The following is a 57,671-nucleotide window of genomic DNA, read 5'->3' on the forward strand; positions in this document are numbered from 1 at the left end:
GCCGCCGCGCGCGGCCCGGCCCGCACCGTGCCCCGGCCCGCCGCCGGCCCGGCCGCCCTCCGCATGACGGCGGCCGGCGACGGCGGGCTGCGCCGCGCCTCGGTCCGCGTCGGCCTGACGGGTCGCGGACGCCGCTCCGCCACCGTCGCGGGCGACCCCTTCTCGAGCGTCGCGCTCACCTGGAGCTCCGGCTCGCCCGCCCTCTCCGTGCGGGTGCGCAGCCTCGACGGGGTCTGGCAGCCCTGGCAGGGCGTCGGCCACCTCCACGACGGCCCCAGCGTGGGCACGGCGGAGTGGCGGGCGGCGCGGCGCACCTCGGCGACCGGGCTCACCTGGGTCGGCGACGCGGACGCGATCGAGGTCGCGGCCGACGGCCCGGTGGCGGACCTGCGCGTCGAGATGCTCGACGCCACCCCGGCCGAGCTCGCCCCGCCCCGCGTCGCGGCGCGCTCCGCGCCGATGTCGCGCGTCTACAACCGGGCCGAGTGGGGAGCCGACGAGTCGCTGCGGACCGGGGCACCGACGTACCTCACCGGGTTCCAGCAGGTCCACGTGCACCACACGGCGGGTGCGAACAGCTACGCGCTGGCCGACGTGCCGCGGATCCTGCGCTCGATGCTGGCGTACCACACGCAGACGCTGGGCTGGTCCGACATCGGCTACAACCTGCTCGTCGACCGCTTCGGCCGGCCCTACGAGGGGCGGGCCGGCGGCGTCAAGCGCCTCGTCCGCGGCGCGCACACCCTCGGGTTCAACCACAACTCCTGCGGCATCGCGCTGATGGGCAACTACGAGACGGCCAAGCCCCCGGCGGCCGCGGTGCAGCAGCTCGAGGCGCTGGCCGCGTACAAGTTCGACGTGCGGGGGCAGAAGGCGCTCCGGAAGCTGCACGCGGCGTCGGAGGGCAGCGACAAGTACCCGAAGGGCACCGTCGCCTACCTCTGGGCGATGGACGCCCACCGCGACACCAACGACACCGCCTGCCCGGGCAAGCACCTGTACGCCGCGATGAACGACATCCGCACCCGCACGCAGGCGCGGATCGACTCCTACTGACGGGGTGGGAGGGCCGGTCCGGGCAGAACCTAGGATCGGCCCATGACCCACGTGCTGTCCGCCGTCGCCTGGCCCTACGCCAACGGCCCCCGCCACATCGGCCACGTGGCCGGTTTCGGCGTGCCCTCCGACGTCTTCTCGCGCTACATGCGGATGGCCGGCCACGACGTGCTCATGGTCTCGGGCTCCGACGAGCACGGCACGCCCATCCTCATCGCCGCCGACGAGGCCGGCGTGACGGCGCAGGAGCTCGCCGACCGCAACCACCGCCTCATCGTCGAGGACCTCGTCGGGCTGGGCATCTCCTACGACCTCTACACGCGCACGACGACGCGCAACCACTACGCGGTGGTGCAGGAGATGTTCCGCGGGGTGCACGAGAACGGCTACTTCGTCGAGCAGACGACGTACGGCGCGATCTCGCCCTCGACGGGCCGCACGCTGCCGGACCGCTACATCGAGGGCACGTGCCCGATCTGCAAGACGCCGGGTGCCCGTGGCGACCAGTGCGACGCGTGCGGCAACCAGCTCGACCCGGCCGACCTCATCGACCCGGTGTCGCGGATCAACGGCGAGACGCCCGAGTTCGTCGAGACGCAGCACTTCTTCCTCGACCTGCCGGCGCTCGCCGAGGCGCTGGGGGAGTGGCTCGACGAGCGCGAGGCGACGGGCCTGTGGCGTCCCAACGTCATCCGCTTCTCGAAGAACATCCTCTCCGAGATCCGCCCCCGGGCGATGACGCGCGACATCGACTGGGGCATCCCGGTGCCGCTCGACGGCTGGCGCGACAACCCGACGAAGAAGCTGTACGTCTGGTTCGACGCCGTCATCGGTTACCTCTCGGCGTCGATCGAGTGGGCGCGGCGGTCCGGCGACCCCGAGGCGTGGCGGCAGTGGTGGAACGCCCCCGCCGAGGGTGGGGCGCAGGACGCCTACTACTTCATGGGCAAGGACAACATCACCTTCCACAGCCAGATCTGGCCGGCGGAGATGCTGGCCTACGCGGGGAAGGGCGACAAGGGCGGGACGCCCGGGCCGTACGGCGAGCTGACCCTGCCGACCGAGGTGGTCTCGAGCGAGTTCCTGACGATGGAGGGCCGGAAGTTCTCGTCGTCGAAGAAGATCGTCATCTACGTGCGGGACCTGCTGAGCCGCTATCAGCCGGACGCGTTCCGCTACTTCGTGGCGGCCGCCGGCCCCGAGACCCAGGACAGCGACTTCACGTGGGCCGAGTTCGTGCGGCGCACCAACGACGAGCTCGTGGCCGGCTGGGGCAACCTGGTCAACCGCACCGCGACGCTGGTGGCGAAGAACTTCGGCGCGATCCCGCCGGCCGGGCCGTTCGAGGAGGCCGACGTCGCCCTGCTCGCGAAGGTCGAGGAGACCTTCGACGTGGTCGGCGACCTCATCGGCCGCCACCGGCAGAAGGCCGCGATCGCGGAGGCGATGAAGACGGTCGGCGAGGTCAACAAGTACGTCACCGACACCGCCCCCTGGACCCTCAAGGGCGACGAGCAGCGCGAGCGCCTCGGCACCGTGCTGCACGTCATGGTGCAGGCCGTCGCGGACCTCAACGCGATCCTCTCCCCGTTCCTGCCGTTCTCGGCGAACGCCGTCGACGCCGTGCTCGGCGGGGCGGGGGACCTGCAGCCGATGCCCCGCGCCGAGGAGGTCACCGACCTCGACGACGAGAGCCGCGGCTACCCGGTCATCACCGGCGACTACACCGGCATCCGCGCCTGGGGTCGGCAGCCGGTCGAGGTCGGCACGCCGATCGAGAAGCCGACGCCCGTGTTCGTGAAGCTCGACGCCGCGATCGTCGACGAGGAGCTCGCGCGCCTGGAGGGCTGAGGGGTCCGGGCCCCTCCCGATGTAACGCGGTGTCCGGGCAACTGTGCACGTGGTCTACCACCTCCACAGTGACCTGAACACCGCGTTACACGTGCTGGGGGATGTCGAGCTCCACCACCTGTACGTCGCGGATGCGCGCCCACTGCTCGTCCGGGGGACCGCTGCTGCGGAAGGCGTCGAGGTCGGCGCGGCTGGCCCAGCGCTCCACGACGGCGACCCGGTCGGGCTCGAGCGGATCGGCGGCGACGACGAAGTCGAGGCAGCCCGGCGCCGCGCGGGCCTGGCACACGACCTCGACGCAGTCCGCGACGTACGCGTCCCGGTCGTCCTCCGCGACCCGCAGGTGTCCGACTACGACGATCTGGTTGCTCATGCGAGGTTCGACCTGGCGCTGCTCGGGGACTCATCGGCGCCTGCCGGGGAAAGAAAACGCGGACCGGTCTTCGCGGCGGGCAAAGAAAACGCGGACCCGAGGGACCGACACGCCGAGGCCCGGGGTCGACCGGTCCGCGTTTACTTTCCCCGGCGCGCACTTTCCTCGGCGGCGGAACTCTCCTCGTCCCCTCGGGCGTCTCCTGCCAGAAGGCCGGCGACCGAGGGGAGCAGCCGTGGGGGAGCAGACCGAGGACGCGCGGGCGAGCCGAGGGCCGCGTACGCCGCGGGGTCGCGTCGTGCTTGGCGCTGCGGCTGGCGCCCTGGCCCTGGTCGGGGCGGTGCTCGTCGCGGTGCAGGTGACCGCCGGAGATCCGGCGCCGGACGACCGGACCGATGCCGGGGCGATGACCGCGCGGGTCGACGGGGCGATCGCACCGCGGGACGGCTGGCGCTGGATCGAGCGCGGCAGCGTGGCGGTGCAGGTGCCCGAGGAGTGGGCGGAGGTGTCGCTGACCTGTGGTAGTGCTTGGGACGGGGGCGCGCCGGCTGTCGCCAACGTCATGCTGGGGGCCTACGCGGTCGTCGCGGACTGCGCACGTGTGCTCGATCCGAGCGATGTCGTGGCCGACCCGGTGACGAAGGAGGCGTTCCCGCCCGTCGCCTCGTCGCTGTGGCGGACTCTGCTGATCGTCGAGGACGTCGAAACCGTCCACGATGATGACCGCCCCTCGGACGTCGATGTGCCGGACGGCATCTACACCTACGCGGGCTGGACGCTCCACCGCACGACCTACGACCAGGTGCGCGTGACCCTCCTCCACGACGAGGAACACGCAGACGTGGCGTCACTCGTCCTCTCCTCGCTGACCGAGGGCGACCTCAGCCCGTCGGGATGCCGGCCGATCGAGGACTTCGGCCAGCAGCGACACCAGGCGCTCGCACCCGGCGACGTGGTGCGGGCCGGCACGGTGTGCGGCTACACCTCGTATCCCCGGCCCCGAGGTGAATCGCGCGTCCATGGACTGCTGGCCTCTCGACGCCTCGACACCGACGGGGCGTCCACGTTGGTGGCCGGGCTGAGTTCGGCGCCCACGCTCCCGGCTGATCCCGAACCGTGCGCCTACCGCGACGACCTCGCCTACGTCCAGCTCGTCCGCCTCTTCCTCACCGACGGCGGCGTGCGGGAGCTCGAGGTGCCGGTGGTTGACTGCGCGGTGCAGTTCGACGGGGGCTGGCGGGTCCTCACCGACGACGCCGCGCGCTACCTGGTGGACGTCCCGCGCTGACGAAGCGATCCACCGCACTGCTCCGGCGGACGGAACGGTGCGCTCCACCTCGGGCGTCTCCCGCCGAGACGCCGGACGATCGAGGGGAGCAGCCGTGGGGGAGCAGACCGAGGACGCGCGGGGGAGCCGAGGGCCGCGTACGCCGCGGGGTCGCGTCGTGCTCGGCGCCGCGGCGGCCGTCGTGGCCCTGGTCGGAGGCATGGTCCTCGCGGTCGAGCTGACCGCATCCGAGCCGGGCCCCGGAGCCCCGGCAGCGGCCGGGGCGACGGCCGAGCGGGTCGACGGCGCCATCGCCCCGCGGGACGGCTGGCGGTGGATCGAGCGCGGCAGCGTCGCGGTGCAGGTGCCCGAGGAGTGGGAGTCCGTGTCGTTGACGTGCGGCGGCGCGTGGGACGGGGGAGCGCCGGCGGTGGCGAGCGCCGGGCGCGGGGACTACGCCGTCACCGCCGACTGCATGACCACGCCCGGCCGTGACCCGCTCGCCAGCGACCCCGTGACCGACGCGGCTTTCCCGCCCGTGGCGGAGGACCTCTGGCGCACGATCCTCATCGTCGAGGACGCCAACATCGAGTACGACGGCAGCTACGGCGAGCCCCCCGTCCCGGACGGCACCTACGCCTACGACGGGTGGACCCTCACCCGGGCGACCTTCGGCGACGCGCGCGTGAACCTCCTCGTCCGGCCCGGCGATGAGGCAGCTGCGTCCGCGGTGCTCGCCACCGTCGCGACCGGCGACCTCAGTCCGTCGGGATGCCGCCGCAGCGAGGAGTTCGGCCAGGACCGGGACCAGCCGGCCACAGGGCCTGACGGCGTGGCCGCAGCGACGACGTGCGGCTACTACGTCTTCTCGGAGGACCGAGGTGGCCGCGAGGTCCACGCGATGCAGAGCGCACGGCGACTGGGCCAGGCCGCCGCCGTCGACCTCGCCGAGGCCCTGGAGGAGGCACCGCCCCGCGCGACGCTGCCCGAGGTGTGCGAGCCCCAGTTCGCCGTCCCCGTCCTCCAGGTGGTCCGCGTCTTCCAGACCGACGGCAGGGTGCGCGAGCACGAGGTGGACGTCGCCCGCTGCGCCGTCGAGGTCGACGGCACGTGGCGCGCCCTGACCGACGACGTCTTGTCGTCCCTGGCCCAGGACCCCGGGTGGTGACCGGCTCGCCCAGTGCGGTGGATCGCTGACCGCATGGGGCTCAGCGATCCACCGCACTGTCTCGTCCGTCGGCGCTGACCCGCCCACTACGCTCGCACCCGTGCTGCATCCCCAGGCCCGGGCCGCGCTCGCGGCGGCCGCCGGCGAGACCCCCGTCCACGACCCCGCCTTCGACATCGCCGACGTGCGCGAGGCCGCGCGTCTCGAGGCGTTGCGCCAGCCGCGCGAGGACGTCGCCGAGGTGCGCGACGTCGACGCCGGCGGCGTGCCGTGCCGGCTCTACCGGCCCGCCGACGCCCGTCCCGGTGTCGTGGTCCACCTCCACGGCGGCGGGTTCGTCCTCAACGACGTCGACGTGCACGACGCGGCCGTCCGCGCGTTCGCGAACCGCGCCGGCATCGCGGTCCTGAGCGTGGAGTACCGGCGCCCGCCCGAGCACCGCTTCCCGGCGGCGCCCGACGACGTCGACGCCGTGGTCGCGTGGCTGGACGCGCACGCGGAGGCCGAGGGCCTCGCCGGCCCGACGGTCGTCCACGGCGACTCCGCGGGCGGCAACCTCGCGCTCGTCGCGGCGCTGCGTCACCCGGGCCGGTTCGCGGCGACGGTGCTCATCTACCCGTTCCTCGACCCGTCGGCGTCCTACGCGAGCTACCGCACGGAGACCCACGGCTTCGACCCGCGGGAGGCGGCCTGGTACTGGGAGCAGTACGCCGCCACCCCCGCCGACCTCGAGCACCCCGACCTCGCGCCGCTGCGCTCCGACCGGCTCGGCACGCTGCCGCCGACGCTGGTCGTCACCGCCGAGCACGACCCGCTGCGCGACGAGGGCGAGGACCTCGCGGCCCGCCTCGCCGAGGTCGGCGTGACGGTCGTGGGCACCCGCTACCTCGGCCAGCTCCACGGCTTCTGGCGCCACACCGCGGCGTACGACGCGGCCGAGCCGCTCATGTGGCAGGTCGCGGGCTTCCTGCGCCAGCACGCCTGAGAGGATCCCGCCATGCGCGTTCACCTCGGTTCCGACCACGCCGGCCTCGAGCTCAAGGACCACCTCCTCAACTGGCTCGCCGACAACGGCTACGAGGCCGTCGACCACGGTCCGTTCGTCTTCGACGCCGTCGACGACTACCCCGTCTTCTGCCTGCGGGCCGCCGAGGCGGTCGCCGCCGAGCAGGCGGAGGGCGCCGACAGCCTCGGCGTCGTCATCGGCGGCTCGGGCAACGGCGAGCAGATGGCGGCCAACAAGGTGATCGGCGTCCGCGCCGCGCTCGTGTGGTCGGAGGCCACGGCGGTGCTGGCGCGCGAGCACAACGACGCCAACGTCATCTCCGTCGGCGGTCGTCAGCACAGCCTCGAGGACATGACCCGTTTCGTCGAGGTCTTCCTCTCGACCCCCTTCAGCGACGAGGAGCGGCACGTGCGACGCATCGCGCAGATGGGCGACTACGAGGTCACCCGCGAGCTGCCCCCGCTGCCGGCCTCCGCCCTCGGCGGCGGCAGCGACGCCAGCGGCTCCAGCGACTCCGAGGCCTGAGACCGCGTGCCCGAGGGGCACACCCTCCACCGCCTCGCCGGCACGCTCGAGGACGCGTTCCGCGGCCGGGTCGTGCGCGTCACGAGCCCGCAGGGCCGGTTCGCCACGGAGGCGGCCGCCCTCGACGGCGCCACGTTCGAGGGCGCGGAGGCCTGGGGCAAGCACCTGTTCTGCGACCTCGGCGCCGACCGCTACGTCCACGTGCACCTCGGGCTCTACGGCAAGCACGACGTCCACGTGGACGTCGTGGGGGAGGTCCCGCCGCCCGTCGGCCAGGTGCGCATGCGCCTGGTGGCGGGCGGTGACGGCCGTTCCGCGGCGTACGCCGACCTCCGCGGCGCCACCGCCTGCGAGCTGGTGACGGGGGCCGGGCGGGCGGCGATCGTCGCGCGCCTCGGTCCCGACCCGTTGCGCGAGGACGCCGAGCCCGCGCGTGCCTGGGCGCGGATCGAGCGCAGCCGCACCCCGATCGCCGCGCTGCTCATGGACCAGAAGGTGCTGGCCGGCGTCGGCAACGTCTACCGCGCCGAGGTGCTGTTCCGGCACCGCCTCGACCCGTACCGCCCGGGCACCAGCCTCCGCCGCCGCCAGTACGACGCGGTCTGGGCCGACCTCGTCGACCTGATGCGCGAGGGCGTGCGGACGGGGCGCATCGACACGGTGCGGCCCGAGCACACCCCGGAGGCGATGGGGAGGGAGCCGCGGAGGGACGACCACGGCGGCGAGGTCTACGTGTATCGCCGCACCGGCCAGCCGTGCTTCGTGTGCGGCACGTCCGTGCGGACCGCCGAGCTCGTCGCCCGCAACCTCTTCTGGTGTCCGCGATGCCAACGCGCGCACGTGTCCCGATCCGTACAGTGAGGGAGTCGAGACGAGGAGGTCGCCGTGATGGTGGTCGACACGCCTCCGTCGAGCCTGGTTCCACCGCCGGCCCCGCGGAGGCGGACGGTGCGTGATCTGAAGCGCCAGCTCGCGGCGAACCGTGCGCTCGTGCTCCTCGTGGTCGCGACCGTGCTGGTGGGCGTCCTCGTCGCTGCCGCGCCCACGCAGGTCCCGCTCAACGTGCTGACGGTGCCGATGATCGTGTCGACGCTGGTGCTCCGGCCCCGACAGCTCGCGCGCTTCACCAGCTTCGCGCTGCTGGTCCTCTTCCTCGCGACCACGCAGCAGCCGGAGTTCACGCCGCGGCTGTGGGCCTCGGTCGCGACGTACACCGTGATCGGCCTCGTCGTGCTCGTCATCTCCCTGCGGCGCGTGCGTCTCGGGCTCGGTGGCGCGGAGGGGGAGGCGATGCTCCTCGACCTGCGGGAGCGGATCCAGGCCCAGGGCCGCTTGCCCCGGCTGCCCGACGGCTGGTCGGCGGACGCTGTCGTGCGGACGGCGGAGGGGACAGGGTTCAGTGGCGACTTCTTCTGCTTCGACCGCTCGGAGACCACGGGCACGCTGGAGGCCGTGCTCGTCGACGTGTCCGGCAAGGGGGTACGCGCCGGCACCCGCTCGCTGCAGCTCTCGAGCGCGTTCAACGGACTCGTCGGCGCGGTGAGCTCCGACCGCCTGGTCCCGGCGGCCAACCAGTTCCTCCTGCGCCAGCAGTGGACGGAGGGGTTCGCGACGGCCGTGCACGTCTCGGTCGACCTCACGACGGGCGCGGCGACCGTGTACACCGCGGGGCACCCCCCGGCGCTCGTGGTGCGCAGCTGCGGCGAGGTGCAGCGCGTCGACCTCTCGGGCCCGCTGCTCGGCGTCGTGCCCGACGCGGCGTACCCGCCGGTGACCTTCGAGCTGCAGCCGGGGGACGCGATCGTGGCCTACACCGACGGGGTGGTCGAGGACGCGGGCACGGACCTGGACGACGGGATCGCCCGCCTGAGCGCGCTGCTGCTCGCGCACCGCGGCGACGGTGCGGAAGGCCTCGCGCAGCGGGTGCTCGACGACCTCGGACCGATCGCGGACGACTGCGCCCTCTTCGTGCTGCGGCGCTCGACGGCACCCTGAGCCCCGCCGGGGCTGGGTTGGGGGCCTCCGGGCGCCATGTGGCACGATGACGTTCGCGTGCGTGCGTCCGGGTTCCCGGGCGCGTCGGCACGCGCGCGGATGTAGCTCAATGGTAGAGCCTCAGTCTTCCAAACTGATTACGCGGGTTCGATTCCCGTCATCCGCTCCAAGTGTGGTCGACGTGGACCCGTTCGTGCAGGTCAACGCCTGTGCGGCCGGCCTTCGCCGGCCCTCTTGGCGGGGCGTAGCGTAGTGGCTAGCGCGCCTGCTTTGGGAGCAGGAGATCGCAGGTTCGAGTCCTGTCGCCCCGACCGCAACCGAGCTGCACCGCTGAAGTCCGACCACGAGGAGAACCACCTGTGAAGAGCGCCGTCGAGTCCTTGAGCCCCACCCGGGCCAAGCTCACCGTTGAGGTGCCCTTCGACGAGCTCAAGCCGAGCCTCGACAAGGCGTACAAGACCATCGCCCAGCAGATCAACGTCCCCGGCTTCCGCCGCGGCAAGGTCCCGCCGGCCGTCATCGACCGCCAGGTCGGCCGCGGCGCGGTCCTGGACCAGGCGATCAACGAGGCGCTGCCGAAGGTGTACGTCGAGGCCCTGCGCGAGAACTCGCTCGAGCCCCTGGCCCAGCCCGAGATCGAGGTGACGCGGCTCGAGGACAAGGAGCTGCTCGAGTTCACCGCCGAGGTCGACATCAAGCCGGAGATCGAGCTGCCGGACTACGACGGCCTCGAGGCGAAGGTCGAGGACCTGACGGTCACCGACGAGGACGTCGAGGAGCAGCTCGGCAACCTCCGCGAGCGCTTCGGCACCCTCGCGGACGTCGAGCGCCCCGCCGCCGACGGCGACTTCGTCTCCATCGACCTCGTGGCCACCAAGGACGGCGAGGTCGTCCCGGGTGCCGAGGTCGCGGGCATGTCCTACCAGGTCGGCCGCGGCGGGATGCTCGACGGCCTCGACGAGGCCCTCACCGGCCTGTCCGCCGGCGAGTCGGCCGAGTTCACCTCGCAGCTGGTCGGCGGCGACCTCGTCGGCGAGGACGTCGCCGTCAAGGTGACCGTCAACGGCGTGCAGGAGCAGGAGCTCCCCGAGCTCGACGACGACTTCGCGCAGACCGCGTCGGAGTTCGACACCGTCGAGGAGCTGCGCGAGGACGTGCGCACGCGCCTCACCCGCGGCAAGCGCCTGGAGCAGGCGACCGAGGCCCGCGACGCGGTGCTCGAGGCGCTGCTCGAGAAGGTCTCCGTGCCGCTGCCCGAGACGATGGTCACCGACGAGCTCAACGCCCGTCGCGAGGGCGTCGAGCAGCAGCTCGCGATGGCCGGCATCACGATGGAGAAGTACCTCGAGGACGAGGGCCAGACCATCGAGGAGTTCGAGGCGGACCTCGAGCGTCGGGTGCGTGACGCCGTCGCCGCGCAGTTCCTCCTCGACGAGATCGCCAAGCGCGAGGAGCTGGGCGTCGAGCAGAACGACCTGAGCCAGCACATCGTGCGTCGCGCCCAGCAGTCCGGTCAGGACCCGCAGGAGTTCGCGAACCACATGTTCGAGCACAACCACATCCCCGAGCTCGTGCAGGAGATCCTGCGCGGCAAGGCGCTGGCGACGCTCGTCGAGTCGGCCGTCGTGACCGACGCGTCCGGCAACCACGTCGAGCTGAAGAACCTGCGTCCCGACGGCTCCATCGGCGAGCCCGAGGCGGAGGCCGAGGCGGCGGAGGCGGAGCCCGAGTCGGCCGAGGCGGAGCCCGAGGCTGCGGAGGCCGAGCAGGCCGACGCGGACAAGTGAGCCGACACTCCGAGATGAGCTGATGTCCGGCGGGGGACACGGATGACGCGCGAGCGGGCGGGCGACAGCACCGATGGTGCCTGGCGTCCGCCCGCTGCTGCGTCCGAGCGGGCCGAGGCCCGTCGTGAGCCCGAGGACGTCCCGGGGTACGTCGAGCTGACCGAGGTCGGCCGGGGCGGCGACTCCGTGGTCTACCGGGCGCGGCAGGTCAGCCCGCACCGGGTCGTCGCGATCAAGGTGCTCGGCACCGACGACGACGGTCGGGTCGCCCGCTTCCGGCGCGAGGTCGACATCACGATCGAGCTGGGACGCCAGCACCCCAACATCGTCAACCTCCTCGACGTCGGCACCACGGGGGCCGGACGCCCCTACCTGGTGATGGACTTCGTCGAGGCCGGCACCGTCCACGACCGGCTGCGTCAGCAGGGTCCGCTGCCGGTGCACGAGATCCTCGAGATCGGCTACGTCCTCGCCGACGCGCTCGCCTTCGCCCACGAGCGCGGCGTGCTGCACCGCGACGTGAAGCCGCAGAACGTGCTGGTGCTGCCGACCACGTGGGTGCTCGCCGACTTCGGCATCGCCCGCCTCGCCGGCTCGGAGCACACCGCGTCGGTCGAGACCTTCACCTACCGCCACGCCGCACCGCAGGTGCTCGACGGCGAGAAGCCGTCCCGCGCCGACGACCTCTGGTCGCTCGGCTCCACCCTCTTCACCCTCCTCGACGGCCGCCCGCCGTTCGCCAGCGACGACCCCGACGAGGACTCGGCGCTCGCCTACATCCGCCGGGCCCGCACGGAGCCCCACCGCCACCTCTCCGCCGAGGGCGCCGAGCGCGTCGCCGAGGTCATCGACCGCTGCCTGCAGAAGGACCCCGCGCAGCGGTGGCCCGACGCGGCCTCCCTGCGGGACGCGTTCGCGGCCCTCCGCACGAGCGCGTGGCTCCCCGACGGCGCCCCGGCCCGCCCCACCCCGTCCCCGGCCCCCGTCCCGCCGGCGCCCGCCGGGCAACCCACGGCGCCCCGCCCGGCGTCGCCGGCTCCCGCGGAGGCCGCTCCGAGCCCGAGTCCCAGCCCGGCCCCCAGCCCGGCCCCCAGCCCGGCCCCCAGCCCGGCCCCCAGCCCGGCTCCGAGCCCCGCCGCGGCGGCCCCCGCCCCGGCGGCCGCGTCGCAGCCGTCCCCCGCCATCGCGCCGGTCCCGGTGGAGGAGCCGGCCCCGGCACCCGCGCAGGACGACGCCTGGGCGCCGGGGGCCGATCCCGAGCCGCTCGCCCTGTCCGTCCTCGCGCACTCGCCCGTCCAGCACGAGCCGGACGCGGCCCCGACGGGCACGGGCGGTCTCGTGGCGGGACGCCCCACGGGTGGCGCCGAGGCGGCGGGCCCGCCGCGCGATCCCGCCCCGCCGAGCGCCCCGCCGGCAGCCGAGCCCGCCCCCGACCCGGCACGGAAGCGTCGGCGCAACCTGCTCGTCCTGCTGGCCGTGGTCGCGCTCCTCGCGGGGATGGGACTGACGATCGTCGGCGCCGCGCTGCGGGGCGGTGACGACCCCCGGGAGCCGTCGACGACGGACACGACGGACACGGCGGGCGGCGGCGTGCCGACCGAGACCGGCTCGCCCCCACCACCGCCGGACCTCGAGCCGCGTCCCGACCCCGACCTCGCCGTGCTCTTCACCGACATCGACGCGGTCGGTCTCGACATCGAGATGGCCTGGACCGACCCCAGCGAGGGCGAGGCGGAGTTCTACGTCGCGCAGACGTCGGGACCCGAGGGCACCGTCGTGGACTACAAGGCGATGCTCCCGCCGGGCACGCGCCAGTACGTGCTCCCCGGCGCCCTCGCCGCCGGCGGCCGCCAGTGCTATGCGATCCTGCTGCGCATGCCGACCGGCGAGTTCGGCGTCTCCGACGTCCGCTGCATCACCGCGCCCGACGCCGAGGGCTGACCGCCCGCCGACCGGCTCCGGCGCTCAGCGCCGGAAGACCCGAGGGTCGAGCGCCCAGGCCGGTCGTCGCCACCACGGCAGCGAGCGGCGCAGACCGCGGCGTACGGCGCGGAGCGCGGCCCGTTCGGTCCCGTCGAGCCCGCCGGTCGCGGCCTCCCCGGGCGGGGCGAAGGCGGAGCGGTCCGCAGCGCGGGCCAGGGTGGTGGCCTCGGGGACGCCGTAGGCCATGGCGACCCGGTCGCCGACGCTCGGGGCGGGCTCGGAGGCGCGGGCGGGGGCACCGGCGAGCACGAGCCCGTCGAGCACCTCGGCCCAGGCGCCGCGGGCGCCGCGACGGCGGTGGGCCCACGACCGGACGGCCCGGGCCAGGAGCAGGGCGAGCGGCAGAGCGACGAGCAGCACGCCGCCCGCGGCGTACCAGACGCCGACGGGGAGGCCGGAGCCCCCGCTGGAGCCGGGGCGCTCGTCGTCGAGGGGTCGGGCCTCGGGGTCGGTCGGCGGGGACGCGGGCTCCTCGCTCGGCTGCGCCTCCTCGGGCGGGGCGGTGGGCCGCTCGCCGACGAGGCTCGGGTCGGGCGTCGGGTCGAACGGCACCCAGCCGAGGTCGGTGAAGTAGACCTCCGGCCACGCGATGGCGTGCTCCCCCCGGACGACGCGGGTGCCGTCGCCCTGCTCGTCGCCGGGGCGGAACCCGACGACGACGCGGGTGGGCAGGCCGGTGTGCCGGGCCAGCAGGGCGAAGGCGGTCGCGAACTGCTCGGACGTCCCCTCCTGGGCCCCGGCGGTGCCGGGGGTGCCGAGCAGGAAGTCCTGGATCCGCCACAGGGCCGAGCCGGAGATGGCGCGCTCGCTGAGCGTGCGCCGACCACGCACGGCGTTCTCGATGGCGAGCGCCCGCTGGTAGGGCTTCGTGGTCCCCTGCGCGACCTCCTGGGCGTAGACCCAGAGCTCGTAGGGCAGGTCGGGCGTCTGGAGGTAGCGCTCGAGCGGCAGGTCAGCGGCGGCGGAGGAGTCGGGGTCGGGGACGGCCGCCTCGGGCAGCGCCCCCGGGTCGGGGGCGTCGACCTGCGCGGTGACCTCGTACTCGACCCCGTCGGTCCCCTCGGGACGCAGGAGGGTGCCGGTGCGCGGGTCGACGAGCGCGTCGGTGCCGGAGACGCCGGTGGGGTCGCCGGGGGAGGGGAGCCAGCTGCCGCCGAGGTCGCTGACCCGGACGGCGGTCGTGAACCGCGCCCGCTGGTCGCCGAGCGGCATGACGTCGGTCGCCTCGATGCCCAGCGGGCCGTACTCCGTCGCGGCCCGCCACTGGGCCCCGTCGTAGTCGTCGAGCACGACGAGGCGCAGCGGCGCCACGTCGCCGGAGGTGGTGAAGAGCTCCACGTCGGGGTTCGCGGACCACGCGGCGAGCTGGGGCAACGGGCTCGACGCCTGCGTCTGCAGCATCGGCGGGTCGACGACCGAGCGGGGGTCGAACGGCTCCTGCGCCGGCACGAGGCTCGCGGAGGCGACGACGCCGATGGCGACCACGAGCAGCGGTCCGGCGATGAGGGCCCGCCGCTTCCGGGGCTCGCCGGTCTCGTCGAGCAGCACCCAGCCGAGCACCGCCAGCACGAGGAGGAGCGCGGCGAGCAGGCCGATGCGGTCGCCCTCGCCGCGGGTGAGCAGCGCGCCCGCCGCGTAGAGCACGACCGCGCCGACCACCGGTGCCACGCGGGTCGGGCGGTGGCTGCGCAGCGCGACGAGCAGGCCGACGATGCCGCTGAGCAGCACCGGCACGACGAGCAGGTCGGGTCGGAAGGCCAGGGGCTGCGGCTCGGTGAGGAGCCGGGGGACGGCGTCGCCGACGGTGCCGACCAGCGTGGTGCCCGCACCCGAGGAGAGCACGTAGCCCACCAGCACGAGCAGGCCCGACAGCACCGAGGCGGCGAGCCACCGGGGTACGCCCAACCGCAGCACGAGGCTGAGGAGCACGAAGGGGAGGACGACGGCGCCCACGACGACGAGCGGCATGCGCCACCCGCCCCACGCGGTCGCCAGCGACAGGGCGCCGGCGGCCGGGAGGCTGGCGGCCCACACCAGGGCCGCGGCAGCGGTACGGCGCGGCACCGCCGGCAGCGGCTCCCCGGGCAGCGTCGGGCCGGCTGCGGGGCCGGTCCCGCTCGTCGAGCGGGGCGGGGGCGCGGTCGTCGTGGTCACCCGGCCACCGCCTGGTCCCACTGCGCGGCCAGGCCGAGCGACGAGCCGCCGCGCAGCACCAGCAGGTCACCGTGCTGGCCCGACGCGACGAGCGGTCGCGGGTCGAGCGACAGCACGACCCGGCGCGCGGCACCGCCGAGCAGGGGCGCCAGCTCCCGTTCCTCGGTGCCGGCGCCGGACACGGCGACGACCACGTCGGCGTCGCCGAGACCGTGGCCGCCACGAGATCCGCCGAGCTCGCCGACGGTCCCGATCTCCGCGAGGAGGAGCTCGATCTCGTCCCCGCCCGGGTGGGGCAGCCCGGACGGCGACGCCGGTACGTCGACGGCGTGGCGCCCGCTGACCACGCGGAAGCGCAGCGGGTGACCGCCCGCGACCGCCACGCGGCAGAGCGCGGCCGCGAGCTCCACGGCGTCCTCGAACGGCTCGTCGGTGCCGCGCTGGACGTAGCTGGAGGCGCGGTCGTCGAGCAGCACCCCGACGTGCGGCTCGGCCGGGTCGGCGTCCTCGCGCACCATGAGCGTGCCCGAGCGGGCGCTCGTCGCCCAGTGCAGGCGACGCAGGTCGTCGCCCGGCGTGTACTCGTGGAGGCCGACGAGGTCGGTGCCTCCGACGTCGACGGAGTCGGTCGACCCGGCGACGGCCCGGCGCACCCCGCGCGCCATGTCGTGGAGCGGGATCCGCCGCGGCAGCACCCGGACGGTCTCCACGCCGCCGTGCTCCACGGCGTGGGTGGCCAGGCCGAGCAGGCCGTGCCGACGGAGCACGAGGGGACCGACGGGGACGAGGCCGCGGCGTACGGTCGGGATGTCGTGCACGAGCTCGACCTCCTCGGCCTGGGGCACGTCGGGCAGCCGCACCGGGTGGAGGGTGCCGTCGACGAGGTCGGCCGCCTCGAGGCGGGCCAGCCCGCGGCGACGGTGGCCGGCGAAGCGCAGCGTCGCCCGACACCGGTCGTGGCGTACCACGACGGCCGGCTCGACCCGCCGCTGCAGGGCGACGCGGGCCGGCTGCAGCACCGCCACGAGCTCGACGACGACGAGCGCGAGCAGGCACGCGCCGAGGCCGGCCGCGACCGGGTAGCGGGCGATGAGGCCGAGCAGGAGGAGGGCGAGCCCGAGCGCGGCGACGCCGCGACCGCGGGGGGTGGCGGCCCGCCAGACGACGAGGGCCCGAGAGGGCGCGTGAGCCCCAGTGGTGGCCATCGGCTCAGGACTGGTCGGGCTGCGGCGGGTGCACGGTGTCGAGCACCTCGTGGACGACGTCGACGGGCCGGTGCCCCGCCAGCAGCGCGTCGCGCGTGAGGACGGTGCGGTGGGCGAGGACCGGCTCGGCCAGCCGCTGGACGTCGTGGGGCACCACGTAGTGCCGGCCCTGGGACGCGGCGTACACCTGCAGGCAGCGCACGAGGGCCTTGAGGCCGCGGGTGGACGCCCCGAGCCGCACCCGCGGGTCGGTGCGGATCGCGACGCCGATCTCCCGCACGTAGCGCAGCAGCGGGTCCGCGACGTGGAGCATCGTCAGCCGCTGCGCGGCGGCTGCGACGACGCCCGGGGTGGAGACCACGGGCACGTCGTCGACACGGCCGGCGTGGCTGCCCGGACGGAGCACGTCGAGCTCGTGCTCGGCGTCGGGATACCCCAGTGCGGTGCGCACCAGGAACCGGTCGAGCTGGGCCTCCGGGAGGCGGTAGGTGCCGTCGAGGTCGACGGGGTTCTGGGTGGCGATCACGACGAACGGGTCCGGTACGGCGCGGGTGGACCCGTCGACGGTGACCGTCCGCTCCTCCATGACCTCCAGCAGGGCGGACTGGGTCTTCGCCGCCGCCCGGTTGATCTCGTCGGCGAGCACGACGTGGGCGAAGACGGGTCCGGGCCGGAAGCGCACCTCGCCGCTGCGCGGGTCGAAGACCGTCGTGCCCGTGACGTCGCTCGGCAGCAGGTCGGGCGTGAACTGCACCCGGCGCATCTCGCCGCCGAGGGCCCGTGCGACCGCCCGCGCCAGGGTGGTCTTGCCGGTGCCGGGCACGTCCTCGAGCAGCACGTGGCCCCCCGCGATCGCCGCGACGAGCACGAGGTCGACGGTCGCCCGCTTGCCGTGCACGGCGACCTCGACCGCGTCCCCGAGCCGCTGGTGGAGCCGGCGGAACTCGGCGACGTCCGTCTCGGTGACGGGGCCGGAGGCGCGGGGGCTGTCGGCGATGGCGGTCACGTAGGTCCTCTCGGGGGAACGGCTGTCGCGGTCGGGACGGGTGTCAGGGGATCTGCTGGCCCTCGCAGAGCGCGGTCTGCGAGGTGGTGAAGGTGTAGACCTGGCTCTGCGCCGTCGTGCGTCCGTTGTCGGCGATGAAAGTGATGGAGCGGTTGCGGGTGATGGTGCGGCTGGCGCCCCGGTCGCAGGCCACCCACTGGTAGCCGTCGTTGTAGCTCAGCGTCAACGACGTCTGGCCGCACTCCATCGCGCCGCCCCCCGATTCGGTCTCGTAGCGGCACGTGCCGGTGAAGGCCGACCAGTCCGCCGCCGGCGCGAGCGTGAGGGTGACGTCGCCGAAGCCCTCGTAGGTCAGGTTGCCGCCGCTCTCGCCCGTCACGTGCTGGTTGCCGCCCGCGGGCAGCCGGGGGGCGCTGGCGGCGCTCTCGCCGATGACCGCGCTCGCGGCGTCGCCCTCGCCCTGGGCGTTGAGGGCCGTCACGCGCACCGTCGTGCGGCCGGCGTCGCACTCCTCGGCGCCGGTGTCGGCGCAGGGGACCGCCCACGAGGCGGACCGGGCGTCGGCCGGGAGGTCCTGCGACTGGGTGGTCTGCGGGTTGCCACCCGTGAACACGACCCGGTAGCCCGTGATCGGTGAGCCGTTGTCCGCGGGCGCCTGCCACGACGCGGTGGCCGGCACGGTGCCGGCGGTGTGGGGGCCCGCGCCCACGGACCCGGTGAGCCCGCCGGGCATGCCGGGTCGGGTGCTGGCGGTGACGGGCGCCGACGGGGCCGAGCTGGCGCGACGGGTGCCGTCCACGGCCGTCACGACGAACTGCGCGGGCTGCCCGACGGGGATGGTCAGGCGGGCCGACCGGTCGGCCGGCCCCGCCCGCGTGTACGACGTGTCGGAGCCGACCACGGTGATGTCGAAGCCCGTGGTCGCGGCGGGGCCACCGTGCTGCCACGTGACCACCGCGACGGTGCCGTTCTCCAGCGTGGCGGTGACCGCCGTGGGTGCCTGGAGGTCCGCCGGCTGCTCGCTCGGCGGCGGCTCCGTCGGGTTGGTCGGGTTCGTTGGGTTCGTCGGGTTGCCGGGGTTGCTCGGGGGCGGGTCGTCGTCACCGCCGCCGTTCGGCGGCGCACCGCCACCGCCCGGCGGGACGGTGCCCGGCGGGCCGACGGGGGGCACGGTGGGGCCGCCGGTGGGCGGGCTGGTCGGGGGCGTCGGAGCGGTCGCGGTGCCGGTGGGCGGCGTGCCGCTCGAGACCGGGGCCGTCGGCGCGGTGGGGGGCGTCGAGGGCGGCGGGTCCGGCAGGTCCTCCGGGTCGGGGCGGTCGGCGTCGGCGATGTCCCGCACCTGCTCCTGGGTCGGCGGCGTGCGGCTGCCGGCCAGACGGGTGGGGGCGACGCGGTCGTCGTACCGCGTGAGGTCGCTGATGCGGCCGTCGGGCCGCACGACGAGGCCGGCCTGCGAGCCCGGCACGTTGACGATGAGGTTGCCGTCGTCGACCACCAGCTCGGCGTCGCGCTCCCCGGGCACGGGGATGTCCGCCGAGGCACGGCGACCGGAGCCGTCGAGCACGACGATCCGGCCGGCGCCGTCGCACGGCACGTAGACGAGGTCGCGGTGCACCGCCGGCCGTCCCGGCTTCGAGCAGGCGATGGTGGTGAGGTCGACCTCGCGGAGCTCGTCGGCCCCCACGATGACGACGGTGCCGGTCTCCGGGGAGGCGACCGGGGCCAGGTCCGCCGGCGCCGAGGCGGGCGCCAGCAGGTTCCCGACCAGGGACGGGGCGTCGCCCACGACGTCGTCACCGGTGCCGACCTGCACGACGATGCCGGCGTCGGGTCCGAAGACCGTGACACCCCGGTCGTGCCCCACGAGCACGGAGCCGTCGCCCGCGTAGTCGACGTCCTCCTCGCGCTCGGTGACGAAGCGTCGCTCGGCGTCGGACCAGCGGAGCTCCACCAGGCTGCCGACCTCGTCGATGGCCCAGACGCGCCCCTGGCCGTCGATGGTGGCGTCGGCCAGCCCCTCGGTGGCGACCCAGCGCTCGCCGATCGCGTCGGTGGTCGAGGGGTCGATGTGGGAGATCGAGCTCGTGGAGCGGTCGACGAGGAAGGCCTTGCCGTCGTGGAGGAGGAGGTCGGTGGCGCCGCCCGAGGCCACGCGGCGCTGGCCCGACACCAGCACGGAGGCCAGGTCGACCGAGAACACCTCGCCGGTCGTGCGGTTCGTGACGAAGAGACGGCCGTCGGCCTGGGAGACGTCGAGGTCCTCACCGGGCGCACCCACGGCGAGGCGCTTCTCGGGGCGACCGGTGGCGGGGTTGACCTGGATGATCTCGCCCGACGGGTCGTCCGAGATCCAGGTGAGCCCGTCGGTGATGTCGACGACCGTGCGCGAGAGCCCCTGGCCGAAGGCGAGCCCGGCGACCAGCGAGGCGCCGACGATGGCCACCGAGATCTCGGCGCTGCCGCGGGAGTCGCGTCGACGCTTCCCCCGCAAGCGTCGACGCAGGCGCGCCAGTGGGGACGCGTCGGTCCCACCGGCGGTGTCGGCCGTGTCGGCCGGTGGGGCCGCTCCGTCCCGAGACTCCGTGGTCATCGCCCGTCCTGTCCCTCGTGCGTCGCGGCCACGAGCTGCGCGACCGTGGCGGAGCCTGCCTCGCACCACAGCCCGCGACCCGGACCGGTCAACGGTTCCAGCGTCTTCGTCGGCACGGTGACGCCGAAGACGTCGCCCTCGTTCCACTCCGGGTGGAGCAGGAAACCTCGGCGGCGCTGCTTCAGTGCCGTGACCAGGCCCGGCACCAGGCCCGGCTTGCGTGCCTCGGCGACGTCCACCGAGACCACGGCGGCGAGCCGACCGGCCGCCGGGTCGAGCAGCTCCAGCAGGCGCGTCCGGGCGGTCTTGTGAGCATCGTCCGTGCAGGCAGCATCCCATCGTTGGACGTCGTCGGCCACGAGCAGCACCCAGGAACCTTCCGTCCCGTCGGCGGCCGCGGACGCCCGTCCGAGTGCCTCCTCGAGCGCTGCCACGGCCTCGAGGAGCGTGTCGGCGCGGACGACCTCGGGCGGCACGTCGGACCGCGCGGCCAGCTCGACGACTCCCCCGAGGGCGCTCGTGCGGCCCGTCCCGGCACGGCCGGCGACGACCACCGGACCCGCGAGGAGGTCGACCGTCAGCACCCCGACCGCGTCCGCGTCGACGGCGATCGGCGTGCGGCTGCCCTGCGGGGACGGCAGGGCGTCGGCGGGCAGCCGTGCGGGCATCGGGGGCACGGCCGCCGAGCCCCGCCCGGCCGTGCGGGGCTCGAGCAGGGCCGCGACCTCACGCATCCGCTCGGCCTGCACGGGCGTGCCGGCGCCGCCCGTCGTCGCCACCTGCAGCATCTGCTTGCCGAGCAGGCCGGTGCCCGGCGTGGTCTCGGCGTCGAGCACGTTGCCGGGGGCGCCGAGCATCAGGTAGTCGTCGTTCGTGGTCATCCGCAGGATGATCCGGCGGCCGAACGACGCCGCGATCGAGGTCGGCACGCCGGTGCGACCCGGGGCGGTGGCGACGACGTGGACACCGACGCGACGGCCGTTCTGCAGCACGTTCTGGAGGTGCTCGACGTGGTCGCGCGCGAGCCCGCCGGCCTTCTCGAACGCCTCCAGCACGGCCGGCAGGTTGTCGAGCAGCAGGTAGACCCGCGGCAGCACGTGGCCGGCGCGCGCGAGGTCCTCGAGGTCGGCGCACCCGTTCGCCGCGAGGGCGGCCGAGCGGTCCGCGACCGTGCGCTTCAGCAGGCGCACGAGGCGCAGCACGCGACCCAGCTGGGTCTCGCCGACGACCGCCTCGACGGTGGGCAGGTCGGCGATCGCCTCCAGGCCGCCGCCGGCGTAGTCGATGGCGTAGACGTACGGCGCGACGCCGTGCCCGCTCCAGGCGTCACCCACGGAGGCCGTCACCGCGGCCGTGCGGAGCAGCTCCGTCTTGCCCGAGCCGGAGGCTCCGTGGACGAGCAGGTGCCCGACGCTGGTGAGGTCGACGTCGAGCCGGGGCTGACGCTGGTGGGCCGGGTCGTCGATCCCGCCGAGGTGGAGGTGACCGGACGGGTGCAGCCCGGCCTCGCGCGTGAGCTCGTCGAGGTCGAGCAGCAGCTCGGCCGGCAGCGGGGGCAGCCAGGGCTTGGGCGGGGCCGGCACGCCCGAGCGTCGGAACGCGGTGACGATCGTGGTCACGCAGCGCTCCAGGTCGGTCCGCGGGTCGAGCCGGGCGTCGGCCGCGGTGTCGGCCCGCGCGGCGCTCGCCGCGCTGAAGGCGTGCACGGTGACCGGCGAGCCGGTGCCGTCGATGGGCTGGCGCGCCCCCGTCCACGCCGACTGCACGAGCTCGGCCGTGCCGTGGCCCGTGCGGCGCAGCCACGCGCGACCGGGGGTCCGCCGCGAGATCCGCGCGGCCTCGGGCGAGTCGATGACGTCGCGCGAGTCGTCGGCCGCCGAGACGCGCAGCGCGATGCGCAGGTCGGTGTTGGCCCGGATGTTGCCGGTCACGACACCGGCGGGCCGCTGCGTCGCGAGGAGCACGTGCATGCCGAGCGAGCGGCCCCGCTGGGCGATGTTGACCATGCCGTCGACGAAGTCCGGGACCTCGGCGGTGAGGGCCGCGAACTCGTCGACGCAGATGAGCAGGCTGGGCGGCGCCTTGTCGGGGTGCTCGCGCTCGAGCTGCGTGAGGTCCTTGACGCCGTACTCGCCCAGGAGGTGCTCCCGCGCCGTGATCTCGGCGCCGAGCGAGGTGAGGGCGCGCTGCACGAGCGCGGGGGTGAGGTCGGTGATGTAGCCGACCGTGTGGGGCAGGTCCGCGCACTCCCGGAACGCCGCGCCGCCCTTGTAGTCGACGAGCAGGAAGCTGATCCGGTTCACCGGGTTGTTGAGGGCCAGCGAGCAGATGAGGGTCTGGAGCAGCTCCGACTTGCCGGAGCCGGTCGTGCCGGCGACGAGACCGTGCGGACCGTCGTCGCGGAGGTCGATCGTGACCGTCCCGTCGATGCCGGCGCCGATCTGGGCGCGCAGCCCGCGGCTCGCCCCCCAGCGCCGCAGCACGGCGTCGGTGTCGTCGAGGTCCTCGAGGTCGCCGCTCACCTCGGGCAGGCGCACGACGGCGGGGATCGAGGTGGAGGCGGGCAGCACGGCCGCCTCGTCGACGTACGCCGTCATGGTGCGCGCGCTGCGCCACGCGTGCGCGAGGGTGACGGCATCGGGGGTGTCGATGCGGTCGACGCCCCCGCGGTCGCCGACGTTGACGCTGCCGTCGTCCAGGTCGACGAGCAGACCGGTGGCGGCCGGCACCTCGGCGCGGCGGCGGCCCAGCCACAGCAGGTGGAGGCCGCGCTCGGCGCCGACGGCCGCGACCGCCTCGACGGTGCGGCGGGGGATGCCGGCGTCCTCGTCGATGAGGCAGAGGGTGTGGCCGCGGCCCCCGTCCTCGCTGGCGAGGTGGTCGAGGAGCGCCGTCGCCGCGCCGGGGCCGATGGCCACGGGCGGCTCGCCGCCGACGCGGGTGGTCGCGTGCGGCAGCCACCGGAGCCAGGCCTCGTGGTGCGCCCGCCCACGTCCCAGGCAGGCGGCGACCGTGAGGTCCGCGGGGGAGTGGTCGAACGCCAGCCGCAGGCTGAGCGCCCGCACGAGGGCGTCGACCGCGTCGGTCTCACCGGTCAGCGCCAGCAGTCCGTGCGCCGTGAGGTCGACGACGACGGGCATGTCGGGCAGCGTCGCGCGGGCGTCGAGCTCGGCCGCCACCTCGCGGCGGAGCGGGCGGTCACCGCCGTCCTTCACGTCGCCGCGCAGCAGCGCGGGCACGGTGCCGATCCCCAGCCGGGTGTGGAGGAACGCCGTGCGCGTCTCGCTCCGCGCCCACAGGTAGGGGTCCCGCTGCGCGGCCCGGGTGCGCAGCGTCTCCGCGTCGGGGTAGTCGTCGTGGAACTGCTCCCGCTGGCGGCGGGCCTGGTCGTCGATGAGCGCGAGCATGCCGTCGACGTCGGTCCGCCACTCGGCGGCCTCCTCCTCGAACTGCTTCCGGGCCGCCCGCTGCTGCTGGCGCCAGCCGAGGTAGCCGAACATCGGCCACGCCAGCATGTACACGAGCGCGTACGGCGTCTGCGACCGCGCGAAGATCGCGAGGCCCATGATCATGGGGAGCGCGAGCATGGCCCACGGCAGCGGCGAGGGCTTGTTGCGGGTCGGCGGGGACGGTACGTCGAGGGTCTCGTCGAGCAGCGGCTCGCCGAAGCGCGGCGGGCGGAAGACGGAGACGGCCGTGTCGTCGACCGGCACCTCGCCCGGGTCGACCACGACCGTCGTGCGACCCAGGCGGATCGGGGTGCCCCAGTCCACCTCGCGCCCCGTCGTGACCTGCTCGCCCGCCACGGTCGTGCCGTTGGCGGAGCCCGCGTCGTACACGGTCGGGCGGGTGCCGAGCACCACCCGCACGTGCTGCGTCGAGACCAGCGGGTCGGTGAGGCGCATCGTGCAGGTCGTGCCGCGGCCCACGGTCAGCGCGTTGGAGCGCACCTGCAGGCGCTGGCCGGAGTCGGGCCCGTCGACGACGCGCAGCACCGCGCGGGGACGTGAGGTGCTGCTGTGGCGGTGCAGCCACGAGGCGGGGGCGGTGACGACGTCGAGGAGGTCGCCGGTGCGCAGGCCGCACTCGGTGAGGACCCGGTCGGCGGGCCAGGGGTGCCCGCCGTCGACGGGCACGAGCATGAGGTGCGCCTGGTGGGGGGCCAGGTGCCGGCCGAACGCGCGCGCCAGGTCGGCCACCGTGGCGTCGGGCTTGGCGTGGACGACCACGTCGACCGAGGGCAGGCCCGACTCGGGCGGGGTGCTCAACGAGAGCGTCCACTGCTGCACGATCGGCTCCTTGCTCGCGGAGGGCCGCGGTCAAACCTGCCGACGGGTGTCGGGGCAGGCGGGGAGAGGGCGGGACGACGACGCGGGGGCCGCCGGCCGAAGCCGGCGACCCCCGTCGCGGTGCGGGTGAGGCGTCAGGCCGAGACCTGCTCCTGCTCCTGCGCCTGGTTGTTGATCAGCGTGGAGAAGTCGTTGAGCTGGGCGACGACCTGGGTGAGCATCGCGCGGTACTCCGAGTTCCAGGAGGTGCGGGTGCGCTCGGCGTCGGGGCCGACCCACTCGAAGGACTCGAGCGACTGGGTGAGACGAGCCGTGAGCTGCTCGAGCTCGCCGGCGCCCTGCGTGATCTGCTGGGCCGACTGGCGGCCACCCTCGATGTCCATACCCTTCATGGCCATGGCGGTACTCCTTCGTGTTGGTTGGTGCCGTGCGGCGGATGGTCGTGCTGGGGGTGCTGCGGGTCAGGCTGGTCAGGCTGGTGGTGCGGATCGTGCGGTCAGTTGCCCATGCGGGAACGGACGTGCGAGGTGGCCTCGGCCGCGGTGATGCGGCCGTCGCCGTTGACGTCGAGCTCGCGGTTCTGGTGGTAGGCCTGCGTGCCCTGGTTGAACATCGTGGTGTCGGGCTCCATCGGCCGGCCGCCGAGGACGCTCGTGTAGACGTTCTCGAGCGAGTCGAGGCGACCGCGGTGGGGCTCGAAGTAGCGCTCGACGTACTGCAGCTGCTCCGTCGGCGTCATGCGGGACAGCGCCTCGGTGGAGGTGCCGAGCCCGGCCGCGGTGTCGGGCATGAACTGGATGAGCCCGGTCGCGCCGCTCCGCGGGTTGACCACGTCGGAGCTGAAGCGCCCGCCGGTCTCGAAGCTCATCGTCGCCAGCAGGTGCTCCGGCTGGGCGCCGACGCGGGCGGCGACACCCTCGACCTCGCGGAGGAACTCGGGCGTGACGTTCTCGTTGCCGCGCACGCCCTGGATCTGGTTGTAGTCGTAGCCCGTGGGCGACGTGAAGCCCGTGCCGTGCGCGACCTCGAGCGGGTGGTCGGCGCGCCAGGCCTGGTAGGCGGCCTGCGTGTTCGAGCCCCAGACGCCGTCGCTGCCGCGGGTGTCGTAACCCGCCGCGGTGAGGCGCTGCTGCAGCTCGCGGACGTCCTCGCCGCGGCTGCCGCGACCGTTCTCGCCGGCGAGCTTCTCGATGGCCGCGTCGCCGCCCTGGCCGCGACCGGCCAGCGCCGCGCCGCCGAGACCGAGCGCGGCCGCACCGCCGGCGAGGCCTGCTGCCGCGCCGTACGACGGCTTGTCGCCCGTCGTGGAGACCGAGTCGCCGGTCGGGTTGAGGGCCGCGCTGCCGAGCGAGTCCGCGCCGGGCGTCGTGCCGCCGGTCGTGATGCCGGAGGCGCCCGCCGCCGGTGCGCCGGCGGGGATCGAGCCGCTGCCGCCGTCGACGGAGCCGCCGCCGAGCGCGGGCGAGGCACCGCCGCTGGTCCCGCCTCCGGTGCCGCCACCGGAGCCACCGCCCGTGCCGGTCGGCAGGGCGCCGCCGATCTCGGGGCGGGCGCTGGAGGTGGGGGCCGGGGTGGAGAGGGAGGAGCCGGTGCCGCTGCCGAGCGAGGGCGTCGCGTAGACCGGCGTCGTCGCCGACGAGGGGGAGGCGCCGATGGGGGAGGTCGTGGTCGTCGTCGTGCCGGGGATGGTCACGCCGTCGGCCGTCGTCGTGGTCGTCGACGTGGTGGTCGTCGTCGTGCCCGGCGTGCCGGGGGTGAGCGGCTGGGTCGGGGCGATGGAGCCGCCGTTCCACGACGACAGCGGGGCCTTCGACTGCTCGGTCTGCAGCGGGCTGGTGTAGGTCGGCAGCGTGCTGAAGTCGACCGTCTCGCCGGCGCTGACCTGGTCCTGCGCCTCGGCGTTCGCGCCGAGCACCTGGGCGAACATGCCCAGCGCCATCGAGATCTTCTGCAGCCAGGGGAGCACCTGGGTCTCCAGGAAGGTCGCGTACGCCGCGCTCGCACCGCCGGTGAAGAAGGACGCCGCCCGGAGGAGCGCGATGAGCGCCCTCACGAACGTGATCACCTGGTCGGTGATCTCCTTGCCCTCCTGGCACTTCTGCTGCGCCTCGCGGAGCTCATCGGTGTCCGCCCCGAGAAAAGCCATCGTCGTCGCCTCCCTTGCTGCCTCGTCGCCAGGTCTGCGCCGGCGGTGTCTGGGGTGTCTGAGGTGGTGCGTCTGCTGCTGGGTGCCGCTCCGGTGTCGCCACCTCGGCACGTCCTGGACGCTAGGGGCCTCGCGGACCCCCGGGGAAGGCCGCGGCGGGTGGAAGGTTCCTCCCCGCCGGCCGCGTCGAGGTGGACGAGACACGACGAGCCGGCACGGAGGACCGTGCCGGCTCGCGGGTGCTGCGGGTGCTGAGGGTGCTGCGGGTGGTGCGGGTGCTGCGGGTGCTGACCTGGGGTCAGGAGCTGGCCTCGTCCTGCCGGTCGGCGTGCACGCACAGCACGCGGCCCTGGTCGGAGAGGGACTCGGAGGCGGCGGCGGCGCTGGGCGCGAAGGAGCCCGTCCAGTCGCTCTCGAAGCTCGACCGGTCGGGGCCCTGCCAGTTGAGGCCGCTGATCATCGCGCTGATGCTGGAGACGACGCCGGCGACCTGGCCGGCGTGCTCGCCCATGTTCTGGCCGACCGAGCGGGCGTACTCGGTGTCCATGCCCTGCATGCTGCTGCTCATGGCTCCTCCTGCTGCGTCGGGTGGGCGCGGCCGGGGCCGCGCGTGCTGGTGCCCGAGGCTAGGGAGGAGGGGCCCGCGGGGCCTAGGCCCGCGGGGGTGGAACGTTCCGCCGTGCGGCGGCCCGCTCGGCCTCGTCGAGGTCCTCCGTCGTCACCAACCGGATCTCCGCCGTGCGCCGCCCGATCGCGAACCGCACGTTCTGCGCCCGCCCGCTGCCCGCCCGGAACGGATCGTCCTTCGGGCCGAACGCCAGGGCCGAGATGGAGCGGATGGCGTCGTCGACCCGCTGCGCCCGCTCGAGGTTCCAGGCGTAGCCGTGCCAGTGGAGGATGCGCTCGTAGATCTCGCGGTTGGACGGGGGCCGGGGGTAGTCGTCGGTGCCGGAGAGCCAGGGCTCGGCGAGCGCGAGCGCGACGTACCACTCCCGGCTCTGCCGCGGCAGCATCGGCGCGGGGGCCGTGGCCCCGTCGTCCGCGTCGTCGGCGTCCGGTCGGGGCATCGCGACCACGGGGCCGCTGCCGCTGGGGGTGACCTCGATGCTGACGGAGAGGTCGTCGTAGGTGTCCCCGGCCAGCCGCCCGCGCATGACGACGAGCTGGTTCTCGCCCTCGTCGAGCAGCAGGGACATGCCCTCGGTGACCGTGACGCGCCGGGCCCCGCCGGGCGCGTCGAAGAGGCTGGACACCTGTGTCTCGCCGGACCCGTGCCACCGCAGGCGGGCGATCTCCTCGCCCACGATCAGCTCGCCGAGCACGCGGGAGACGTGGGGGGCGCAGCGGGGGAGCGCGATGGCGGTGATCCGCAGGGCGTTCTCCGGGCTCTCCTCCGGGACGGCGCGGTCCGGTGACCGTCCGAAGAAGAGGGTCTCGCCGGACCCCAGCGTCACCGTCGGCAGGCCGGCCCCCCGCAACGTCACCCGCAGCATGGACCGATCCAACCACACGGCACGGCCGGAGCAGGGTGGTCGAGACGACACCGTCGAGTGAACATTTGTCCACTGAAACGGTTGACCCGGGCCCGTCGTCGGCGGACCCTGGAGGGCGTGTCACCGACGTCCACCGCGCCCGCCCCGCCGACCGCAGGGTCCCGCCCCGCCGCCGACCCGGGGGTGCTCGACGCGCTGACGCTGCTGCTCGAGGTGACCGACGAGCTCGTCGTGCGCAGCGTCCGCGACACCCACCGCGCCGTCGCCGCGCGGGTCGGCGCGCTCGTGCGCGCGACGACCCTCGGCGCCGGTGGCGGACCCGTCCGGGCGCACGACCTCGTCGCCGAGGGCGTGTACGGCGCGATCGGGCGCTCGCTGCGCGGGGCTGCCCGGGGGACGGGTGCCCTGGCCGCGCGCGGCACCGGGCCGGGCCTCGACGAGCGGGGCGTGGGTCGACAGCTCCGCGCCGCGGTGAACGGCCTCATCGGCGACCGCCTCGACACGGAGCGACGTGCCCTGGCGATCCGGATGGCCCCGCGGGTGGGCGGGCGCGACGTCGAGGTGACGCGCACGGGTCTCGCCGCGGCGTACCCGGCTGCGACGCCGCGCGTCGCGATCTTCCTCCACGGCCTCGGCGAGAGCGACGAGGTGTGGCGCCTGGGACGCGCGGAGCGGGGGTCGACCTACCCGGAGGACCTCGAGGCCGCCGGCTGGACCCCCGTCGTGCTGCGGATGAACTCGGGTCTCGGGCTGCGCCCCAACGGCGTCGCGCTGGCCTCGCTCCTCGACCGGCTCGTCACGGCGTGGCCGACCGACGTGGAGCGGATCGCGCTCGTGGGCCACTCCATGGGCGGCCTCGTCATGCGCGCGGCCGCGGCCGTGGTCCCGACGGTGGACGCCGGGGGGCACGCCGCGGGCGAGCGCCCGTGGGTCGCACGGGTGAGCGACGTGGTCACCCTCGGCACGCCGCACCGGGGAGCGCCGCTCGCGGCGCTCGTGGGGCGGGGGAGCTCGCTCCTGGGCGTGCTCGAGGAGAGCGCCGCCTTCGGCCGCATCCTCGACGAGCGCTCCGTCGGGGTGCGGGACCTCGTCGAGGGGCTCGGCCACGACGTCCCGCCCCTTCCGCACGCGCGCTACCGGCTCGTGTCGGGCACGGTCTCGCGCTCGCCGCGCCACCCGGTCGGCGCCGTGCTGGGCGACCTCCTCGTGCGGGAGGCCTCCGCCTACGGGCGGCGGGGACGCTCGTGGGACGACCTGTTCGCGGACGTGGAGGCGGAGACGCTCCACGTGGGGGGCGCGGGCCACTTCGCGCTGCTCAACCACCCCGAGGTGGCCGACCGCCTGCTGCGCTGGCTCTCCTGATCGCGGTGCTCGACCGGAGCCGGCGACCGGGGCGGGAGAGGCGCCCGATCGCTCTCGGCGAACCGAATCCGCTGTCGGCGAACAGGGGCCGGATCGCCGTGGAAGTGTCCGTGGTTCGGGCTAGTGTCGCGACCGTGAACCCGAACCCACAGATGAACGGTGCCGCGGGATTCAACCCGCTCGACGACCACATCTACTCCCGGCTGCTCCGCGAGCGGATCGTCTTCCTCGGCTCGGAGGTGCGCGACCAGAACGCCAACGCGATCTGCGCCCAGCTGCTGCTGCTCTCGGCGGAGGACCCGGAGGCGGACATCTTCCTCCACATCAACTCGCCGGGTGGATCGGTCGACGCCGGCATGGCGATCTACGACACGATGAACTACATCCCCAACGACGTCGCGACGGTCGGCATGGGCCTGGCCGCGTCGATGGGCCAGTTCCTGCTCTGCGCCGGCGCGAAGGGCAAGCGCTACGCGCTGCCCCACGCGCGGATCATGATGCACCAGCCCTCCTCGGGCATGGGTGGCTCGGCCTCCGACATCAAGATCCAGGCGCAGCAGTCGCTGCACATCAAGAAGGTGCTGCTCGAGCTCATCTCCGAGCACACGGGCCAGAGCATCGAGCAGGTCACCAACGACGCCGATCGCGACCGCTGGTTCACCGCCGCGGAGGCGAAGGACTACGGCCTGGTGGACAACGTGATCACCAGTGCGCGCGAGGCCGCCGACCAGGGCCGCCCGGCCCACCAGAACGACTGAGGGAAGGGCGCGACATGAACTACTACATCCCGCAGTGGGAGGAGCGGACCTCCTACGGGTTCCGCCGCATCGACCCCTACGGCAAGCTCTTCGAGGACCGCATCATCTTCCTCGGCACGCCGATCTCCGACGACGTCGCCAACGCCGTCATGGCGCAGCTGCTCTGCCTCGAGTCGATGAACCCCGACCAGGACATCAGCATCTACATCAACAGCCCCGGCGGCTCGTTCACGGCGCTGACGGCGATCTACGACACGATGCGCTTCATCAAGCCCGACGTGCAGACGGTGTGCCTCGGCCAGGCGGCCTCGGCCGCGGCGATCCTGCTGGCGGCCGGCGCGCCCGGCAAGCGGATGGCGCTCCCGAACAGCCGCATCCTCATCCACCAGCCCTACACGGAGGGCACGTTCGGCCAGACCTCGGACATCGAGATCCAGGCCAACGAGATCCTGCGGATGCGCGAGCTGCTCGAGACGATGATCGCGGAGCACTCGGGCAAGGACCGCGACGAGGTCAGCCGCGACATCGAGCGCGACAAGATCCTGACGGCGGAGGCGGCGGTGGAGTACGGGCTGGTCGACGCCGTGCTCGACTCCCGCAAGACCGCGCTCCTCGCCTGAGGCCGATCCCGGCCGACGGTCCCGGAGCGGTGCTCCGTGTCGGACCTCCTGGAGGTCCGGCACGGGGTACCGTCGCAGGGTCCTACGAGCGTCCCGCCGCCGGCGGGTCCTCTGACGCAGACCGCACGACCGCACGACTGCCGACGCCCCCGCGTCGGACGACCGGAGGATGATCACCCGTGGCACGCATCGGTGACGGAGGAGACCTGCTGAAGTGCTCCTTCTGCGGAAAGAGCCAGAAGCAGGTGCAGAAGCTCATCGCCGGCCCCGGCGTCTACATCTGCACCGAGTGCATCGAGCTCTGCAACGAGATCATCGAGGAGGAGCTCGGTGAGGGCACCGAGGTCGGTCTCGACGAGCTGCCCAAGCCGCGGGAGATCTTCGAGTTCCTCAACTCCTACGTGATCGGCCAGGAGCAGGCGAAGAAGTCCCTCGCGGTCGCGGTCTACAACCACTACAAGCGGGTGCAGGCCACCCCCAACGCCTCCGGCCGCCACAGCCGCGACGAGCAGGTCGAGGTCGCGAAGTCCAACATCCTGGTGGTCGGCCCGACGGGTTGCGGCAAGACCTACCTGGCGCAGACGCTGGCCCGCATGCTCAACGTGCCGTTCGCCATCGCGGACGCCACGGCGCTCACCGAGGCGGGCTACGTCGGCGAGGACGTCGAGAACATCCTCCTCAAGCTGATCCAGGCCGCCGACTACGACGTCAAGAAGGCCGAGACGGGGATCATCTACATCGACGAGATCGACAAGGTGGCCCGCAAGGCGGAGAACCCCTCGATCACGCGCGACGTCTCGGGCGAGGGCGTGCAGCAGGCCCTGCTGAAGATCCTCGAGGGCACGACCGCCTCGGTGCCGCCGCAGGGCGGCCGCAAGCACCCCCACCAGGAGTTCATCCAGATCGACACGACGAACATCCTGTTCATCGTGGGCGGCGCCTTCGCGGGGCTCGAGCACATCATCGAGCAGCGCGTCGGCAAGAAGTCCCTGGGCTTCACCGCCGAGGTGCGCGGCGAGGAGGAGCGCGAGGCCGAGGACCTGCTGTCGCGCGTGCGGCCGGAGGACCTGACGAAGTTCGGCCTCATCCCCGAGTTCATCGGTCGCCTGCCGCTCATCGCCAGCGTCCGCAAGCTCGACCGCGAGGCGCTCGTGCAGATCCTCACCGAGCCGCGCAACGCCCTGGTGAAGCAGTACCAGAAGCTGTTCGAGCTCGACGGCGTCGAGCTCGAGTTCACCGACGAGGCCATCGACGGCATCGCCGACAAGGCGCTCGAGCGGGGCACCGGTGCCCGCGGCCTCCGGGCGATCATCGAGGAGACGCTGCTCCACGCGATGTACGACGTGCCCTCCCGCGGCGACGTCGCCACCGTCGTGGTGACGGGGGAGTCCGTGGCGGGCGACGTCCCGCCGACGCTGGTGCTGCGCGAGCCCGAGGCCAAGAAGAAGAAGTCCGCCTGACCCGGCGGGGGTCCGCCCCCGACCGCCGAAGCCCCGGCCCCCACGAGGGGGACCGGGGCTTCGGCGTACGCGGGGGTGGGTGCCCCCTCAGGACGTCATGCGCAGCGGTGGCCGGGGCCGCCGCCGCGCATGACGTCCGGGGAGGGGGTCAGGCCTGGGGCTGTTCCTCGACCGGGGCGAGCTCGGCGGTGACCGTCAGCTCGGAGGCGTCGGCCGGCGCGAACACGAGGTCGCCCGTGATGGCGCCGGCGGCGCGCAGGTCGGCGGCGGCGGCCTCGGCGGCCAGCACGTCGGCCTCCGGACCGCTCACCTCGGCGCGGGTCACCGCGGTGCGCATCTTCACCTTCGCCTGCGACTTCGCGCCGCGGACGCCGGCGAGCGCCCGGGCGACCGCCCGCAGCGTGAGCGGCGAGGCCGCCGCGGCGGAGCCCAGGTCGGCCTCGACGGGCCAGGCGGCGTGGTGGATGGAGCCCTCCTGCCACCACGACCAGACCTCCTCGGTCACGTAGGGCAGGAACGGCGCGAGGAGCCGCAGCTGCACGTGCAGCGCGATCGCCAGGGTCGCCTTCGCGGACGCGGCGCCCGTGCCCTCGCCGTACGCCCGCTCCTTGACCAGCTCGAGGTAGTCGTCGCAGAACTCCCAGAAGGTCTTCTCGACGGTCTCGAGGGCGGTCGTGTAGTCGTAGGCCGCGAACGCGTCGCTCGCCCGGTCGACGGTCTCGCGGAGGAGGCCGAGCATGGCGCAGTCGACGGCCTCGGAGACCTCGAAGCGGTTGAGCTCGCTGGCCCCGACGCTGCCCAGCACGAACTTCGACGCGTTGAGCACCTTCATCGCCAGGCGCCGCCCGACCTTCATCTGCGTCTCGTCGAACGCCGAGTCGAGGCCCGGGCGCGCCATGGCGGCCCGCCAGCGGACCGCGTCCGCGCCGTACTTGTCGAGGATCTCCGTCGGGACGACGACGTTGCCCTTCGACTTCGACATCTTCTTGCGGTCGGGGTCGAGGACCCAGCCCGAGAGCAGCGCGTGGTGCCACGGAGCGACGCCGGACTCGTAGTGCGCCCGCACGACGCGGCTGAAGAGCCAGGTGCGGATGATGTCGTGGCCCTGGGTGCACAGGTCCATGGGGAAGACCCGGTCGAACAGGTCGGGGTCGGACTCCCAGCCGCCGGCGATCTGGGGGGTCAGCGACGACGTGGCCCACGTGTCCATGACGTCGGGGTCACCGATGAAGCCGCCCGGCACGCCGCGCTGCGCCTCGTCGTAGCCCTGCGGGGCGTCGGTCGACGGGTCGACCGGCAGCTCCGCCTCGCTGGCGACGATGGGGTGCTCGTAGTCGGGCTCGCCGTCGGCGTCGAGGGCGTACCAGACCGGGAACGGGATGCCGAAGAAGCGCTGGCGCGAGACGAGCCAGTCGCCGTTGAGTCCGCCGACCCAGTTGTCGTAGCGGTGCTTCATGTGGGCCGGGACCCAGGTGATCTGCTCGGAGCGGGCCAGCAGGTCCTTGCGGAGGCCGGCGTCGCGGCCGCCGTTGCGGATGTACCACTGCCGCGTCGCGACGATCTCGAGGGGCTTGTCGCCCTTCTCGTAGAAGTTCGCCATGCGCTGGGTGGGCTTCGGCTCGCCGTCGAGGTCACCGGTCTCGCGCAGCTTCGCCACGGTCGCCTCGCGCGCCGAGTGGACGGTCTTGCCGGCGAGCTCGTCGTACGTCGCGCGGGCCGCGTCGGTGGCGAGCCACTCGGGCGTCTCCCGCACGAAGCGGCCGTCGCGACCGATCACGGTGCGGACGGGGAGCTGCAGCTCGCGCCACCACTGCACGTCGGTGAGGTCGCCGAACGTGCAGCACATCGCGATGCCGGCGCCCTTGTCGGGCTCGGCGGCCGGGTGGGGCAGCACCGGGATCTCGACGCCGAAGACGGGCGAGGTGACCGTGGTGCCGAAGAGGTGCTGGTACCGCGCGTCGTCGGGGTGCGCGATGAGCGCGACGGCGCTGACGATGAGCTCGGGGCGGGTCGTCTCGACGTAGACGGCCTCGCCGGGCGTCCCGTCCGTCGAGGGCCGGCGGTAGGCGACGCGGTGGTAGGCACCGGGGTACTCCCGCGCCTCCAGCTCGGCCTGCGCGACCGCGGTCTGGAACGTGACGTCCCACAGCGTGGGCGCCTCCTGCAGGTACGCCTCCCCGCGCGCGAGGTTGCGGAGGAACGCCCGCTGGCTGACGGTCTGGGCGCCGGTGCCGATCGTCGTGTACTGCTGCGACCAGTCGACCGAGAGGCCGAGCGTGCGCCAGAGCGACTCGAAGACCTTCTCGTCCTCCTCCACCAGCGTGGCGCAGAGCTCGATGAAGTTGGGCCGGCTGATCGGCACCTGCTTCTTCGGGTCCGGCTTCTCCGGCGGCGTGAAGTCGGGGTCGTAGGGCAGCGACGGGTCGCAGCGCACGCCGAAGTAGTTCTGCACGCGGCGCTCGGTGGGCAGGCCGTTGTCGTCCCAGCCCATCGGGTAGAACACCGACTTGCCCTGCATGCGCTGGTAGCGCGCGACGACGTCGGTGTGCGTGTAGGAGAAGACGTGGCCGACGTGCAGCGACCCGGACACGGTCGGGGGCGGCGTGTCGATCGAGTAGACGTTCTCGCGCGGCTGCGTGCGGTCGAAGGCGTAGGTGTCCTGCTCCTTCCACGCCTGGGACCACTTGGCCTCCAGCCCCTCGAGGGCCGGCTTGTCCGGTACGCGGAGGGCCGTCGTCTCCGACGTCTCCGGGGACTGCTCGGCGGTGGGGGTCTCGGTCATGGGGGAATGTTACGAAAGCCGTCACACCTCGTTGCACCCGCGTCTGCCCTGCTCGCGTCGCGTGTCGCGCTGCCGCCCGGCGTGCGGGGTCCGCGTGTGGAACGCGTGGCTACCGTCGAGGTCACCCGCCCGACGAACCCGACGACCCTGGAGGCACCCTCCCCATGACCAAGCTCGCGATCATCTACTACTCGTCCACCGGCACCGTCGACGCCATGGCGCGTCGTCTCGCCGCGACCGCGGAGGCCGCCGGCGACGTCGAGGTGCGGCTGCGCCACGTCGCGGAGATCGCCCCGCAGGAGGCCATCGACAGCCAGGACGCGTGGAAGCAGCACCGCGCCGACGTCGCCGACGAGCCCGTGGCCACGCCCGACGACCTCGACTGGGCCGACGTCGCGCTCTTCGGCTCGCCGACGCGCTACGGCCACGTGACGAGCCAGCTGCAGGCGTTCATCGACACGCTCGGCCCGCTGTGGGCCCAGGGCAAGCTGGCCGACAAGGTCTACGCGGGCTTCACCGCCAGCCAGACCCACCACGGCGGCCAGGAGTCCACGCTCCTCAACCTCTACACCTCGTTCTTCCACTTCGGCGGCATCGTGGTCGCGCCCGGCTACACCGACCCGGTGAAGTTCGCCGACGGCAACCCGTACGGCGCGGCGAAGGTCACCGGCGCGACCACCGAGCTCGACGAGAACGACCTCGCGTCGCTCGACCACCTCGTCAACCGCACGCTCGCGATCTCCCGCCGTCTCGAGGCGGGCGGCAACGGCGCGAGCCGCGACAGCGCCTGACCCGCGTCGCCCGCGAGCAGCAGCACGACCCCGACCGCCCGCCCTCCCCGCCCGGGGAGGGCGGGCGGCGCCGATCCGGGCGCCGGACGCCCGCCGCCCTAGACTGGCGGGCGCGATGACTGACTTCGACCCCGACGCGACGGCGTCCCCGGTGGCCCGTGCCGCGCAGACCTACGCCGAGGTGGAGGACGCGCTCCTCTCCCGCTGGCCCGAGACGCGTCTCGAGCCGTCGTTGGACCGGATCCAGGCGTTCACCGAGCTGCTCGGTGACCCGCAGCGGGCCTACCGGGTCGTGCACCTGACCGGCACCAACGGCAAGACCTCCACCGCCCGCATGGTCGACGCGCTCCTGCGGGCCCGCGACCTGCGCACGGGGCGGTTCACGAGCCCCCACGTCGAGAAGATGAGCGAGCGGATCAGCATCGACGGCGAGCAGCTCGACGACGACGCGTTCGTGCGGGCGTTCAACGACGTCGCCGCCTTCACCCACCTCGTGGACGCCGACCAGCCCCACCCGCTGTCGTTCTTCGAGACCGTGGTCGGGATGGCCTACGCGGCGTTCGCCGACGCCCCGGTCGACGTGGCGGTCGTCGAGGTCGGCATGGGGGGCTCCTGGGACGCGACGAACGTCGTCGAGGCCGACGTCGCCGTGGTGACGCCGGTGGCGATGGACCACGCGCAGTACCTGGGCGACACCCTCGGGCAGATCGCCGAGGAGAAGGCCGGGATCATCAAGCCGGGCTCGACGGTCGTGCTGGCCGCGCAGGAGCCCGATGCCGCCGAGGTCCTCCTGCGTCGTGCTGCCGAGGTCGGTGCCCGCGTGGTGGCCGAGGGCGTCGACTTCGGGGTCGTCTCCCGAGCCCCCGCCGTCGGGGGCCAGGTGGTCACGCTGCGGGGCCTGCACGCGACGTACACGGAGCTGTTCCTGCCGCTCTACGGTGCCCACCAGGCGCAGAACGCGGCCGTCGCGCTCGCCGCGGCGGAGGCGCTGACCGGGGACACCCCGCTCGACGACGAGCTGGTGCGCACGGCCCTCGGCCAGACGACGTCGCCGGGCCGGCTCGAGATCGTGCGGCGGAGCCCGACGATCCTGCTCGACGCCGCCCACAACCCGGCGGGCGCCGAGGCGACGATGGCCGCGCTCGAGGACTCCTTCACCTTCTCGCCGGTCATCGGCGTGGTCGCGGTGATGGGGGACAAGGACGTGGAGGGCGTGCTCGCGGTGCTCGAGCCCCACCTGGCGCACGTCGTCTGCACCCGCAACTCGACCCCGCGCTCGCTGCCGGCCGCCGAGCTGGCGAGCCAGGCGCGGGGCATCTTCGGCGAGGACCGCGTCTCGGTCGCCGCCGACCTGTCCGAGGCCATCGACGCGGCCGCGGCGCTCGCCGAGGCGGGGGAGGCCCTCGGCGTCTCCATCGGCTCCGGTGCCGTGCTCGTCATCGGCTCCGTCGTCACCGTGGGCGAGGCCCGCGTCCTGCTGGGAGGTCACCGATGAGCCGTCGCGAGCGTCCCGAGGCGGAGCAGCGGGTCATCCCTGCCGGTGCCCCCGACGACCCCGAGCGGTTCAAGTCCCCCCGCCGCGGCATGGCGGCCGCCGTGCTCGTGCTCGAGGGCATCATCCTCGGCCTCACGGCGCCCGTGCTCGTGCGCTTCACCGACATCTCCGCCGGCGTCGCGATCGGCATCGGCGTGGGTCTCGGCCTGGCGTGCGTGCTGACGGCGGGGCTGCTCCGCAAGGAGTGGGGGTACGGCGTGGGCTGGGCCCTCCAGGTCGCCGCGCTCGCGCTCGGCTTCCTCGTGCCCGCCATGTTCTTCCTCGGCGCGATCTTCGCGGCCCTGTGGGCCACGGCCGACCTCATGGGACGCAAGATCGAGCGGGAGCGCGGAGCCGCGTGGGCGGCGTACGACGCGTCCCACCCCGACGCCCCCGACGTGCTCTCACAGGACTGAGCGCACCGCCGCCAGCGCGGCGTCGAGCTCGTCGTCGGTGCAGCCGCCGAAGCCGATGACGAGGCCGGTGCGCACGTGGGTGCGGCACAGGTCGGCGAGCAGCGTGAGGTCGAAGCCGGCCCGGCGCAGCGCGCCGTGGGCCGCCACGGTGGTCGCCGGCGGCAGCTCGAGGGTGGCGTACATCCCGGCCACCGGGCCGACGCCGGGCAGCGCGTCGGCCACGCGGGCCGCCCGCTCGGCGTACACGCGCCGCGCCCCGCGCACCGCCCGGTCGACGTAGCCGTCGCGCAGCAGGGCGAGGAAGGCCCGCTGCACCGGCCAGGCGGCCGTGTCGTGGGTGACCCGGCGGAACGCGTCGAGAGGCTCGACGAGCGCGGGCGGGGCGACCAGCCACCCGAGCCGCAGGCTGGGGGCGACGGTCTTGCTGGCCGTGCCCAGGTAGCCGACGCGGTCGCGGTCGAGGCTCGCCAACGCAGGGATCGGGGCGACGTCGTAGCGGAACTCCGAGTCGTAGTCGTCCTCCACCACGATCGCGTCCGCCGCGCGGGCCGCCGCGAGCAGGTCGAGCCGCTCCGCGCCGCCCAGGGGCGGGCCGAGCGGGTGCTGGTGGGCGGGGGTGGCGTACGCCGCGGCGCAGCCCGCGAGGTCCCGCACCGGTGTGAGCGCGGGGTGGTCGACGACCGTGCGGCCGGCGGCGCGGACCGTGGCGACGGCCGCGCGGTAACCGGGGTCGTCCATGAGCACGGCTCCCGGTCGCAGCACGGCGAGCAGGTGGCGCAGCCCGTCGGCGGTGCCCGCCGTGACCCGCACGTCGCCGGGGGCGACGTCGAGGCCGCGCTCGCGGGCCAGCCGTCCGGCCAGCGCCTCGCGCAGCTCCGGGAGGCCACGGGGATCGTCGTACCCCGCCGGGCGACGGGCCGTGCCGACCTCCCGCCACGCGCGATGCCAGAGCGCGGCGTGCCGGGGGTCGGTCCAGGGCGTGCCCGCGTCGAGGCGGACGAGCCGGGCGGGGTCGGGCTCCGACCGGCGGACCCGCGAGCCGGGGCCGGCGAGGTGGGCTGCCGCCGCGACGTACGTGCCCGCGCCGCGGCGCCCCGCGAGCCACCCCTCGGCGACGAGCTGGGCGTAGGCCTGCTCGACCACGGTGCGCGCGACGCCGAGGTCGGCGGCCAGGGCGCGGCTGCTGGGCAGGCGGTCGCCGTCGGCGAGGGTGCCGTCGGTGATGCGGCGCCGCACCTGGCGGGCGAGCTGCTGGCCGAGCGGCGTGCCGTCGGCGCGGTCGAGGACGAGGGGGAGCATCGGGAGTGGCCTGTCGGAATAGGTGCGGATTGGCTCATGATCCTAGGCCAACTGCCCGGGATCCTCGGGGGCATGAGCTCACTGTCACCGACCCCGCGCACCACCGTCACCCGCGGACGCAACCGTCTCGTCACCGATCGCGACGCGCTGCACGCCCTGCTCGCCGACGCGCTCGTCGCCCACCTCGGGTTCGTGGCGGGCGACCACCCCGTGGTGCTGCCGACCGCGTTCGGGGTCGACCTCGACGGGCCGGACGAGGGCGGTTCGCTCTACCTGCACGGATCGGTGGCCGCCGGGTGGCTGCGCTCGGTGCGCGGGGCGACGGTGTGCGTCTCGTTCACCGAGCTCGACGGTCTCGTGACGGCGCGGTCGGGGTTCCACCACTCGATGAACTACCGCTCCGCCGTCGTCATCGGCGTCGTCCGCGAGGTGGAGGACCCCGACGAGCGGGCGCGGGCGCTCGACCTCGTGGTCGACCAGATGGTGCCGGGCCGCGCCGCGACCCTGCGCCCGCCGACCCGCAAGGAGCTCGCCGCGACCGTCGTGCTCGCCGTACCCCTCGCCGAGGCCTCGATGAAGGCCCGCGCCGGCGGACCCGTCGACGACGAGGTCGACGTCGCGGCCGGGGTGTGGGGAGGCCACGTGCCCGTACGGCGCGTGCTCGGCGCCCCGGTGTCGGCGGAGGACTCCCACGACGAGGTGCCGCCGGACGTGCGGTCGCGGGTCGCCGCGGCCGGGTCAGTAGGGTTCGGCGCATGACCCAGCGCACCCTGGTCCTCCTCAAGCCCGACGCCGTGCGACGCGGCCTGGTGGGGGAGATCCTGTCCCGCTTCGAGGCCAAGGGCCTCAGCCTCGTCGCGCTCGAGCTCCGCACGATCGACGCGGAGCAGGCCGACGCCCACTACGCCGAGCACGTCGAGCGCGACTTCTACCCGCCGCTGCGCACCTTCGTCACCAGCGGCCCGCTCGTCGCCGCCGTGCTCGAGGGCGACGAGGCGATCGAGGTCGTCCGCGCGCTCAACGGCGCGACCGACGGGCGCAAGGCCGCACCCGGGACGATCCGCGGCGACCTGTCGCTGTCGAACCGCGAGAACCTCGTGCACGGCTCGGACAGCCCCGAGTCCGCCGCCCGCGAGATCGCCCTCTGGTTCCCGGCGCTCGCCGGCTGAGGCTCGGAACCCGCGACACTTTCCCCGGTCGACCGGGGAACGTGTCACTTGGACCATCGAACTTGATGGTCAAAGCGACACCTTCCCCGGTCAGCCGGGGAAAGTGTCGCCCCCTTCCATAACTGCACTTGTGGTGGCGCTGTGAGTCCCGTCACAATGCCGTGAGGGCCGTCGACGGCGGCGGCCCCGACCCTGGGAGGGACCTCCGCGTTGAACGCCATCTCCACGCCCGAGACCGACGCCCCCGTGAACGCCGCCCCCGCGCCGACCCTCGTCGACGACCGCCTCGCCTGGTGGGCGCGGCAGACGCCCGACGCCCCGGCGATGACCTACCGCCAGCGCACGTGGTCGTGGGCGCAGTGGGAGGACCGGGTGCGCCGCCTCGCGGGCGCCCTGGCCGCCGCGGGCATCGGTCGTGGCGACGTCGTCTCGTTCCTCGACAAGAACCACCCGGCCTGCGTGGAGCTGTCGCTGGCGGCGGGCTCGCTGGGCGCGGCCAACGCCATCGTCAACTGGCGCAGCGCGGGCGACGAGGTCGACTACGCCGTCAACGACTCGGGGGCACGGATCCTCGTCGTCGGTGCCGAGCTCATGCCCACCATCGACGCGATCCGGGACCGCCTGACCGACGTCGAGCGCATCGTGGTGGTCACCCCCGACGGCACCACGGAGGACGGCGAGCCCGACGAGTACGAGTCCTGGTTGGCCGCCAGCGAGCCCCGTGCCCGCGCGGCCGACGTGGAGCCCGACGACACCTGCCTCGTCATGTACTCCTCCGGCACCACGGGGCGGCCCAAGGGCGTCATGCTGACCCACCGCAACATGGTGAGCCACACGGTCAACGCCCACGACGGCTGGGAGTTCGAGCCGGGCGACGTCTCGCTGGTGGCGATGCCGCTGTTCCACGTCGGCGGGTCGTCGTACGTGCTCTTCGGCATCCACGACGGCATCCCGTCGATCATGGCGCGCGAGCCCGACGGCGCCTCGCTGGCCGGCGCGATCCTCGGCGGCGCCAACAAGACGTTCCTCGTGCCGGCCGTGCTGGCCCAGGTGCTGCAGTCCGGGCCCGACGCGATCAAGCTGTTCGGCGCCCTGACCGCCTACACGTACGGCGCGGCCCCGATGCCGCCGCCGCTGCTGCGGGCGGCGATGGAGGCCTGGCCGGGCACCGACTTCATCCAGGTGTACGGGCTGACCGAGGTCGCCGGCGTCGCGACCCACCTCATGCCCGACCACCACCGCGACACCGAGCACCCGGAGCGCCTCGTGTCCGCCGGAGTGGCGGTGCCCGAGATGGAGGTGCGGGTGGTCGACCCGACCGGCGCGGACGTCCCGACGGGGGAGAGCGGCGAGATCTGGCTGCGCGGGCCCCAGGTCATGAAGGGCTACCTCAACAAGCCCGAGGAGACCGCGAAGGTGCTCACCGCGGACGGCTGGTTCCGCACGGGCGACGTGGGTCGGTTCGACGACGGGGGCTTCCTCTTCGTGTACGACCGCATCAAGGACATGATCATCTCGGGCGGCGAGAACATCTACAGCCCCGAGGTCGAGCGCGTGCTGGCGGAGCACCCGGCCGTGCTCGAGTGCGCCGTCATCGGCGTGCCCGACGACCGCTGGGGCGAGACGGTGAAGGCGGTCGTGGCGCTCAAGCCGGACACCACCGCCACCGAGGAGGAGATCATCGCCTTCTGCCGCGAGCGCCTGGCCGGGTTCAAGTGCCCGCGGTCGGTCGACGTGCTCCCGGCCCTCCCGCGCAACCCGACGGGCAAGATCCTCAAGCGGGACCTGCGCTCGCCGTACTGGGACGGTCGCGGCTCCGCGATCGTGTGACGCAGCCGCGGTGGCGGGAGGGGACGGTCGTCCCCTCCCGTTCACCTCGATGCTCGATCATGCGCCGGTGACCGACCTGCTCGACCCGCTGCGCCGTGCCCACCTCGCCCCGCCGGAGCGCACCCTCGTCGACGTGCTCCGCGCGACCGTCGCCCAGGCAGCCGACGAGCCGGCGGTGGACGCGAGCGACGGCGTCCTCACCTACGCCGAGCTCGAGGAGTCCGCGACCGGGCTGGCGGCCGAGCTCGCGGGGCACGGCGTGGGCCCGGGCAGCAAGGTCGGCGTGCGGGTCACGTCCGGCACCACCGACCTGTACGTCGCGATCCTCGGCGTCCTGCTCGCCGGCGCCGCCTACGTGCCGGTCGACGCCGACGACCCGGAGGAGCGGGCGACCCTCGTCTTCGGCGAGGCCGACGTGGCGGCCGTGGTGGGGGACGACCTCGTCCTCGACGTACGCCGGCCGGGTGCGCCCCGCGAGCTCGCGGAGCCGTCGCCCGACGACGACGCCTGGGTGATCTTCACGTCGGGCTCGACCGGCAAGCCGAAGGGTGTCGCGGTCACCCACCGCAACGCGGCGGCCTTCGTGGACGCCGAGTCCCGCATGTTCCTGCAGGCGGCGCCGCTGGGCGTCGGTGACCGCGTCATGGCCGGGCTGTCCGTGGCCTTCGACGCGAGCTGCGAGGAGATCTGGCTGGCCTGGCGGTACGGCGCGTGCCTGGTCCCCGCCCCGCGGGCCCTCGTGCGCTCGGGGATCGACGTCGGTCCGTGGCTCGTCGCCAACCGGGTCACCGTCGTGTCGACGGTCCCGACGCTCGTCGCGCTGTGGCCCGCCGAGGCCCTCGAGCGCGTGCGCCTGCTCATCATGGGCGGGGAGGCCTGCCCGCCGGAGCTGGCAGCACGGCTGGCGCGGCCGGGGCGGGAGGTGTGGAACACCTACGGGCCGACGGAGGCGACCGTGGTGGCGTGCGGCTGCGAGCTGACGGGGGAGCCGCCCGTGCGCATCGGCCTGCCGCTCGACGGCTGGGACCTCGCCGTGGTCGACCCGGCCACCGGGGTCCCCGTGGCCGAGGGCGAGCCGGGCGAGCTGATCATCGGCGGGGTCGGCCTCGCCCGCTACCTCGACCCGGAGAAGGACGCCGAGAAGTACGCCCCGATGCCCACCCTGGGCTGGGAGCGGGCCTACCGCTCCGGGGACATCGTGGTCAACGACCCCGCGGGCCTGCTCTTCGCCGGCCGCGCCGACGACCAGGTCAAGCTGGGCGGACGCCGCATCGAGCTCGGCGAGGTCGACTCCGCCCTCCTCGCCCTGCCCGGCGTCCAGGGCGCCGCGGCGGCCGTGCGCCGGACGGCGGCGGGCAACCAGCTGCTGGTCGGGTACGTCGCGGTGGACCCCGACTTCGACCCCACCGCCTCCCTCGACCGGTTGCGCAGCTCGCTCCCGGCGGCGCTCGTGCCCCGCCTGGCGGTGGTGGACACGATGCCCACCCGCACCTCGGGCAAGGTCGACCGCGACGCGCTGCCGTGGCCGCTGCCGGGCGCGGCCGGTGCCGGCGGCGGCGCGGGGAGCCCCGACGACCTCAGCGACACCGAGTCGTGGATCGCCGAGCTGTGGCTGGAGGTGCTCGGCGCCGACGTCACGGGACCCGACGCCGACTTCTTCGACCTCGGCGGTGGCAGCCTCACGGCGGCGCAGATGGTCTCCCGCCTCCGCTCCCGGTTCCCGGAGGTCGCCGTGGGCGACATCTACGAGCGGCCCAGCGTGGGCGGGCTCGCGGCGTACCTCGACGGGCTCGCGGCACCGCAGCCCGCCGAGCGGGACCGCCCGGTCCGACCCATCCCCGTGAAGAGCCAGGCCGGGCAGGTGGTCGGCACCCTCGGCGTGCGCGCCGTCGGCGGCCTGCGGTGGGTCGCGTGGACGCTGGTCGCCTCGACCATCGCCGGTGAGGTCGCCGACCTCGCCTGGCTGCCGTCGGCCCCGTGGTGGGTCCTCCTGCTCCTGTGGCTCACCCTGCTCACCCCGCCGGGTCGCATCCTGCTCGCCGCCGGCCAGGCCCGCCTGCTGCTCGCCGGGATCGCCCCGGGGGAGCACCCGCGAGGGGGCAAGGTGCACCTGCGGCTGTGGCTGGCGGACCGCCTCGCCGACGAGATCGGCGCGACGGCGCTCGCGGGCGCGCCCCTCATGACCTGGTACGCCCGGCTGCTCGGCGCCCGCATCGGTCGCGACGTCGACCTGCACTCCCTGCCGGGGGTGACCGGCATGCTCACGCTGGGCAAGGGCTGCTCCGTCGAGCCCGAGGTCGACCTCTCGGGTTACTGGATCGACGGCGACGTCGTGCGGCTCGGCCCGATCGAGGTCGGGGCGCGGGCCCGGATCGGTGCCCGCAGCACGCTGTGCCCCGGAGCGCGCGTGGAGGCGGGCGCGGAGGTCGCGCCCGGCTCCGCGGTGTTCGGCAGCGTTCCGGCGGGCGAGTTCTGGTCGGGGTCGCCGGCGCGGCGTCGCCGCAAGGACGCGCGGGGGCCGTGGCAGGAGCGGCCGGTGCGCAGCCGGGCGTGGGTCGCGGCGTACGCCCTCGCCGCCGTCGTGGTCGGGCTCCTCCCGGCGGCCGCGATCGGCGTCGGCCTCCTCGTCGCGCTGCCGGGCCTCGGGGACGTCGACGGGTACGGCGCGCTGCTGGCCCACCTGCTCGTGCGGACCCCGTTCGCGGTGGTGCTGGCGCTGCTCGTGCTGGCGTTCCTCGTGTGGCTGGTGGTGCGGCTGTGCGGGGTCGGCGTGCGGGCCGGGGTGCACCCGGTGCGCAGCGGCCCGGCGCTCGCGGTCTGGACGACGATGCGCGTGCTCGACGAGGCGCGGACCTGGCTCTACGGGCTCTACGCCTCGTCCCTCACGCCGTTCTGGTTGCGTGCCCTGGGGGCGCGGATCGGCTCGGGGGTCGAGGCCTCGACGGTGCTGATGATCCCCTCGCTGACGCAGGTCAACGACCACTCGTTCCTGGCCGACGACACGCTCATCGGTGGCTACGAGCTCGGCGGCGGCTGGCTGCGGGCCGAGCGCGTCAAGATCGGCAAGCGCGCGTTCGTCGGCAACTCCGGCATGGCCGCTCCGGGCCGCAAGGTGCCGAAGGCGTCCCTGGTGGCCGTGCTCTCCGCGGCGCCGCAGCGCAAGACGGCGCGGTCGGGGGAGTCGTGGCTCGGCAGCCCGCCCGCCCCGCTGCGCCGCACCGCCGAGGACGGCGACGGCACCCGCACCTACGCCCCCGCCCGCCGCCTGCACGTCTTCCGCGCGCTCGTCGAGGTCTGCCGCGTCGTGCCCGTCGTGCTCGGCACGATGCTGGCGGTGACGGTCGTCGTGGCCCTGGGGGCGCTCCTCGACACGGGTGGGCCGGCCCTCGGTGCGCTCCTGGCCGTCGTGCTCGCCGGACCCCTGCTGGCGGTCGCCGGCCTCGTCGCCGCCGGTGTCGCGGTGGCGGCCAAGTGGGTGCTCGTGGGCCGCATGGGCCCGGGCCAGCACCCGCTGTGGAGCTCCTTCGTGTGGCGCAACGAGCTCGCCGACTCGTTCGTCGAGACGCTCGCGGTGCCGTGGTTCGCCCGCACCGTGACCGGCACGCCGCTGCTCAACCTGTGGTTCCGTGCCATGGGCGCCCGGATCGGGCGGGGCGTGTGGGTGGACACGCACTGGCTGCCCGAGGCGGACCTCGTCCACCTCGACGACGGCGCGACGGTCAACGCGGGCACGGTCGTGCAGACCCACCTGTTCCACGACCGGGTGCTCCAGCTCGACCGGGTGCGCCTGCGCCGGGGCGCGACCCTCGGTCCCAACAGCGTCATCCTCCCGGCGGCGGAGCTCGGGCGGCACGCTACGGTGGGCCCGGTGTCCCTGGTCATGCGCGGTGAGTCCGTCCCCGACAAGACAGCCTGGATCGGCAACCCGATCGGCCCGTGGGCCCCGGTGAGCGGCTCGTGAGCCAGCTCCCCACCGCCGACGACTACCTGCCCGGCCACGGCGACCGGTCCTGGTCGGCGCGCTCCTACGAGCTCGACCTGTCCTACAAGGTGGTGGGCAACCGCCTGGCGGGGGAGGCCCGCATCGACGTGGAGGTGCTCGAGCGCACCGACCGCCTCGTGCTCGACCTCGCCCACCTCGACGTCGCGAAGGTGACCGTCGGCGGCAAGGCGCCGGCGAAGTTCGAGAAGCGGCGCCACCGGCTGGTCGTGCGGCTGCGGGAGAAGGCGGCGGCCGGCACGCGCCTCGCGCTGGTCGTCAAGTACGGCGGCCACCCCCGCCCGGTGGTGGAGAAGCACCACGGCGACGCGGGCTGGGAGGAGCTCTCCGACGGCGTGATCGTCGCCGGCCAGCCCCACGGTGCGCCGACCTGGTTCCCCTGCAACGACCGACCCGACGACAAGGCGACGTACCGCATCACGGTCACCACCGACGTGGGCTACACGGTCGTCTCCAACGGCCTGCTCGACGAGCGCCGCCGCCGCGGGTCCAGCGAGTCCTGGACCTACGTCATGGACGTCCCCATGGCGACGTACCTCGCCACCGTGCAGATCGGGCGCTACGACATCGTCGAGCACGCGGGTCCCGTGCCGCTCTTCTCCGCCGTGCCCCAGGGCACCGGTCGCCACCCCACCGACGCGTACGACGCGGGCTTCGGCCGCCAGGCCGACATGCTGCGCGCGTTCGAGGGCTGGTTCGGGCCCTACCCGTTCGGCTCCTACGCAGCGGTCGTCACGGGCGACGACCTCGAGATCCCGCTGGAGAGCCAGAGCCTGTCGACCTTCGGCAAGAACTTCGTCTCCGAGGAGTGGGAGCAGGTGCGGCTCGTCGCCCACGAGCTGGCCCACCAGTGGTTCGGCAACATCGTGACCCTGCGCCACTGGCGCGACATCTGGCTCCACGAGGGCTTCGCCTGCTACAGCGAGTGGCTGTGGTCGGAGGAGTCGGGCCGCGAGACCGCGCAGTGGTGGGCGGAGCACCACCACGCGAGGCTCGCGGAGGCCGACCAGGACCTGGCCCTCGTCGACCCCGGTCCGGAGCTGATGTTCGACGACCGCGTCTACAAGCGGGGCGCCCTCACGCTGCACGTGCTGCGGTCCACCCTCGGTGACGACGCGTTCTTCGACCTGCTGCGGGGCTGGACCTCCGAGCACGCGGGCGGCTCGGTCACGACCGAGGACTTCCTCGCCTTCGCCGGCGCCCGCACGGGCACCGACGTGGCGGGTCTCCTGCGGCCGTGGCTCGCGCAGAAGAAGCTCCCCGCCCTCCCGCGCTGATGGGCCTGCCGCACCGCGCCGCGCGCTGGCGCCCCTGGCCGCACGCGGACCGGGAGGTCCGCAGCTGCGGGTGGCGTGGACACGTCACGTACGCCCCCGACGAGCCCGCGCTGGCGCGCCGGCTCGAGGTCGCGACGGCGGCCGGTCCGGCGTGGCGCTGCCTCCGCTGCGGTGCCTTCGTGCCGGGTGAGCCGCGCGGCCGCGGGCCCGCCGAGCAGGCGCCGGTCGTGCTGCGTGGTCGGCTGCTGCGGGACGCGTGGGTCCTGCGGCTGCTCGCCGTGGACCGCTTCGCGCGGGGCGGGTTCCTGCTCCTGCTCGCCGGGGTGCTCGTCTACTTCGACGAGCGGCGCGACGTGTTCCGCAGCTACGTCGAGCAGGACCTCCCGAGCTTCCGGCCGCTCGTCGACGAGCTCGGCATCGACCCCAAGCAGGGCATCGCGGGGATCGTGCTCGAGCTCTTCGAGGTCAGCCACGAGCGGCTCGTGTGGATCACCGTCGGGATCGCGGCGTACGGGCTCCTGCTGCTGCTCGAGGGCGTCGGGCTGTGGGGCATGCGGCGTTGGGGCGAGTACGTCGCCACGGCCGCCACCGCCGTCTTCCTGCCGTTCGAGGTGGCCGGGCTCGTCGGTCACCTCAGCCTGCTGCTGGCCGCGACCTTCCTCGTCAACCTGTTCCTGGTCGCCTACCTCGTGTGGACCAAGCGCCTCTTCGGCGTGCGCGGCGGCCGCCGTGCCTGGGACGCCGAGCGGCGCCAGAACTCCCTCCTCGAGGTCGAGGGCGCGGCCGGGTCCGCGGGGGGCTGAAGCCGCGTCGTACCGGGTCCGTGGGGTGTCCTGGAGCCGCAGAAGCGCGGATCGGCCCCTCGGCGCACTACCGTTGGGGGGTGAGCGACGCAGCAGACCCCGCAACGACCCCCGCAACGAACCCCGTGACCTTCGCCGACCTGGGCCTGGGCGAGACCGTCCTGAAGGCCCTCAAGGGTGTCGGCTACGAGAGCCCGTCGGCCATCCAGGCGCAGACGATCCCGCAGCTGCTGGAGGGTCGCGACGTCGTCGGCCTGGCGCAGACCGGCACCGGCAAGACCGCGGCGTTCGCGCTGCCGGTGCTGGACCGCCTCGACCTCAAGCAGAAGACGCCGCAGGCGCTCGTGCTCGCGCCGACGCGCGAGCTGGCCCTCCAGGTGTGCGAGGCCTTCGAGAAGTACGCCGCGGGCAGCCGCGTCAGCGTGCTCCCGGTCTACGGCGGTCAGGGCTACGGGGTGCAGCTCTCCGCGCTCCGCCGTGGCGTCCACGTCGTCGTCGGCACGCCCGGCCGCATCATGGACCACCTCGACAAGGGCACGCTCGACCTCAGCGAGCTGCGCTTCCTCGTGCTGGACGAGGCCGACGAGATGCTCAACATGGGCTTCGCGGAGGACGTCGAGACGATCCTCGCCGAGACGCCCGACGAGAAGCAGGTCGCGCTCTTCAGCGCCACCATGCCGGCCCAGATCCGCCGCCTGTCCTCGCGGTACCTCAACGACCCGGTCGAGATCACCGTCAAGGCCACGACGGCGACGGCCGCGAACATCACGCAGCGCTACCTCATCTGCAGCTACCCGCAGAAGGTCGACGCCCTGACGCGCATCCTCGAGGTCGAGAACTTCGAGGGCATGATCGTCTTCGTCCGCACGAAGCACGAGACGGAGACCCTCGCGGAGAAGCTGCGCGCCCGCGGGTTCTCGGCCGCCGCCATCAACGGCGACGTCGCCCAGGTGCAGCGCGAGCGCACGGTCAACCAGCTGAAGTCCGCCAAGCTGGACGTGCTCGTCGCGACCGACGTGGCGGCCCGTGGCCTCGACGTCGAGCGCATCAGCCACGTCGTGAACTACGACATCCCCACCGACACCGAGTCCTACGTGCACCGCATCGGCCGCACCGGGCGCGCGGGTCGGTCGGGCGACGCCATCTCGTTCGTGACGCCGCGGGAGAAGTACCTGCTCCGCCACATCGAGAAGGCCACGCGCCAGCCGCTCACGCAGATGTCGCTGCCCAGCGTGGACGACGTGAACTCGACCCGCCTGGCCCGCTTCGACGACCAGATCACCGAGGCGCTGGCCTCGCCGCGCGTGGGGTTCTTCCGTGACGTGGTGCAGCACTACGTCGCCCACCACGACGTGCCCGAGATCGACGTGGCCGCGGCGCTGGCGGTCGTGCTGCAGGGCGAGGAGCCGCTGCTGCTCGACCCCGAGTCCGACCGGGCGCGCGAGCGCCGCGAGCGGGCGGAGCGCCCCGAGCGTCCGGAGCGGGGCGACCGCCCCGAGCGGGGGGACCGACCGCAGCGGGGACGGGACGACTCCCGCGGGCGCCGCGGGGACCCGGACCGCCCGATGGCGACCTACCGCATCGCGGTCGGCAAGCGGCAGAAGGTGGAGCCGCGCCAGATCGTGGGCGCGATCGCCAACGAGGGCCACCTCTCGCGCCGCGACTTCGGGCACATCCAGATCCGACCGGACCACTCGCTCGTCGAGCTGCCGGCCGACCTGCCCGCCTCGACGTGGGACGCGCTGAGCGGCACCCGCATCTCGGGCAAGCTCATCGAGCTGACGCTCGACGAGGGCGCCCCCGCCGGTCGCCCGCACCGCTCCGACCGTCCCGACCGCGGCCGCCCGGCCCGCCGTCGCGACTGAGCCCCGCCCGACCCGCCCGACCCCGCTCGACCCCGCTCGACCCCGGGACGTCATGCGGAGCGGAGGCCCCGGCCGCCGCTTCGCATGACGTCCTCGAGGAGGGCCGGAAATGCACGCGTCCCCGACGTCCGTGGAGGACGTCGGGGACGCGTGCGGGCGGGGCAGCGGGCGTGCGTCAGGCCCAGCGCTCCGCGGCGGGCGTGAAGGTGAGCCCGCGGTCGCCCGTGTAGATCTGCTTCGGGCGGGCGATCTTCTGCTCCTTGTCCTGCACCAGCTCGTTCCACTGCGCGAGCCAGCCCGGCGTGCGGCCGATGGCGAAGAGCACGGTGAACATCTCCGGCGGGAACTCCAGCGCCTCGTAGATGAGGCCCGAGTAGAAGTCCACGTTGGGGTAGAGCTTGCGCTTGACGAAGTACTCGTCCTCGAGCGCGATCTTCTCCAGCTCCTGCGCGATCTCCAGCAGCGGGTTGACCCCGGTGACCTCGAAGACGTCGTCGGCGGCCTTCTTGATGATGCGGGCGCGCGGGTCGTAGTTCTTGTAGACCCGGTGGCCGAAGCCCATGAGGCGCTCGTCGCCGTTCTTCACGCCCTCGATGAAGGCGGGGATGTTCTCCTTGCTGCCGATGCGGCGCAGCATCCGGAGCACGGCCTCGTTGGCGCCGCCGTGGAGCGGGCCGAAGAGGGCGCCGATGCCGGCGGCCACGGAGGAGTACGGGTCGACCTGGGAGCTGCCGACGGAGCGCACCGCGTTGGCCGAGCAGTTCTGCTCGTGGTCGGCGTGGAGGATGAAGAGCACGTCGAGGGCCTTCACGAGGCGCTCGTCGGGCTGGTACTTCGACTCGCTCATCTTGAAGAGCATCGAGAGGAAGTTGGCCGTGTAGGACAGGTCGTTGTCCGGGTAGACGTACGGCTTGCCCTGCGCGTGCCGGAACGACCAGGCGCCCAGCGTCGGCATCTTCGCGATCATCCGCACGATCTGCATGTGGCGGTTGTCGGCGTCGTGGATGTTGCCCGCCGCGGGGTAGAACGTCGACAGGGCCCCCACCGACGCCATGAGCATCCCCATCGGGTGCGCGTCGTAGCGGAAGCCCTGCATCAGCGACTTGACGTTCTCGTGCACGAACGTGTGGAACGTGATCTCGTGCTCCCACGCCTCGTACTGCTCCTTGGTGGGGAGCTCGCCGTGGATGAGCAGGTACGCCACCTCGAGGAAGTTCGAGTGCTCCGCGAGCTGCTCGATGGGGTAGCCCCGGTACTCCAGGATGCCCTTGTCGCCGTCGATGTAGGTGACGGAGCTGCGGCACGACGCCGTGTTGGTGAAGCCGGGGTCGTAGACCGCCAGACCGGGCTGCTCGTCGTCGGACTTGATCTTGCCCAGGTCGGCGGCGCGGATGGTGCCGTCGACGATCGGAACGTCGTACTCCTGACCGGTGCGGTTGTCGCGGATGGTCAGGGAGGCGCCCGGAGTTCCTGCGTCGGTCACGTCGACTCCTCGTCGGTGCGTTCGGGCGGCAGCGCGCAACCGGTGCGCCTGCCGGATGGGATCGTCGCCTAACCTAGCCCTCCGGCCAGGCGCCATCCCCTTCGGGCTGGTTACCCGCGGGTACGTCGCGACGCGCCTCCGCGCGCCCGTTTTGACCCGCGCGTCCCCCGCCTCGTAGTGTTGCCGGTCGCGCCCCCTGCCGCGTCGTGACTCCCGGAGCCCTCCGGACGGTCGCGGTGCAGATCCGGACGGTCGCCCCCGACGAGGGGGAGTTGAGCCGGGCAGTGTTCGTCAGAGGTCGCGGAACCACCACCCGGCCGGGGGCTTCCCGGGCGGGTCCACGAACGAGAAGAAGGCACGACGTTGCGTACGTACGCCCCGAAGCCCGCTGACATCCAGCGCGAGTGGCTCGTCATCGACGCACAGGACATCGTCCTGGGCCGCCTCGCGGTCCAGGTCGCGAACCTGCTGCGCGGCAAGCACAAGCCGCAGTTCGCCCCCAACGCCGACACCGGTGACTTCGTCATCGTCGTCAACGCGGAGAAGGTCGCGCTGTCCGGCACCAAGAAGACGACCAAGCTCGCCTACCGCCACTCGGGCTACCCCGGTGGTCTCACCGCGACCCCGATCGGTGAGCTCCTGGAGAAGGATGCGCGCAAGGCGATCGAGAAGGCCGTGTGGGGCATGCTGCCGAAGAACCGTCTCGGCCGGCAGCAGCTGAAGAAGCTCAAGGTCTACTCCGGCCCCGAGCACCCGCACAGCGCCCAGCAGGCGAAGCCCTACGAGATCACGCAGATCTCGCAGGGTCGCTGACCCCCACCGCCACCGCGCACCCCCAGACTCCAGGATCAGTGAGGAACACCGTGAGCACTCCCGAGACCGAGGTCGAGGAGACCTACGAGGTCAACGAGCAGGGCGTCGCCTACAGCAGCGAGAGCGCCCCGAGCGCCGACGCTCCTGAGCGCATCGCCACCATCGCCCCCGCTGCGGCCACCGGCCGTCGCAAGGAGGCCGTGGCCCGTGTCCGCATCGTGCCGGGCACCGGCGTGTGGACCATCAACGGCCGCACCCTCGACTCGTACTTCCCGAACAAGCTGCACCAGCAGGTCGTCAACGAGCCCTTCGCGACGACCCAACTCGAGGGCCGCTTCGACGTCATCGCCCGCATCCACGGCGGTGGCATCACCGGTCAGGCCGGCGCCCTGCGCCTCGGCGTGGCCCGTGCGCTCAACGACGTCGACGTCGAGGCCAACCGCCCGTCGCTCAAGAAGGCCGGGCTGCTCCGTCGCGACGCCCGCGTCATCGAGCGCAAGAAGGCCGGTCTCAAGAAGGCCCGCAAGGCGCCGCAGTTCAGCAAGCGCTGATCGTCCCGCCGCGCGTCGGCCGCCCGGGTGTCGTCCTCGACGACACCCGGGCGTGCTGTTTCCCGCCCTGCCGGGGTCGCCGCGCGGTCCGTCCGGGCAGGGCGGGGAACGGAGCTCCTTCATGACGCGCCTCTTCGGGACGGACGGCGTCCGCGGACTCGCGAACGACGTCCTCACCGCCGAGCTGGCCCTCGACCTCTCCGTCGCCGCGGCGCACGTGCTGGCGGAGGCCGGCGCGCTCACCCACGCGGACGGCTCCCGTCCGCTGGCCGTCGTCGGCCGCGACACCCGCATCTCCGGCCAGTTCCTCGAGGCCGCCGTGGTCGCGGGCCTCGCGTCGGCCGGTGTCGACGTGCTGCTCCTCGGGGTGCTGCCGACCCCGGGGGTCGCCTACCTCACCGACGTGCTCGACGCCGACCTCGGCGTCATGCTCTCGGCCTCGCACAACCCCATGCCCGACAACGGCATCAAGTTCCTCGCGCGCGGGGGCGTCAAGCTGGACGACGCCATCGAGCGTGCGATCGAGGCCCGCCTGCGCGAGCCGTGGCAGCGGCCCACAGGGGCCGGCGTCGGGCGCGTGAGCACCCACGTCGGTGGCCACGAGCAGTACGTCGCGCACCTCGCCTCGACCCTCACCGCCCCCCTCGCCGGGCTGACGCTCGTGCTCGACTGCGCCGAGGGTGCGGCCAGCGAGGTCGGGCCGGCCGCCCTGCGCGCCGCCGGGGCCGAGGTCGTCGCCATCCACGCCTCGCCCGACGGCCTCAACATCAACGACGGCTGCGGCTCCACCCACCTGGGACCGCTGCGGGCCGCGGTCCTCGCGCACGGGGCCGACGCGGGCTTCGCCCTCGACGGCGACGCCGACCGCTGCCTGGCGGTCGACGCGCGGGGCGAGGACGTCGACGGGGACCAGATCCTCGCCGTACTGGCCCTCGCGATGCACGAGGCCGGCGAGCTCGCCGGCGACACCGTCGTGGCGACCGTCATGAGCAACCTCGGGTTCACCCGCGCGCTGGCGGAGCACGGCATCGCGGTCACGGCCACGCAGGTGGGTGACCGCTACGTGCTCGAGGAGATGAACGCCGCCGGACGCGTGCTCGGGGGCGAGCAGTCGGGCCACGTCGTCATGCGTCGCCACGCCACGACGGGAGACGGCCTCCTCACCGCGCTCCACCTCGCCCAGCGGATGGCCGTCACCGGGTCGTCGCTGGCCGACCTCGCCGGTGTCATGACGCGGATGCCGCAGGTGCTCGTCAACGTCCGCGGCGTCGACAAGGCCCGCACCGACGACGCGGAGCTCCAGGCCGCGGTCGCGGCCGAGCAGGACCGGCTCGGGGACTCCGGCCGCATCCTGCTGCGGCCCTCGGGCACCGAGCCCGTCGTGCGGGTCATGGTCGAGGCGACCACGGACGTCGAGGCCCAGGAGGTCGCCGACCGGCTCGCCGCGGTCGTGCGCGACCGCCTGACCCTGGCCTGACGCGCGCCGTACCGGGGTCGTGGCCCCAGCGCCACGGAAAACGGCCCGGTGGGGCCACGACTCAGGGGTGCTCGCCGACGGTCCGCGCGTGGGGGCGCCCCGGGTCGGGCTCGGCGGGCTCCTCGTCGCCCGCGCGGATCGCCTCGAGCTGGGCGCAGACCGCGGCGCCGTAGAAGAACGCGACCGACGACATCACCGCCCACAGGAGCAGCGCGATGATGCCGGCCAGCGGGCCGTAGACCGTGCTGAACGACCCCGAGAGGCCGACGTACGCCGCGAGCCCGGCCGTCGCGACGAGCACGAGCACCACGGTGACGGCCGACCCGAACGCCACCCAGGAGAGCGCCGGCTGGCGGCGGCGCGGTGACTTCTCCAGGAGCAGCGCGATGGTGACGACGAGGAGCAGGATGCCGGCCGGCCAGCGGCCGACGGACCAGGCGAGCACGGCCGCGTCCGACCAGCCGTACTCCGTCTCCATGGCCCGGGCGAACTCGCGCCCGGCCACGAGCAGCAGGAAGCCGAGCCCGACGGGGGCGGCGAGCACGGCGGTGAGGACGGCCGCGCGTCCGTACTTCGCCGGCGCGGGGCGGTCGCGCCGGATGCCGTAGATCCGGTTCGTACCGCGCTCCACCTGCGCCATCGCCACCGTCATGGAGAGCAGGGAGAACAGCAGGCCGCCCCCGAGGGCGATCTCACCGGCGAGCTCGGCGCTGTCGTCCCCCTCCTCGTCGGCGCCGGCGAGGGCGTCGACGAGGGCGTCGTCCTGGCCCGCGCCCGGGCTGACCGCGTCCACGGTGGCGGCGATGACCCGGGACGGCCGCTCGGCGTCGAGGTCGGCCGCGAGCCCGGTCAGCGCCAGGAGGAAGGGCACCACGGCCAGGGTCGCCTGCAGCGCCAGGGCGCGCGAGCTGCTGAACCCGTCGCCGTACCGGAAGCGCACGAAGGCCTCGGCCAGCACACGGCGGGGCCCGACCCGTCGCAGCAGGTGGAAGGCGTCGTCGGCGTCGAGCTCGTCACCGTCCAGCTCGGTGGTGACGGGGACGGTGCGCGCCGTGGTCATGGCGAGGGAGAGTACGCGTCGGCTCCCGGTCCAGACCGTTGCGGATCGGGGGATTGGGGGCCGGTCGGGGTGGGTACGCCTCGCCGGGCCGTCGCCGGGAGGGGGCGGCGACCGTGCCCACGAGGAGGAAACGATGAGCTACCCGAGCTACGGCGCACCGGCACAGGGCGGGGGGGCTCCCGAGTACGCCGGCATCGGCGTGCGGTTCGGGGCCTTCCTGGTCGACGGCCTGGTGGCGGGCGTGCCCTACGGCATCCTGGCCGGCATCGGCATCGCCGTCGCACCCGACCAGGCCGCGATCTTCACGAGCATCGGCCTCGTGGTGCTCTTCGGCGTGCTGGTCGCCAACATCTGGCTCGAGGGCACCAAGGGTGCCTCGATCGGCAAGAAGATGCTCGGCCTGAGCACCGTGGGGGCCGACACCCTGCAGCCCATCGGCTTCGGGAAGGCGTTCCTGCGCACGCTCGTGCGCGGCGCGCTCGGGGCCTGCGCGATCCTGCAGATCGTCAACGCGGTCATCGCCAACGGCGACAGCCGCAAGCAGTCGTGGCACGACAAGTCGGTCGGCAGCGTCGTCGTGCGCACCGCCTCGCTCGCGGGCGCCTCGGCCGGCGGCGGTTCCTACGCGGCGGAGTCCGGCTACGACCAGGGCGGCTACGAGCAGCAGGGCGGGTACGACCAGGGCGGCTACGAGCAGGGCGGCTACGACCAGGGCGGCTACGAGCAGTCGCCGTGGAGCCAGCAGTCGACGGGCTACGAGACCGGTTCCACCGGGTACGACGCGGCGCCGGCCTCGGGCGGCTACGAGCAGGCCTCGGGTGGCGACGCGGGCGGCTATGCGCCGTACGGGCAGCAGGACGCCCCGGCCGACCCCTACGCCCCGCCGGCGGGGGCGACGCCGAGCGCCTCGACGCAGCCCATCCCGACGGACGCGCCGAGCTCCCCGTCGTCGACCGGCGGGTGGGCCGCGCCCGCCGCTGCCGCTGGTGCCGCGTCCGGCCCGTCCGCGCCCGGCCAGCGGGCGAAGATCGTGCGTCTCGTCATGGACGACGGCACCGTGCTGCCGCGCGGTGAGCGCGTCGTGGTCGGCCGGTCGCCGGTCGACGCCGCCGGCGGCCTCTGCCACGTGCTGGCCGACCCGGGCCGGAGCCTCTCGAAGTCGCACGCCGCGTTCGTCCGCTCCGGCGAGGACATCACGGTCGAGGACCTCAACTCCACCAACGGGGTGGCCGTCTCGCGGGACGGCTCGGAGTTCCTCGTGCAGCCCGGTGCGGTGACGCCCCTGCGGGTGGGCGACAAGGTGCTCATGGGCGACCGCCACGTCGTCGTCGAGGAGATCTGACCGGCCACCGACCTGGCCCGGACGAGCTCGACCGGGGCCCGGGGCGAGCGGGATAACCGCTCGCCCCCGGCCCCGCGTGCGTCCTAGGGTCCCGGACCATGAGCGCCACGAGCACGGTCCGGGTCGAGCGGCTCGACCCTGCGTCCACCGGCTTCGACGAGGCCGCCCGTGCGTGGCACGGCGTCTACGAGGCGGCGTGCCGCTACGGGCGCGCCGGTCGGGCCAACACCTGGTCCTTCGCCCACCTGCGCGCGGGCGTGACCTCGGACCGTCCCGACCTGGTGCGGCACGCCTACGTGGCACGCGCCGACGGCGAGGTCGTGGGCGGCGGCATGCTCTCGCTGCCGCAGCTCGACAACCTCACGACGGCGAGCCCCGACGTCTGGGTGCCCGTCGAGGGGCGCCGCCGCGGGATCGGCCGCGCCGTCCACGCCGCCCTGGTGGCCGACGCGGTCGCGGCCGGTCGCTCCGTCCTCCAGGCGGCGGTCCACGAGGGCCCGGGGGAGCACGGCGAGGACCTCGGCGGCCCGGGGTTCTCGGCGGCGCTGGGGTACGAGGTCGCGCTCGTCGAGCTGCAGAGCCGGCTGGACCTCCCCGTGCCCGCCGCCACCCTCGACGCACTGGCGGCTGCGGCGGCGCCGCACCACGCGGCGTACACCCTGCGGTCCCGGCAGGGCCCGGTCCCCGACGACCTCGTGGCGTCGTACGTCGAGCTCGACGCCATCGTCGACGTCGAGGCCCCGTCGGGCGACCTCGACATCGAGCCGCTGCACGCGGACGTCGACGTCTGGCGGCACAAGGAGCGTGAGGCCGCCGCGCAGGGTCGGCGCAACGTGTCGACCGCCGCGGTGGCGCCCGACGGCGACGTGGTCGCACTGACGGAGCTGTGGGCGAACGACCACGAGCCCGAGCGGCTCAACCAGTGGAGCACCATCGTGCGCCGCGACCACCGGGGCCACCGGCTGGGCCTGGCGCTCAAGGTGGCCAACCACCGGCTCGCCCAGGAGCGCTTCCCCGAGGCACGGCAGGTCGTGACGTGGAACGCGGAGAGCAACGCGCACATGCTCGCCGTCAACGTCGACCTG

General features: G+C 74.0%; 43 protein-coding genes and 2 tRNA genes (1 of these 45 running past the window's edge). 31 read left to right on the forward strand and 14 right to left on the reverse strand.

Annotation, left to right across the window (positions count from 1 at the left end; genetic code table 11):
* Together G3T38_RS18835 and metG are read left to right on the forward strand one after the other, a co-directional pair.
* Positions 1-1,056 (forward strand): N-acetylmuramoyl-L-alanine amidase (locus G3T38_RS18835; RefSeq protein WP_163774115.1); only part of this gene is annotated, 1,056 nt, incomplete at its 5' end.
* A gap of 42 nt (positions 1,057-1,098) precedes the next feature.
* Positions 1,099-2,907, forward strand: a complete 1,809-nt coding sequence (metG, locus tag G3T38_RS18840) for a methionine--tRNA ligase (protein ID WP_163774116.1) — start codon at positions 1,099-1,101, stop codon at positions 2,905-2,907.
* An 85-nt stretch (positions 2,908-2,992) separates the two neighbouring features.
* Here metG and G3T38_RS18845 read toward each other — a convergent pair whose 3' ends face one another.
* Entirely contained in the window at positions 2,993-3,280 is a 288-nt protein-coding gene (locus tag G3T38_RS18845) for a putative quinol monooxygenase (protein WP_163774117.1), read from the reverse strand.
* Positions 3,281-3,515: 235 nt separating this feature from the next.
* Here G3T38_RS18845 and G3T38_RS18850 point away from each other — a divergent pair, with 235 nt between their 5' ends.
* The 10 genes from G3T38_RS18850 (at position 3,516) to G3T38_RS18895 (ending at position 12,969) form a co-directional block, all read left to right on the forward strand.
* Positions 3,516-4,568, forward strand: a complete 1,053-nt coding sequence (locus tag G3T38_RS18850; RefSeq protein ID WP_163774118.1) for a hypothetical protein — start codon at positions 3,516-3,518, stop codon at positions 4,566-4,568.
* Between the two features lie 94 nt (positions 4,569-4,662).
* Positions 4,663-5,715 carry a hypothetical protein gene (locus tag G3T38_RS18855; RefSeq protein ID WP_163774119.1) on the forward strand — a complete coding sequence of 351 codons (1,053 nt, stop codon included), beginning with the start codon at positions 4,663-4,665 and terminating at the stop codon, positions 5,713-5,715.
* 100 nt (positions 5,716-5,815) lie between these two features.
* Positions 5,816-6,700, forward strand: coding sequence for an alpha/beta hydrolase fold domain-containing protein (locus tag G3T38_RS18860; protein ID WP_163774120.1), 885 nt, complete (start codon positions 5,816-5,818; stop codon positions 6,698-6,700).
* Positions 6,701-6,712: 12 nt separating this feature from the next.
* On the forward strand, positions 6,713-7,246 hold the full coding sequence (locus tag G3T38_RS18865) for a ribose-5-phosphate isomerase (protein ID WP_163774121.1): 534 nt from the start codon (positions 6,713-6,715) through the stop codon (positions 7,244-7,246).
* A 6-nt stretch (positions 7,247-7,252) separates the two neighbouring features.
* On the forward strand, positions 7,253-8,107 hold the full coding sequence (locus tag G3T38_RS18870) for a DNA-formamidopyrimidine glycosylase family protein (RefSeq protein ID WP_163774122.1): 855 nt from the start codon (positions 7,253-7,255) through the stop codon (positions 8,105-8,107).
* Positions 8,108-8,194: 87 nt separating this feature from the next.
* Positions 8,195-9,241, forward strand: a complete 1,047-nt coding sequence (locus G3T38_RS18875) for a SpoIIE family protein phosphatase (RefSeq protein ID WP_163774123.1) — start codon at positions 8,195-8,197, stop codon at positions 9,239-9,241.
* A gap of 95 nt (positions 9,242-9,336) precedes the next feature.
* Positions 9,337-9,410: transfer RNA gene (locus G3T38_RS18880), tRNA-Gly, on the forward strand.
* A gap of 69 nt (positions 9,411-9,479) precedes the next feature.
* Positions 9,480-9,552: transfer RNA gene (locus G3T38_RS18885), tRNA-Pro, on the forward strand.
* A gap of 48 nt (positions 9,553-9,600) precedes the next feature.
* Positions 9,601-11,028: a trigger factor gene (gene tig / locus G3T38_RS18890; protein WP_163774124.1), complete on the forward strand. Its 1,428-nt coding sequence runs from the start codon at positions 9,601-9,603 to the stop codon at positions 11,026-11,028.
* A gap of 42 nt (positions 11,029-11,070) precedes the next feature.
* The gene (locus G3T38_RS18895) at positions 11,071-12,969 is read left to right on the forward strand and encodes a serine/threonine-protein kinase (RefSeq protein ID WP_163774125.1); all 1,899 of its coding nucleotides are present in this window, start codon (positions 11,071-11,073) and stop codon (positions 12,967-12,969) included.
* 24 nt (positions 12,970-12,993) lie between these two features.
* Here the strand turns inward: G3T38_RS18895 and G3T38_RS18900 are convergent, their stop codons facing one another.
* The 9 genes from G3T38_RS18900 to G3T38_RS18940 form a co-directional block, all read right to left on the reverse strand.
* A complete protein-coding gene (locus G3T38_RS18900) occupies positions 12,994-15,165 on the reverse strand; it encodes a transglutaminaseTgpA domain-containing protein (RefSeq protein ID WP_163774126.1) in 2,172 nt (723 codons plus the stop codon).
* Positions 15,162-16,370 carry a DUF58 domain-containing protein gene (locus G3T38_RS18905; RefSeq protein ID WP_163774127.1) on the reverse strand — a complete coding sequence of 403 codons (1,209 nt, stop codon included), beginning with the start codon at positions 16,368-16,370 and terminating at the stop codon, positions 15,162-15,164. The genes G3T38_RS18900 and G3T38_RS18905 overlap by 4 nt, the downstream gene beginning before the upstream one ends.
* 4 nt (positions 16,371-16,374) lie before the next feature.
* Complete coding sequence (locus G3T38_RS22825; protein ID WP_307198476.1) at positions 16,375-17,376, reverse strand: AAA family ATPase; 1,002 nt, start codon at positions 17,374-17,376, stop codon at positions 16,375-16,377.
* A gap of 43 nt (positions 17,377-17,419) precedes the next feature.
* On the reverse strand, positions 17,420-19,966 hold the full coding sequence (locus G3T38_RS18915; RefSeq protein WP_163774128.1) for a fibronectin type III domain-containing protein: 2,547 nt from the start codon (positions 19,964-19,966) through the stop codon (positions 17,420-17,422).
* On the reverse strand, positions 19,963-24,255 hold the full coding sequence (locus tag G3T38_RS18920) for an FtsK/SpoIIIE domain-containing protein (protein WP_163774129.1): 4,293 nt from the start codon (positions 24,253-24,255) through the stop codon (positions 19,963-19,965). Before G3T38_RS18920 ends, G3T38_RS18915 begins: the two co-directional genes overlap by 4 nt.
* Positions 24,256-24,389: 134 nt before the next feature.
* On the reverse strand, positions 24,390-24,653 hold the full coding sequence (locus tag G3T38_RS18925; RefSeq protein ID WP_163774130.1) for a hypothetical protein: 264 nt from the start codon (positions 24,651-24,653) through the stop codon (positions 24,390-24,392).
* A gap of 98 nt (positions 24,654-24,751) precedes the next feature.
* Positions 24,752-26,401, reverse strand: coding sequence for a peptidoglycan-binding domain-containing protein (locus G3T38_RS18930; protein ID WP_163774131.1), 1,650 nt, complete (start codon positions 26,399-26,401; stop codon positions 24,752-24,754).
* A gap of 298 nt (positions 26,402-26,699) precedes the next feature.
* The gene (locus tag G3T38_RS18935) at positions 26,700-26,969 is read right to left on the reverse strand and encodes a hypothetical protein (RefSeq protein WP_163774132.1); all 270 of its coding nucleotides are present in this window, start codon (positions 26,967-26,969) and stop codon (positions 26,700-26,702) included.
* A gap of 82 nt (positions 26,970-27,051) precedes the next feature.
* On the reverse strand, positions 27,052-27,894 hold the full coding sequence (locus tag G3T38_RS18940) for a hypothetical protein (RefSeq protein ID WP_163774133.1): 843 nt from the start codon (positions 27,892-27,894) through the stop codon (positions 27,052-27,054).
* A gap of 117 nt (positions 27,895-28,011) precedes the next feature.
* Between G3T38_RS18940 and G3T38_RS18945 the strand changes: the two genes are divergently transcribed.
* The 4 genes from G3T38_RS18945 (at position 28,012) to clpX (ending at position 32,094) form a co-directional block, all read left to right on the forward strand.
* A complete protein-coding gene (locus G3T38_RS18945) occupies positions 28,012-29,256 on the forward strand; it encodes a PGAP1-like alpha/beta domain-containing protein (protein WP_163774134.1) in 1,245 nt (414 codons plus the stop codon).
* Between the two features lie 152 nt (positions 29,257-29,408).
* Positions 29,409-30,014: an ATP-dependent Clp protease proteolytic subunit gene (locus G3T38_RS18950; protein ID WP_163774160.1), complete on the forward strand. Its 606-nt coding sequence runs from the start codon at positions 29,409-29,411 to the stop codon at positions 30,012-30,014.
* Between the two features lie 14 nt (positions 30,015-30,028).
* Complete coding sequence (locus G3T38_RS18955) at positions 30,029-30,634, forward strand: ATP-dependent Clp protease proteolytic subunit (RefSeq protein ID WP_163774135.1); 606 nt, start codon at positions 30,029-30,031, stop codon at positions 30,632-30,634.
* A 179-nt stretch (positions 30,635-30,813) separates the two neighbouring features.
* Positions 30,814-32,094, forward strand: coding sequence for an ATP-dependent Clp protease ATP-binding subunit ClpX (clpX, locus tag G3T38_RS18960; protein WP_163774136.1), 1,281 nt, complete (start codon positions 30,814-30,816; stop codon positions 32,092-32,094).
* Between the two features lie 148 nt (positions 32,095-32,242).
* Here the strand turns inward: clpX and valS are convergent, their stop codons facing one another.
* On the reverse strand, positions 32,243-34,876 hold the full coding sequence (gene valS, locus G3T38_RS18965; RefSeq protein WP_163774137.1) for a valine--tRNA ligase: 2,634 nt from the start codon (positions 34,874-34,876) through the stop codon (positions 32,243-32,245).
* Positions 34,877-35,040: 164 nt separating this feature from the next.
* Here valS and wrbA point away from each other — a divergent pair, with 164 nt between their 5' ends.
* The 3 genes from wrbA (at position 35,041) to G3T38_RS18980 (ending at position 37,617) form a co-directional block, all read left to right on the forward strand.
* On the forward strand, positions 35,041-35,667 hold the full coding sequence (wrbA, locus tag G3T38_RS18970; RefSeq protein WP_163774138.1) for an NAD(P)H:quinone oxidoreductase: 627 nt from the start codon (positions 35,041-35,043) through the stop codon (positions 35,665-35,667).
* A gap of 115 nt (positions 35,668-35,782) precedes the next feature.
* Entirely contained in the window at positions 35,783-37,162 is a 1,380-nt protein-coding gene (locus G3T38_RS18975; protein WP_163774139.1) for a bifunctional folylpolyglutamate synthase/dihydrofolate synthase, read from the forward strand.
* The gene (locus G3T38_RS18980; protein ID WP_241729068.1) at positions 37,159-37,617 is read left to right on the forward strand and encodes a DUF4233 domain-containing protein; all 459 of its coding nucleotides are present in this window, start codon (positions 37,159-37,161) and stop codon (positions 37,615-37,617) included. The genes G3T38_RS18975 and G3T38_RS18980 overlap by 4 nt, the downstream gene beginning before the upstream one ends.
* Here the strand turns inward: G3T38_RS18980 and G3T38_RS18985 are convergent.
* Positions 37,606-38,916: an aminotransferase-like domain-containing protein gene (locus G3T38_RS18985; protein WP_163774140.1), complete on the reverse strand. Its 1,311-nt coding sequence runs from the start codon at positions 38,914-38,916 to the stop codon at positions 37,606-37,608. The two genes, G3T38_RS18980 and G3T38_RS18985, sit on opposite strands and share 12 nt — an antisense overlap.
* A 72-nt stretch (positions 38,917-38,988) precedes the next feature.
* Here G3T38_RS18985 and G3T38_RS18990 point away from each other — a divergent pair, with 72 nt between their 5' ends.
* From G3T38_RS18990 to G3T38_RS19020, 7 genes are all read left to right on the forward strand, one after another.
* Positions 38,989-39,675: a pyridoxamine 5'-phosphate oxidase family protein gene (locus tag G3T38_RS18990; protein WP_163774141.1), complete on the forward strand. Its 687-nt coding sequence runs from the start codon at positions 38,989-38,991 to the stop codon at positions 39,673-39,675.
* The gene (gene ndk / locus G3T38_RS18995) at positions 39,672-40,085 is read left to right on the forward strand and encodes a nucleoside-diphosphate kinase (protein ID WP_163774142.1); all 414 of its coding nucleotides are present in this window, start codon (positions 39,672-39,674) and stop codon (positions 40,083-40,085) included. The genes G3T38_RS18990 and ndk overlap by 4 nt, the downstream gene beginning before the upstream one ends.
* Positions 40,086-40,295: 210 nt before the next feature.
* A complete protein-coding gene (locus tag G3T38_RS19000; RefSeq protein WP_174268193.1) occupies positions 40,296-41,915 on the forward strand; it encodes a long-chain-fatty-acid--CoA ligase in 1,620 nt (539 codons plus the stop codon).
* Positions 41,916-41,982: 67 nt separating this feature from the next.
* Positions 41,983-45,876, forward strand: coding sequence for a Pls/PosA family non-ribosomal peptide synthetase (locus tag G3T38_RS19005; protein ID WP_338037764.1), 3,894 nt, complete (start codon positions 41,983-41,985; stop codon positions 45,874-45,876).
* The gene (locus tag G3T38_RS19010) at positions 45,873-47,192 is read left to right on the forward strand and encodes a M1 family aminopeptidase (RefSeq protein WP_163774144.1); all 1,320 of its coding nucleotides are present in this window, start codon (positions 45,873-45,875) and stop codon (positions 47,190-47,192) included. Before G3T38_RS19005 ends, G3T38_RS19010 begins: the two co-directional genes overlap by 4 nt.
* Positions 47,192-47,995 carry a DUF2127 domain-containing protein gene (locus tag G3T38_RS19015; RefSeq protein ID WP_163774145.1) on the forward strand — a complete coding sequence of 268 codons (804 nt, stop codon included), beginning with the start codon at positions 47,192-47,194 and terminating at the stop codon, positions 47,993-47,995. Before G3T38_RS19010 ends, G3T38_RS19015 begins: the two co-directional genes overlap by 1 nt.
* Before the next feature lie 80 nt (positions 47,996-48,075).
* On the forward strand, positions 48,076-49,860 hold the full coding sequence (locus G3T38_RS19020; protein ID WP_163774146.1) for a DEAD/DEAH box helicase: 1,785 nt from the start codon (positions 48,076-48,078) through the stop codon (positions 49,858-49,860).
* 175 nt (positions 49,861-50,035) lie between these two features.
* On the opposite strand, the gene G3T38_RS19025 is transcribed toward G3T38_RS19020, so the two are convergent.
* Positions 50,036-51,343 carry a citrate synthase gene (locus tag G3T38_RS19025; protein WP_338037765.1) on the reverse strand — a complete coding sequence of 436 codons (1,308 nt, stop codon included), beginning with the start codon at positions 51,341-51,343 and terminating at the stop codon, positions 50,036-50,038.
* Between the two features lie 363 nt (positions 51,344-51,706).
* Between G3T38_RS19025 and rplM the strand changes: the two genes are divergently transcribed.
* From rplM to glmM, 3 genes are all read left to right on the forward strand, one after another.
* Positions 51,707-52,156 carry a 50S ribosomal protein L13 gene (rplM, locus tag G3T38_RS19030; protein WP_163774148.1) on the forward strand — a complete coding sequence of 150 codons (450 nt, stop codon included), beginning with the start codon at positions 51,707-51,709 and terminating at the stop codon, positions 52,154-52,156.
* Positions 52,153-52,707 (forward strand): 30S ribosomal protein S9, encoded by a 555-nt coding sequence (gene rpsI, locus G3T38_RS19035; RefSeq protein WP_174268201.1) that lies wholly within the window; start codon positions 52,153-52,155, stop codon positions 52,705-52,707. The genes rplM and rpsI overlap by 4 nt, the downstream gene beginning before the upstream one ends.
* 121 nt (positions 52,708-52,828) lie before the next feature.
* Positions 52,829-54,184, forward strand: a complete 1,356-nt coding sequence (glmM, locus tag G3T38_RS19040; RefSeq protein ID WP_163774150.1) for a phosphoglucosamine mutase — start codon at positions 52,829-52,831, stop codon at positions 54,182-54,184.
* Between the two features lie 61 nt (positions 54,185-54,245).
* On the opposite strand, the gene G3T38_RS19045 is transcribed toward glmM, so the two are convergent.
* The gene (locus G3T38_RS19045; RefSeq protein WP_163774151.1) at positions 54,246-55,244 is read right to left on the reverse strand and encodes a YihY/virulence factor BrkB family protein; all 999 of its coding nucleotides are present in this window, start codon (positions 55,242-55,244) and stop codon (positions 54,246-54,248) included.
* Between the two features lie 133 nt (positions 55,245-55,377).
* Here G3T38_RS19045 and G3T38_RS19050 point away from each other — a divergent pair, with 133 nt between their 5' ends.
* Both G3T38_RS19050 and G3T38_RS19055 read left to right on the forward strand, forming a co-directional pair.
* Positions 55,378-56,586: an RDD family protein gene (locus G3T38_RS19050; protein ID WP_163774152.1), complete on the forward strand. Its 1,209-nt coding sequence runs from the start codon at positions 55,378-55,380 to the stop codon at positions 56,584-56,586.
* A 98-nt stretch (positions 56,587-56,684) separates the two neighbouring features.
* Positions 56,685-57,671, forward strand: partial view of a GNAT family N-acetyltransferase gene (locus G3T38_RS19055; protein WP_163774153.1) — the 5' portion only. Its footprint extends 51 nt past the window's final position; the window shows 987 of its 1,038 coding nt (coding positions 1-987); it begins with the start codon at positions 56,685-56,687; the stop codon falls past the right edge of the window.

This window comes from Nocardioides zeae (assembly GCF_010686755.1).
GTDB lineage: Bacteria > Actinomycetota > Actinomycetes > Propionibacteriales > Nocardioidaceae > Nocardioides > Nocardioides zeae.

Bases quoted from the DNA above. Each gene is read 5' to 3' on its own strand.
- G3T38_RS18985 (WP_163774140.1), bottom strand. From the start codon at position 38,916: ATGCTCCCCCTCGTCCTCGACCGCGCCGACGGCACGCCGCTCGGCCAG.
- G3T38_RS18915 (WP_163774128.1), bottom strand. From the start codon at position 19,966: ATGACCACGGAGTCTCGGGACGGAGCGGCCCCACCGGCCGACACGGCC.
- G3T38_RS18895 (WP_163774125.1), top strand. From the start codon at position 11,071: ATGACGCGCGAGCGGGCGGGCGACAGCACCGATGGTGCCTGGCGTCCG.
- G3T38_RS18990 (WP_163774141.1), top strand. From the start codon at position 38,989: ATGAGCTCACTGTCACCGACCCCGCGCACCACCGTCACCCGCGGACGC.
- ndk (WP_163774142.1), top strand. From the start codon at position 39,672: ATGACCCAGCGCACCCTGGTCCTCCTCAAGCCCGACGCCGTGCGACGC.
- G3T38_RS18940 (WP_163774133.1), bottom strand. From the start codon at position 27,894: ATGCTGCGGGTGACGTTGCGGGGGGCCGGCCTGCCGACGGTGACGCTG.
- G3T38_RS18980 (WP_241729068.1), top strand. From the start codon at position 37,159: ATGAGCCGTCGCGAGCGTCCCGAGGCGGAGCAGCGGGTCATCCCTGCC.
- G3T38_RS18955 (WP_163774135.1), top strand. From the start codon at position 30,029: ATGAACTACTACATCCCGCAGTGGGAGGAGCGGACCTCCTACGGGTTC.
- G3T38_RS18905 (WP_163774127.1), bottom strand. From the start codon at position 16,370: ATGGCCACCACTGGGGCTCACGCGCCCTCTCGGGCCCTCGTCGTCTGG.
- G3T38_RS18950 (WP_163774160.1), top strand. From the start codon at position 29,409: ATGAACGGTGCCGCGGGATTCAACCCGCTCGACGACCACATCTACTCC.
- glmM (WP_163774150.1), top strand. From the start codon at position 52,829: ATGACGCGCCTCTTCGGGACGGACGGCGTCCGCGGACTCGCGAACGAC.
- G3T38_RS19015 (WP_163774145.1), top strand. From the start codon at position 47,192: ATGGGCCTGCCGCACCGCGCCGCGCGCTGGCGCCCCTGGCCGCACGCG.
- metG (WP_163774116.1), top strand. From the start codon at position 1,099: ATGACCCACGTGCTGTCCGCCGTCGCCTGGCCCTACGCCAACGGCCCC.
- G3T38_RS18975 (WP_163774139.1), top strand. From the start codon at position 35,783: ATGACTGACTTCGACCCCGACGCGACGGCGTCCCCGGTGGCCCGTGCC.
- valS (WP_163774137.1), bottom strand. From the start codon at position 34,876: ATGACCGAGACCCCCACCGCCGAGCAGTCCCCGGAGACGTCGGAGACG.
- G3T38_RS18935 (WP_163774132.1), bottom strand. From the start codon at position 26,969: ATGAGCAGCAGCATGCAGGGCATGGACACCGAGTACGCCCGCTCGGTC.
- G3T38_RS19045 (WP_163774151.1), bottom strand. From the start codon at position 55,244: ATGACCACGGCGCGCACCGTCCCCGTCACCACCGAGCTGGACGGTGAC.
- wrbA (WP_163774138.1), top strand. From the start codon at position 35,041: ATGACCAAGCTCGCGATCATCTACTACTCGTCCACCGGCACCGTCGAC.
- G3T38_RS19050 (WP_163774152.1), top strand. From the start codon at position 55,378: ATGAGCTACCCGAGCTACGGCGCACCGGCACAGGGCGGGGGGGCTCCC.
- G3T38_RS18845 (WP_163774117.1), bottom strand. From the start codon at position 3,280: ATGAGCAACCAGATCGTCGTAGTCGGACACCTGCGGGTCGCGGAGGAC.
- G3T38_RS18930 (WP_163774131.1), bottom strand. From the start codon at position 26,401: ATGGCTTTTCTCGGGGCGGACACCGATGAGCTCCGCGAGGCGCAGCAG.
- G3T38_RS18925 (WP_163774130.1), bottom strand. From the start codon at position 24,653: ATGGCCATGAAGGGTATGGACATCGAGGGTGGCCGCCAGTCGGCCCAG.
- G3T38_RS18865 (WP_163774121.1), top strand. From the start codon at position 6,713: ATGCGCGTTCACCTCGGTTCCGACCACGCCGGCCTCGAGCTCAAGGAC.